Source organism: Sporosarcina sp. So3-204 (assembly GCF_058068165.1).
The window spans coordinates 2018500-2076170 of the sequence record NZ_CM176485.1 but is presented as its reverse complement, the minus strand read 5'-3'; the positions used below and the strand labels follow the sequence as shown (position 1 = coordinate 2076170).

Below are 57671 nucleotides of genomic sequence, written 5' to 3'. Positions count from 1 at the left end.
GGACACCAGTTTCTACGTCATATCGAACGTACGAAGGTTATTATCCACGTGATTGATATGTCAGGCCTTGAAGGTCGTGATCCGTTTGAGGATTATGTAACAATTAACGCTGAGTTAAAACAATATAATTTACGACTTATGGAGCGACCGCAAATTGTCGTAGCCAATAAAATGGACATGCCAGATGCTGAAGAAAATCTTCGTTTATTTAAAGAAAAACTCGGAGATGATATAAAGGTTTTCCCGATATCTACAGTTACAAGAAAAGGAATCGATAAACTTTTATTTGCAGTAACTGATTTAATTGAAGTTACACCAGAATTCCCACTTAACGCACTTGAAGAGGATGCCGAGAAATCAGTTCTTTATAAACATGAAGAAGAATCAAGTTTCGAGATTACTCGTGAAGATGATGGAGCATTTGTGTTATCAGGTTATTCACTTGAAAGATTATTTAAGATGACAGATTTTAACTTTGACCAATCTGTTCGTAAATTCGCAAGACAAATGCGGGGTATGGGTGTCGATGATGAGCTTCGTGAACGCGGTGCAAAAGATGGGGATATCATCCGTATACTTGGCTTTGAGTTTGAATTTATCGAATAAAGGATTACGTTAATTTGTTTTAGGTAAAGGGGGTATTTTATGAAATTGTTAGGTGATGGTCGTTTCTACCTGGTTAGGGAAGATGTTCTAACAGAATCGATGCTCAAAACAATTGAGGTGAAAAGACTTTTAGCGAATGGGGAAGAAACCACAATACAAGATGCTGCGAAAAGAGTTGGACTCTCTCGCAGTGCATTTTATAAATATCGTGATACGATTTTTCCGTTCGAATCAATTGCCAGAGAGCGTATATTAACGATTTTTATCCAGCTAGAAGACCGAAAAGGGGCATTAGCAGTTTTGCTCGGAATTGTCTCTGAATCTAAATGTAATATCCTAACGATACATCAAACGATACCTGTTCAAGCGCGCGCTAATATTACGCTATCGCTTGACGTAACAGCAATGTCGATTAAAATGGAAGATTTGCTTCTGAAATTAAAGAATCCGGATTTTGTTGAATCGGTTTCTTTAATTAGTTCAGGAGCCCTTTAATAGAGGAGGGAAATAGTTTGAATGAAAAAAACTTTACGCCAATAATAGCTTATCTTGGACCAGAAGCAACATTTACTCATATTGCGGCAGATTATCTATTTGGAGCATCTGGTTTATCGCCTTATCCGACAATTCCCGATTGTATTGAAGCGGTCACTTCAGGTCGTGCTACATATGCGATTGTTCCACTTGAAAATGCTTTAGAAGGATCAGTGCCAATGACAATAGATTATATGTATAATGAAAAAGAATTGTTCATTAATGCAGAATTGTCAATCCCGATTGAAATGCATTTGATGGTTAATAAAACGCAAGTAAACTTTGTAGATGAGCTGACATCCATTCATTCTCATTCACATGCACTAGCGCAATGTCATAAGTATTTATTATACCAATTTAGTAAAATTCCGCTTGTCTCAACGACTTCAACAGCGGCTGCGGTGAAGTATATCGCTGAAAATCCTGATGAAAAAATTGGGGCAATTGGAAATAGATTTGCCGCAAAAAAATATGACTTACATATGGTTGAAGAAAATATTCATGATTTTCATTTCAATCACACAAGATTTGTAGTTTTATCACAGCGGAAGGGTAACGTAGAAAATCCTACGCATTCCAATTTACCTAAAACGACACTTATGGTGAAACTACCAGAAGAAGATCGGTCAGGTGGTCTGCACCAAGTGCTATCAGTATTTGCTTGGCGAAAATTAAATTTGAGTAAAATTGAATCACGGCCGTTAAAAACAGGTCTTGGTCAATACTTTTTTATTATTGATGTACTTGAAGCTGAGGATGCTCCAATGATGAAAGGGGCGCTAGAAGAGCTCGCAGCACTTAAGTGTGAGGTTAGGTCATTTGGTTCTTATTTCAGTTATGAACAAAAAAGAAAAGGTTTCGCTAGTTTGAATTAAAACCGTTACGTCCTTTAGAGGATGTGGCGGTTTTTCGCATAAATGTCCACCAGGCGCATATAAATGGTATGAAGGAGCGCCACTTTTAAAAGGTTTCACAAAGGTGGGTGTCCAGTCATACGATAAAGTGACGGAAGGGGGAAATATTTAAGTGGAAGTCCATATTGTTCAAAAAGGCGATACGCTGTGGAAAATTGCAAGACAGTACGGCGTTTCGTTTGAAGAATTAAAAAGAGTAAATGCACATCTAGCGAATCCAGATTATATTGTACCGGGTATGAAAATAATGTTAACAAAAAAACAGGGGGATAAGGGGAAACCGCATGCGCCGACAAAAGGAGAGAGTGGGGGGGATAAATCGCATAAAGAACCCGTGAAAATACCACCTACAAGTAAGCCGCAACACCATAACGAGGTAAAGCCGACAAAGCCGCCGGCAAAACCGCATGCACCAGTGCCACAAATGCCACAGATGACACCGGTTCGACCGTTACCACCTATGCCGCAGACACCGCCAGCGCCGCAAATACCGCAGATGACACCGGTTCAACCGTTACCACCTATGCAGCAACCAGCACCGCAAATGCCGATGCATCACGCACACCACTTTCCGATAATTGGTATTCCTTGCGGCTGGATGCCTATACATGATGCCGATTGCTATCCTTATATGCATCATTTACAAATGACGCCTATGCCGCAAATGCCACAAATGCCGACTTATGAGCAGCCTGCGTCACCTGGTCCGGGGCCAATACCGTTACCGACGCCTCAATTGCCAGTTATTGAAAAAGAATGTGAAGAGTCTTCTTTATTTCCGGGACACGGACCTATTCAGTTGCCGGAAGAAGATAAGCGGTATGAAAATTGGGAACGAAATGAATCAACTTCAATGAATCATATGAGATATCCGATGGAAACACAGCCTTTGCAAATGCCTCAAAATCAATGGGGGCCGATTCAACCTGGTTTTCCAAATAATCCACAAAGTATGCCTTGTGGATGTGGAAGTCAATATCCAGTAGCTCCCCAAAATCCAATAAATCATTGTCATAGCTGTCATCAGCCAATGCCTTATCATATGATGCCGATGCAAGGGCATAATAGGTACGGACAGTATTGATCGGCCTGTGGAATTAGACGGGGAAATGCAACAAATTAAGAAAAATGTATGGAAATTAAAGAATGCGGGGACTTATTATTCTTTAAAACGCTATGATTCATATTCAACAGCAGTAAAGGTGAAATCACTGCATGAAACACTTAATTCAGTATCGTATCCGCATTTAGTGAGCGTATTGTCGAATACGAATATGGTAACTTTTATACAACCGTGGCTTGATGGTGCAAGAGCGGTTAACTTTAAAAAAAGAGCTGATCGAACAGATTCGCTTGAAGCTTTAAATAGGTTGCATGAAACTAGAAGTCTTGTGGATTGGTCAGCTTATCCTTACTTGAACACATATCCGCTAATCACGAAATGGGGTAGTCGTATTGAACGTTTTCGGGAGATAAGCGAAGTTTGTGAAACATTTATTGGGAAAGGCCAAGTTGAATCCATTCTGTACTATGCGGAAAGTGCCTTACAAATTGTTCGAAAAGAATATCGTGATGAATTAGAAGAAACATTACTGCATGGTGATGTCGTTCATCACAATATTCTTAGGGATCAAGATGGCTTTATTCGTTTTATCGATTTTGACTTGGCATGTACCGGACCTGCAGGGACTGAAATTGCATTGTGGATGCATCGTGTACTTCCGCAGATTGAGTATGATATCGAGTTTTTAATGGATGAACAACCTTCTTTATGTGATTTAGATTATTCATCGAAGGTGCTTCTTCTTTATCCGAATGAACTGTTACGTGAATGGCTTCATTTCTTTACCTTGTCCGCGTCTGCACAGCAGAGACAGGTAAGAAAATTGGTCCCTTTTACAGATTCTGCACTCTCACATTGGCCAAAATTATGGTATAATGTAGAACGGATGAAAAAATAGGGGGGCTGCATCATGGCAGGACATTCGAAGTGGAACAATATAAAAAACCGTAAAGGCGCACAAGATGCAAAACGCGGTAAAGTATTTCAGAAGATGTCGAGAGAAATCTTTATGGCAGCCAAATCGGGCGGTGCGGATCCAGAGATGAACCCAGGACTCCGCTTAGCGATTGAAAAAGCAAAAAGTGTAAACGTACCAAACGACGTTGTGAAACGTGCGCTTGATAAAGCAACAGGATCAGGTTCTGATGAAAACTATGAAGAAGTCATTTATGAAGGTTATGGACCTGGTGGTGTCGCTGTTTTAGTTTATTGCTTAACAGAGAATAGAAACCGGACTGCGCCAAACGTTCGCGTTGCTTTCTCTAAAAATGGCGGTAATCTCGGTGAAAGTGGTTCTGTCGGGTATATGTTTGATCGTAAAGGACGTTTGTTTATTGAACGTACAGATGAAACCGATGAAGATATGATAATGTTGGCTGCGCTCGATGCAGGTGCAGAAGATATTGAGTCATCTGAAGACGGTTTTGAAATTGTCACAGGACCATCAGAATTTTTACAAGTTAAAGAGTCACTTGAGGCTGAAGGTGTTGAGTTTATTTCTGCGGAAATTGAAATGATACCATCAATGCATACGGATATTTCAGAAGAGAATGCGGAGAAATTCGAGAAGATGATTGATGCGCTCGAAGACGATGATGATGTGCAAGACGTTTACCATAATGCAAGTGAGAATGAGTAACTTTTGTCATTTTTATAAGATCATCTAATTAAGGTGCTTCCTACGAGTATTGTTGAAAAAACAATCTTGGTTAGGGAGTAGCCTTTTTTGTTTATAAATAATATTTATTATTAAAGTAGGAATAGCGAAGATTTATTATTGGTCAAACTAACAATTATATTTAAAGAAAAAGGCGGTTGTCAAAACTTTTTTAGTTGTGATAGGTTTAGTTAATATAAAAACTCAGTCAATATAAAATTGACTGAGTTTTTATATTTGCATAAATAATCTTTTTACCTAAATTCAAATTTAGCTACATATTTTTCAGTCTCATTATCATGCCGTCGAGTTTTCTGCCTATTTGTGCTTCTAACCAACGTGAAGTCTCAACTAAACTTGCTGGATTCGTATTTGTTTTAGCGCCAATTTTTTCAAACATGTTAATCATGTCTTCTGTACATACATTTCCAACAGCTTCAGGTGCAAATGGACATCCACCGAGGCCTGCTATGGATGAATCAAAATTACGAACTCCTGCTTGGTAACCGGCAAAGACGTTAACGATGCCTAATCCTCTTGTATTATGAAAGTGTAGGCCGAGTTTAATATCTTCACCAAAGTATTCTTTAAATCTATTAACGACATTACTAACTTGTATTGGATTTGCTACACCTGTCGTATCCGCTAAAGTTATTTCGGTTGCTCCCGCCTTTATAAATTGATCAGCGACATTTAAGATGCGCTCGATTGGTACGTCGCCCGCGAACGGACAACCAAATGCTGTGCCTAAAATACCATTTATTGATCTTTTGGCTTGTGCCCCTTCTTCGATTACGTTTACAAGTTCAAATACGCTTTGATCGACCGTTTTTCTAGCATTCTTCAAGTTAAATTCATCGCTTGTTGCTGTTACAATATGAAGTGCATCAATAGAAGTATCCAAAGCCCTTTGTAGACCGGAATAATTTAAGACTAGCCCCGCGTAACTAACGCCTTTATCTTTTGGAACAATCTTCATTAGTTCCTCAGCATCAGCCATTTGTGGAACGACTTTTGGATTAACGAATGAAACTGCTTCAATCTTTTTTATTCCACCTTCAATTAACCGTGTAATCATCTCCGCTTTGATCTCGACGGATAAAAACATCTTTTCATTTTGAAGTCCATCTCTTGGGCCGACTTCACAAATATTTATCATTTAACTTCTCCTCTCCATAATTCAATATTTATTTTACTTTCATTTGCTAACACATAATCTCGACCTTGTAAAATATGTTCTTGCATTGCAGCTTTAGCGCGATCAGGTTCTTTGTTTTGTATTGCTAGGACGATTGTTTTATGTGCTTCTAAAGATTGTAATAATTTCAGTTCGGAATACCAGTAAAACGATCGGAAAATTAATGGAACGACAACAACTTTTGCGATATGTGCGTGCAAATGTTCATTTTCAGTTGCTGCAAAAACAGCCTCATGAAAATCTTGATTAGTTTGTTGGATATTCTGAATGCTAGATAAATCCGATTGCTTATGATTAGCTATTGCTTTTTCGTAATGAGTATTAGCTTCTATAATTGTCTTTAAATTTTCAGGAGAGCAATTTAAAGCCGCTTCTCCTGCAGCAGTACTTTCAAGTAATGCTCTAAGATTATAGATTTGCCTTATGTCATTGATTGAAAACTCACGAACAACAACTCCTCTCCGTTGAAAAGGAGTAACTAATCCATCTGATTCTAATTGTTGAATTGCTTTACGAACTGGGGTGCGACTAATCTTCAGTTTATCGGCCAATGCTTCTTCGGTTAATCTTTCACCAGGCCCTAATTCACCGATAATTATAGCATTTTTAATTATATTATAGGGATTCACAATCTCACCTCTTATTTTATTGTATACAGTAATGTGTGTGAAGACAATGTAAACTTTCAACAAAACTATAATAAAGCTGTTGTAACTGTTTAAGTAAATTAATTTCACAATAAATAAAATCAACCTATTGACTAATTGTATACAGAATGATAAAGTTACGTTGTATTCAGAAAGTTTAAACACTTCAGAAGCAACTATTTACTTATAGTTTAAAAAGGAGGTTAATCCGAAAAGGATTATTTTATAACTAAATTAAATAAATGAATTTAGTTATTACCTAATCAACAAAAGCTCGTTTGATTGTACATTACTACTCTTTAATTTACCAATTGGAGGCTAATATGTTAAATGAGAAGTTAAGTGGATTTGCGCAAAATTCGGGCATGGGTTTTAATCCAGCTATTATAGTTGTTGATTTTATGAAAGGGTTTACAAATCCAAATTCACCATTAGGTTCTGACCTTGAAAATGAAATTACAGCAACACAAGAATTATTAAAGATGGCAAGGCAAAAAGATATTACCGTTATTTTTACGTCTGTTGAGTATGAACCTAGTTTCAAAGACGGTGCACATTTTATACGAAAAATACCAGCCTTAAAAATTTTGACTAAAGGAAGTGAAGCTAGCGAAATTGATCCTCGTCTTGAGAGAGATAAGGAAAATGAGCTATTAGTTGTTAAGAAGTTTGCAAGCGCTTTCTTTGGTACTAGCATGAACTCTATTCTGTCATTTGAAAAAATTGATACAGCTATTATTGTTGGATGTTCCACCTCGGGATGTGTTCGGGCAACTGCTGTAGACGCACTTCAACATGGTTATCAAGTAGTGATACCAGAGGAATGCGTAGGCGATCGTTCAAGTTCGGCGCATGAGGCGAGTCTATCCGATATTCAAACAAAATATGGAGACGTAGTTAGTTTGGAAGCAGTAAAAAATTACCTATCAAACATAAAAGGGGATATGAGCTATGTATAGAGTTGCAGTCGATGTAGGTGGAACATTTACAGATGTGATTTTACAAAATGAGAAGACTGGGGAATTTTTCGGAACAAAAACACCCTCTACAACACATGATCAATCAGAAGGTTTGATTACAGGAATCCTGAAGATTTGTAAAGAACAAAATGTTGACGTGAATGATATACGTTCAATTATTCACGGAACGACTGTAGCAACGAATGCTGTTCTCGAAGAAAAGGGAGCGAAAGTTGGTTTGATTACAACTGAAGGTTTTGAACAGATTTTACATGTTGCACGTTCATGGACGCCAGCACCTGTAAGTGCTTGGATGGGCTTTCTTAAACCAGATCCATTAGCAGATTTAATCAATACTGCAGGCGCAAAAGAAAGAATGACTGCTAAAGGTGAAGTACATTTAGCATTGGATGAAGATGATATCCGTAAAAAAATTACTAAGTTCTATGAGCAAGGTGTAAAGAGTTTAACAATTAGCCTATTAAACTCTTACGCGAATCCATCTCATGAAGAGAGAATTAGAGAAATCGCCGAATCTGTTAATCCAGATATTCCTGTATCAATTTCTTATGATATATTACCGGAATTCAGAGAATATGAAAGAACATTAACTACTGTTATGAATTCTTATGTCCGGCCATCGATGCAATCTTATTTGAAAAACGTTGAAACTAAACTTGTTGAAGAGAAGATTGATAGCCGTATTAGTATTGTTCGGTCTGACGGTGGGTTAATGAGTATTGCCGCAGCATCTTCACGACCAGTTCACACGATGGTTTCAGGTCCTGCAGGTGGCGTAACTGCATCGGCGATGATTGGGGTTCAAACAGGCAATAAAAACATTATATCTTTTGACATGGGGGGTACATCTACAGACGTTTCTTTAACATATGACGGTGTTCCAAAAGTGGTTAGAGAAACCCAAGTTGGCGTATTCCCTGTAAAAGCTCCTTCATTAGGAGTTGTTAGTATTGGGGCAGGCGGAGGTTCTATTGCTCACGTACCATTAACAGGTGCCCTACGTGTAGGTCCAAGCAGTGCAGGAGCAACACCAGGACCAGCATGTTATAGCAAAGGCGGAACTGAACCGACTGTTACAGATGCAAATATGGTTTTGGGCTACTTACCTGCAAGTCTTGTCGGTGGTGCGATGGCGCTTGATATTGAAAAATCTAAAAAAGCGATGGAGCCAATAGCTGAAAAACTTGGGGTGGACATCTACGCAGCAGCTAAAGGGATTTATGATATTGTCAATGAAAATATGTATGGTGCTACACGCGTTGTATCAGTTGAAAAAGGTTATGATCCAAGAGAGTTTTCTTTATTAGCTTTAGGTGGTGCTGGACCTTTGCATGCAAATGCAATTGGTAATTTATCTGGTAGTTTTCCGGTAATTATACCTCCAACTCCAGGCGTGCTATCTGCGTTAGGTTTTTTACAGGCAGATATTCGAAATGAATATTCTAAAACGTATATAAATTTATTAAGCAATTTAGAAGCGAACGACGTTTTATCTGAATTGACTGTACTTGGCGATGAGTGTGATCAGTGGCTTGCAGGTGAAGAAGTTCCTGCACAACAACGTTCGATTAAATATGAGGTAGATGTTCGTTATTTCCGTCAAGGACATGAAATTCCATTCGAGATTGATCTTTCTAAATTAAAAGAAGAGGGCCTAAATGTAATTAAGAATAGATTCGACGACATGCACGAAGTTGCTTTTGGTTTTAAAATGGATACTGAAGTAGAAATCGTAAATATTCGTGCCGTTGCAATTGGTATCGTAGAAACGCCGCAACTTCCAATTAGTGAACCAGGTTGTGAAGATGCATCTGCAGCGGTTATTAATGATAATCACCAAGCTTATTTTGAAGACAAGTTTTTGAAAACAACTATTTATGACCGAAGCTTACTAACACCTAATAATAAAATAACAGGACCAGCAATTATTACTCAAAAAGATAGTACGACTCTTATTCTTCCAGGAAATATTGGCGTGGTAGATAAGAATTTAAATCTGTTAATTCAAGGGGAGGTATAAGTAGATGACGAAAATTGACTCGATTACAGTTGATATTATCGAAAATGCTTTAAAGAACAGTAAAGATGAAATGGATGCCACTTTATTCAAGGCGGCAATGTCGCCAGTAATTCGTGAACAACATGACTGTTTTCCAATGATTACAGATGCAAATGGTAGTATGGTTGTCGGGAACTTTGGTTCGCATGTACCAGAAGTCGTCAAACAATTTTCAGAGGGTATTCATGAAGGCGATGTAATTTTTGTAAGTGATCCATATACAAGTGGAGGATCTGTTTCACACGTAAACGACTGGATGATTATTTTGCCAATATTTTATGAAGGAACACTCGTTAGTTACTCTTCAATGTTTGGACATGTAATTGATGTAGGTGGTCCAGTGCCTTCTAGTATGCCAGTAAATGCAACTAGTATTTATGGTGAAGGTGTCCGTTATCCACCAGTAAAGTTATTTGCTAAAGGTGTTCTAAATGAAGCAATAATTACAATAATAAAAGCAAATTCAAGAACGCCACTTGAAAACTATAGTGATTTGATGGCACTTGTAGCATCATGTAGAACAGCGGAAAAACGTGTCCAAGAAATATGTGGCAGATTTGGTATAGAGACATTTTTTGCAGCGATGGAAGCGACTTTAGAGCGTACAAATCTGATGATGCGTGATTTAATAACTAAAATCTTACCAACTGAGCCAGTTTCATTTGAAGACTTTATCGATGATGATGGTTTAGGTAATGGACCATTTAAGATGAAACTTACAATATGGCGTGAAGATGACCACGCGTTCTTTGATTGGACAGGGACGGACCCGCAATCTCCTGGACCTATCAATTATTATTTAAGTGAACCAATGTTTAAAATGTTTATCGGTTCATTTTTAATATCAGCTTTTGACCCAGATATTAACTTTAATGATGGATTTTATGATGTGCTGCACATTATTTCTCCAGAAGGAACGTTAATGAATCCAGAATTCCCGGCCGCATTGGGATGTCGAACACATGCTTTAAGCCGTATGTTCGACGTATTAAGTGGTGCGCTTTCGGTGAACGCACCGGATAGTAGCCCAGCAGCAGGTTACGGAACGAGTCCGTATTTCATCTTCTCGGGAGTAGATGATAAAGGTGAGAAGTTTAATCTTATGGAAGTTCAATATGGAGGATTACCGGGTAGACCGATTGGTGACGGATTGGATGGTCATTCATGGTGGCCGGCATTCGTAAATATACCAACTGAGTATTTAGAAACCTACTATCCTCTACTTGTAAACTCTTACAAGACAGGTACTGATTCTGGTGGCGCTGGTTATTATCGTGGTGGTAATTGTAATGAAAGGCTCTATACAGTTTTAGCTAATGGCGTTGTGTCAATTCACGATGATCGTGCAATAATTCAACCTTGGGGAATTAATGGTGGTGAACCTGGATCTGTCTCTTCTAAATTGCTAATCAAAAAAGATGGAACTAAAATACCTTTAGCTTCTAAAATTGATGATGTTCAAGTTGAAAAAGGAGATCAAATATTATTCATTACTGCCGGCAGTGGTGGGTGGGGCGATCCATTGGAAAGAGCAGTAGGAAAAGTACAATTAGATGTTGCAAGAGGTCTTGTAAGCAGAGATAAAGCCTTAAATTCTTATGGCGTCTATCTGGATGAAAATCTGGAAGTTGATGAAGAGGAAACAGAAGCTGTTCGCGCACAAATCAGATTGGATAGAGGAACTTTGGAATCTTTCAATTTTGGTAATCGCGAAAAAGTATATGTTTAAAGAATAATAGATATGAGCAATTGTGTGCATAAACACACAATTGCTTAAAAAATTTACAGCCAGAATATGTAGCCATTGGAGGATTATTTATGACAATTGACAAGGAAAGAATGCCATTAGAAGGTATCCGAGTTTTGGAGCTTGGAACATTACTCGCGGGTCCTTTCACGGGACGTTTATTAGGAGACTTTGGTGCAGAAGTTATTAAAGTTGAAGCGCCTGATAAACCAGACCCGATGAGACAATGGGGACAACAAAAAGATGGAGAAGCGCTTTGGTGGCCGATTCAATCTAGAAATAAAAAATCAATTACCTTAAATTTACGTGCTGAAGAAGGCCAAAGAGTTTTTAAAGAATTAGTAAAGGAATCAGATATTATTATCGAAAACTTTAGACCAGGTACGATGGAAAAATGGGGTTTATCCTATGAAGTATTATCTGAAATAAATCCAGGAATTATTATGACGAGAACTTCCGGATTTGGTCAGACAGGGCCTTATAAAGAGCGTGCAGGATTTGGTAGTGTTGGTGAAGCTATGGGTGGACTCCGTTATGTTACTGGATTCCCAGACCGCCCACCATCAAGGATAGGTATTTCAATCGGTGACACACTAGCTGCGCTTTTTGCTACAATTGGTACTTTGACAGCTCTTCAGGAAAGAAATAATTCAGGAAAAGGGCAAGTGGTTGACACTGCAATTTACGAATCTGTTTTTGCGGTAATGGAAAGTATTATTCCTGATTATTTATTAGCAGATTATGTACGTGAACGCATGGGGAATATCTTACCAGGTGTTGCGCCTTCAAATATTTATATGACAAAAGACGAAACATATATTGTAATAGGCGCAAATGCAGATGGTGTTTTTAAGCGTTTAACTGAAGCAATGGGGCAACCAGAATTATCGGAGAATGCTAAGTACGCCACCCATCATGGTAGAAGTGACAATATGACAGAGTTGGATAAGCTAATCGAAGAATGGACAAAAACGTACGCTGCTAAAGATGTGTTAGCTTTATTGGCAGAAAAAGGCGTTCCATCGGGTTTAATTTATTCGGCAAAAGATATTCTAGAAGACCCACAATATGAAGCAAGAGAAATGATTATTACACGTGAACATCCAACATTGGGTGAATTTCCTATGCCGGGTGTTGTTCCGAAGCTTAGTAGAACGCCAGGAGAAGTGAAAAATGTTGGTGCAGAAGTAATTGGTAAGCACAATGAAGAAGTTTATGGTGGCTTACTAAAATACAACGCAGAGCAGTTAAGAATATTGAAAGAAAACAATATTATATAAATCGCGTTAGGTGGGATAGTTGTGGGTGAGACACTTTATGAAAAACTCTGGAATCGACATATCGTGGTTGAAGGCGTTTCACAACCAGATATTATTTATATTGATTTACATTTAATTCACGAAGTTACATCTCCGCAGGCATTTGACGGTCTTAGGGCAGAAAATCGAAGAGTTCATCGTCCCGACAGAACGCTTGGAACTATGGATCACGGCGTACCAACGACTGATCGTAATCTACCGTTTGTAGATGAAATTGCAGAAAAACAAGTAAATGCGTTGCGGGATAACTGTAAAGATTTCGGCATAAAGTTATTTGATCTATTTAGTGTAAATCAAGGTATTGTTCATGTTATAGCACCAGAATTAGGGTTTACACAACCTGGTCAAACAATCGTTTGTGGTGATAGTCATACCGCAACTCATGGTGCGTTCGGGACATTGGCATTCGGAATAGGAACAAGTGAAGTTGAGCATGTACTTGCTACTCAAACGCTAAAACAGTATAAATCAAAAACAATGGCTGTAAATTTTGATGGTAAACTGCCATTGGGGACGACTGCAAAAGACATTATGCTCGCTTTAATCGGTAAATATGGACATGATTTTGCAACTGGATATGTTATCGAGTACCGCGGGGAAGTTGTTCGGAACTTATCAATGGAAGAACGTATGACGATTTGTAATATGTCGATTGAAATTGGCGCTCGCGCTGGATTGATGGCTCCTGATGAAACGACTTTTACTTATTTGAAAGATAAGCTTCATGCTCCAAAGGGTGAAAAATGGGAACAAGCATTATCTAGTTGGCAAGAATTATTTAGTGATGCGGATGCTGTTTTTGACTTAAGTGCTAACCTTGATTGTAATTTAGTTGAGCCGCAAGTGACTTGGGGAACAAATCCAGGTCTTGTTGTATCGATTAATGATTGCATACCTAGTGCAGATGGTTTGTCAAAAATTAAGGCGGAAATGACTGAAAATGCACTTGAGTATATGGGGCTCGAACCTGGTACGCGAATAGTTGATATTAAGATAAATACCGTATTTATTGGATCTTGTACAAATAGTAGAATACAAGATTTGAGAGAGGCGGCAAATATAGTAGACGGCTATAAAGTAGCGGACGGCCTTCGCGCTCTAGTTGTACCTGGTTCTCAAAATGTTAAAAAACAAGCGGAAGATGAAGGATTAGCAGAAATCTTCATAAATGCTGGATTTGAGTGGCGGGAAGCTGGATGCAGCATGTGTCTAGGAATGAATCCCGACGTAGCGAAACCGGGAGAACGCGTAGCATCAACTTCAAATCGGAATTTTGAAGGAAGGCAAGGACGAGATTCTAGGACGCATCTTGTTAGTCCAGCAATGGCTGCAGCAGCGGCAATAAAAGGGCGTTTTGTAGATGTTCGTAATTGGCCGTTGAAGTCTCGCAAGGAGGTACTACAATGAGACCGTTTCTAACGCATACTGGAATTGTGGCACCGCTAGACCGCGGCAATATAGATACGGATGCCATACTTCCAAAACAATTTTTGAAAAGAATTGAAAAAAGCGGCTATGGTCAATTTCTGTTTTATGACTGGCGTTATATTGGCGATACTGAAAATGGTGATTTTGTGTTAAATGATTCTATTTATAAACATGCAAGTATTTTATTGACTAGAGAAAACTTTGGTTGTGGTTCTTCAAGGGAACATGCGCCTTGGGCATTAAAAGATTTTGGTTTCAAGACAATTATTGCGCCTTCATTCGCAGATATTTTTTATAATAATTGTTTTAAGAATGGTATTTTACCAATAAGAATGTCCGAAGAATACGTCCAAGAGCTCTTCAATAAAGTAAATGAAAATAAGGGATTCAAATTAACAATTGACCTTAAATCGAAAGCGATAGCAGATGACAATGGCAATCAAGCATTTTTTGAAATAGATGATTATATGCGAAATATGCTTTTGGAAGGGTTGGATGAAATCGGTTCAACAATTAAGCATATGCAAGATATTGAAACCTTTGAAGAAACGCATCAAATTTATTATAAAATCTAGTAATTAGTTCTGTTAATCTATTTTCATATTTAAATAAAATTTATTTTGGGAGGAAGAAAAAAATGTCTTATAAATATTTAGTAGTTGAAGTAGAAAATAAAGTGGCAACAATTACCATGAATAGATCGGATGCAGGAAATGCAATTAATGTTCCATTCGCAAAAGAGTTGTTTGAAGCGGCGTTAGCATGCACGCATAATTCTGAAGTAAATGCAGTTGTAGTTCAGGGGAGTGGAAAAGCCTTTTCTTTTGGGGGAGATTTAAAAAGCTTCAGTGATGAAGGGTCTCAAATAGATTTAAGTTTAAAAGAAGTTACATCTTATCTCCACAATGCGATTAGTCTATTTGCTCGAATGAAAAAAGTTGTCATTGCATCTGTTAACGGAACTGCTGCGGGTGCAGGATTGAGTCTTCTTAGTTCTTGTGACATCGTCATCTCAAGTGAATCAGCTAAATTTACGTCAGCTTATACAAAAGTTGGATTAACGCCAGATGGCTCTTGTACCTATTTTTTACCTCGTCTAATTGGACTTAGAAAAACGCAAGAGTTGTTATATACGAATAGAGTTTTATCTTCTAAAGAGGCACTAGAATGGGGAATTGTTACACAAGTGGTAGAGGATAGTGAGTTGCAACAAAAGACTAAAACTTTTGCGGAAGATATTGCTGCCGGACCTACTGCTGCATTTGGAATGACTAAAAAGTTACTAAATAATAGTTTTCTAGATCGCTTAGATTCTCATATGGCGTTGGAATCCGATATGATTTCTGAAATGACTGTATCAGAAGATGGTAAGGAAGGAATAGCAGCGTTTTTGGAAAAAAGACGTCCTGTTTTTTCTTAAGTAATTAATTCTTCTTTTTATTATTGGTAATAATGATTTATCAATAGTTTTAAAGTTTTTAATTCGTACAAAACGATATTTAAAGGGAGGAATAATTTATTTATGTCAGTTAAAGTCGAGAAAAAAGTTGAGGTTAAGACGGTAAAAGTTGAACTTTTGACACGAGAAGCGTTTGCGCCATTCGGAGAGGTGCTAGCTATAGATGGTCTAGAAAGACTAGCTATAGATATTTACGATGAAATTGATGTTCACCGTGCAGGTATATTTGAATCTGATCAGCCAGTAGAGTTTTTATTGAATCGGTTAAGATTACGTGAATTTAGGGTGATTTTTCTAGAGCGCCATATGGAGTTGACACAAACATTTATTCCATTTGCTAACGAGCCTTTTATTTTGGCCGTAGCTAAACCAGACGCGAAAATTGTGGATGGTGTTCCGGCAATTGAGGAAGTACACGCATTCTTTGTGCCTGGTAATACTGGCTTGAATATTCACCGTGGGACATGGCATGAACCACCATTTCCCTTAGCAAATAATACAGTTGTTCTAACAACTAGTCATCAATCACTGACGCGTGGTTTAGAAACGAATTTAGATGAAACTTCTGAAATCTCTCAACTAGATGTTGAAAAACGAAATATCACTGAGCGTGCCGGTTTTATTTTGAAACTTGAATTGCCTTAAGGTTTGGTTTTTAATCTATATGAATAAATTTGCCACTAATCTCTTTCGGATAACGCTTTCAAAGCCTAATCTGAAGGAGATTTTTACTAAGTATTTTAGTAAACAGAATATTGCGTAAGCTTATTCTGTAGTCCGACTAAATCTATTGTTAATTAATAATTAGCTTAATAACAATCATTTTCATAATAGGATTTTATTGCTACACCACCACAACATATAGTCGAGTTGAACCGTTCTCGAAAAATATGTTTTGTCGTTGTAGCAAGTAATGGTAATTATGAAATTGATTCAAATGTAAACTAAAAAATTATTAGGAGGCAAACTATGTCTACCGAAGTTAAGATGAGTGGGAATGAACAACGTAAGTCTGATAAATATGTAGGGGGACGATCCAAAAAGTTAAACGGTGATCAATTCTTAACTGGTAAAGCTCGCTATATAAACGATCTTGAATTTTCAAATCTGGTTCATGTTGCAATCTTAAGAAGCCCTTATCCTCATGCGCTAATTAAAAGCATTGATACAGAACATGCACTAAAACATCCAAATGTATTAACGATTGTAACTGGAGAAGATGTTCTGAAGCACACGAACCCTATTCCCCATTTCATAGATCCAGCTATTTTCGGAGGAAAAACTACTGAGCTGCGCTGTTTAGCTACAGATAAGGTTGTTTATGCCGGACAGCCTGTTGCGGCCATTGTTGCAACAACGAAGAATGATGCTGAACAAGTGCTAGATCTTATAACGGTTGAATATGAACAGCTAGCTTATTCATTAGTACCTGGAGTAGTTATACAACCGCAAAGCGCAACTTCGGATTCTGACCTCATTCCAAATTATGAAGGATGGGATGACAATAATGTGATGCGCATTCCTTATGTGGAGGGTGATGTAGATCAAGCCATAAAGGATGCTGATTATCTTATTGAAGATGAAATAGAAATGCACCGATATGCACATGCGCCTATGGAAACAAGAGGTTATGTTGCGTCATGGGATGACTTTGATAAAAAAATGGATTTCTACGGCGCTTGTCAAAACCCTCATCCATTGCGTTGGGTACTATCACAGACACTTGGAATACCTGAAAATAAGTTTCGTGTAATTGCTCCAAATGTCGGTGGAGCTTTTGGTTTAAAAATGCATGGACATCCTGAAGAGGCGCTCGTCTGTATGCTAAGTAGAATGTTGAATAGACCTGTTAAATGGATTGAAGATCGAAGGGAATCCTTCCTAATAGGCGCTAGAGAACAGAAACATCGTTTTCAAGTTGCGTTTAATAAAGATGGGAAGATAACGGGTCTTCGGGTCCATGTAACATCGAATATTGGCGTGCTTGGTGGAATGCCTGGATGGGGCATGTCGTTTCTAACCGGATTAGCTTTTCCGACTGGGTATAAAATTGCAAACACTGATATTCAAGTGTCAATAAATACAACAAATAAAGGACCTTGGAATGCGGCTCGTGGATACGGGAAAGAAGCCACAAACTTACTGATGGAAAGAGTAATGAATATGGTCGGACGTAAACTCGAAATGGATTCACTAGATGTGAGACGTCTAAACCTAATAACCAAAACTGATTTTCCGTATAAAACGAACGGTGGACTGAATATTGACAGCGGTGACTATCATGGTGCCATTGATAAGGCTATCAAACTTATTGGTTATGAAGCGCTACGCTTAAAACAGGCGAAACTTCGAGAGGAAGGAAGGTATCTCGGAATTGGTTTTGCTTTTGAATTAACACCTGAAGGCGGAGATATTCCAGGGACACTTGTGGGAGGATTTGATACTTCAACTGTCAAAGTAGGACCTTCCGGAGATGTTACAGTCTTAACTGGTGTAACGACGCCAGGTAGTGGAAATGACACCGGAATTGCGCAAATTGTTGCAGATGAACTAGGAGTCAAGATGGAAGATATTACAGTCATCCAAGGAGATACAGGGATTTGTCCATATGGATTTGGTAATTACAGTGGTCGAAGCATGCTTGTTGGTGGAGGGGCAGCTGCTCTCGCAGCACGTGATGTTAGAGCAAGAGTTGCCGTAGTTGCTGCTTTATTACTTGAAACAGAACAAGAGAATTTGATATTTGAACAAGGAATAATTTCAGTAAAAGGGAAAGAAGCGTCTATACCTTTTAAAGATGTAGCTTATACAATCTACACAACTGCGTTTGCGACATCATTTGACGTAGGTGAGCCTGCTTTAGAATCAACAAAAGTATACAAGCCTGATAACCTCACGCATATTCCTGATGAGAAAGGGAGAATTCAACCATATCCTACCTATTCCTATGCAGTACATGTAGCTGTTACTGAAGTTGATATAGAAACAGGTAGTGTAGATCTACAGCGTATTGGGGTAATTCATGATTGTGGAACGATTATTAACCCAACATTAGTGGAAGGTCAGATGGAAGGTGCCATTGTTATGGGAATTGGGGCTGCCTTATCAGAGGAACTGATTCATGATGAAGACGGAACTCTCTTAACAGATAGATTTAAGAATTATCTAATGCCGCGAGCTGGAGATATCCCGAATATTGAAATGGAACATACAGTTACTCCGAGTCCTTTCTCGGTTTTGGGAACGAAAGGTGCTGGAGAAGGTGGTGTAGGTGGGGCCCAGGCGGCAATTGCAAATGCTGTTGATGATGCACTTTCGCCATTAGGTGTAACGGTCAGGAAAATGCCGCTTAGTCCGCCTAATGTGCTTCAAATGATTAAGGAAGCAAAGATTGCACAGGAGGTGGGTTAATATGATAAAAGAAAAATTTATGTATGAAGCTCCTAAAGATATCGAACAAGCTATTGCGAGTCTTGCAAATCAAAAAGACGTTACAACCATACTTGGCGGTGGAACTTGGGTTGTTCCAGAGATGACGCATTGGAAAAGAAGCCCTGAACGAATTGTAGATTTAAAGCATGCTAATCTTGCTACAATCGATGAAGCAAATGGAGAGTTTATACTTGGTGCAATGACAACCTATAGCCAAATCATAGCTACTGAGTCGTTGACGAAAAATGTTGAACTTTTAGGAGTTGTAAGTAGAGGTATAACAGGTGGAGCACAAATCCGAAACTTTGGGACAATAGGAGGTTCAGCAGTTTATGCGAATCCAGGTTCTGACATTCCTGCTAGTTTAGTAGCATTGAATGCTCGACTTCGCCTTGTTAGTGCAGACGGAAAAAGAGAAGTTAAGGCGGAAAAATTTTTTTCAGATGCTTTCAAAACAGTAATAAAACCGGGGGAATTATTAACTAAAATAATAATCCCACCACTTCCTTCCGGGCTAAAAACAGGCTATTATAAACTGAAATTCGGAGAAAGTAGTTGGCCGATTGCTACTGGTAGCTGTCTTATAACGATGGATAATGAAAACAAATGCCAGTCAATTAGATTAGTCTTAGGTGGGATTTGTGCAAGTCCGTTGTTGATTGATGTAACTGGAATTCTTGTTAATGCTGAGATTACGGATGAAAAACTAGCTGAAGTTGAAGAGGCGGTATGTAATGCTGTTGAAAAACCATGGAGCGATGTGCTTGCTACAGCTGATTATAGAAAAAGTATTGCAGGTGTAATTGCAAAGCGTGCGCTACTAGATGCACTAAGTTAAATAACTGTAAAGAGGTGGAGCTGAAATGAGCGAACAAAAAAATACGACAATTCAAATGGTCATAAACGGTCAACAGAGATCAGCTGAAATTGATTCAAGGACTCTCCTGGTTGAAGCTATTCGTGATGGTTTCGACTTAAAAGGAACGCATATTGGCTGTTTAACTGGAGACTGCGGCGCTTGCACGGTCGTTGTTGATGGTAAAATAGCAAAATCTTGTTTAACTTTAGCAGTTAGTGCAGAAGGTTGTGAAGTAACGACAATTGAAGGGTTAGCAAAAGGCGACGTGCTGCATCCCGTACAACAATCATTCTGGGATGAATATGGTTTCCAATGTGGTTATTGTTTACCTGGTATGTTATTCTCCTCTCTTGATTTAATTGAGAATAACCCTGATCCAAATGAAGGGGAAATTAGACAAGCGTTAAATGGAAATCTATGTCGCTGCACTGGCTATCAGAAGACCGTTAAAGCGGTGGCAGCTGCAGCGAAAGAGATGTCTAGTACACCAGTTGGAAAATTAATAGCCAAAGAATTGGTTGGAAAAAAGTAAATATAACTTTATCGAATGTCAGTCTCAATCAGGTACTTCTTACTTAGCATTGTTGAAAAACAAACCTAATTAGGGAGTATCTTTTTTGTTATGTCTGTAATTAAAGTGGATATTAATAAACAGATTTAGAATTCAACATATTTAAATTGAAAAATCATCTAATTAAAGTAAAAGTTTCATTTGTAGATATTAGAACAGTAGAAGATGCGTTCGTATGGTATAATTAAATGTAGACATATAATATGTGCATAAAGGGGACGATTTCGTGTACGATTACATAAAAGGGGTTGTTACGCGCGTAACGCCCGAACATATTACACTCGAACAAAGTGGCGTTGGTTGGTTGATCATGACTCCGAATCCATATGCATTTCATAAAACAGACGATATTCAACAAGTTTTTACTTATTTGCATGTACGTGAAGATATTCAGTTATTGCTCGGTTTTAAATCGCTTGAACAACGCGAATTATTTAAAAAACTAATAACTGTGTCCGGTATTGGTCCAAAAGGTGCGCTAGCGATTCTAGCAAGCGGTATTCCATCTCAAGTCATAGGTGCAATTGAGCGAGAAGATGAAACCTTTCTTGTACAGTTTCCAGGTGTGGGTAAAAAAACAGCTCGTCAAATGATTTTGGATTTAAAAGGTAAATTACATGATTTATTCAGTGATATTGACTTTGATGACGAAGAACATTCTCTCCTTACAATGGCTGAAAATGGTGCGCTTGATGAAGCTCTCCTAGCTCTTGGAGCGCTAGGTTATTCTCAACGCGAATTAAACAAAGTTAAACCTAATCTCGAAAAAGAAGAGTTGGACACGGAAGGTTATATGAAAAAGGCCTTACAACTTTTATTAAAAAGTAAATGAGATAATTGTTTGTGAATTTTAATGAAAGTTCTATTGATTGGAGCGGAAGGCGGCGACTCCTACGGGATTAGCGTGACAGGTGAGACCCTGGACAGAGCGAAGCGAAGGAAGCGGCTCACCGCACGCCCCGTGGAAAGCGTCCGCCTGGAGCAGAAATCAATATTGTTCGGATATGAATTAGATTATGATATTGATTCAAATAAATTGCTCTTTAAAAAGGAGGTGCACGATGGAGAACCGAGTTATGTCAGGGGAAACAACGGATTTTGATGAAGGCTTTGAACAATCACTTAGGCCTCAACTACTTAGCCAATATATTGGGCAAGAAAAAGTAAAGGATAATTTAAGTATTTTTATAGAGGCGGCAAAAGGACGAAGTGAAAGTCTTGACCACGTCCTCTTGTATGGGCCTCCAGGCCTTGGTAAGACAACGCTTGCTACAGTTATAGCAAATGAAATGAATGTAAACATTAGAATGACGAGTGGACCTGCAATTGAGCGTCCTGGTGATCTCGCGGCAGTCGTGTCGTCACTTGAACCAGGGGATGTTCTTTTTATTGATGAAATTCATCGGCTAAACCGTTCTATAGAAGAAGTACTTTATCCAGCAATGGAAGATTTCTGTTTAGATATCGTTGTTGGGAAGGGTCCTTCCGCGCGTTCGATTAGACTAGACTTGCCTCCGTTTACGTTAATTGGAGCGACAACTCGTGCGGGATCACTTTCAGCCCCACTTAGAGATCGTTTTGGAGTACCAATCCGACTTGAGTATTATGGTGAAGTGCCGTTAACTGAAATTGTTGTGCGGAGTGCGGAAGTATTTGATGTGTCCATTGATCGACAGGCGGCGACAGAAATTGCGAAAAGATCCCGTGGAACCCCTCGGATCGCGAATCGATTACTAAGACGTGTGCGTGATTATGCACAAGTACGTGGGGATGGTAAGATTTCATTGGAAACATCACACGAAGCGTTAGAAATGTTACAAGTTGACTCACATGGGCTAGATCATATCGACCATAACTTAATTTCTGGTATGATAGAACAGTTCTCGGGTGGACCTGTTGGGCTTGATACGATTGCGGCAAGTATAGGTGAGGAATCTGTAACAATTGAAGATGTCTATGAACCGTATTTGTTACAAATCGGGTTTTTACAAAGAACTCCACGTGGACGAGTCGTTACAAAGCTCGCGTATGATCATTTCGGTTATATCATGCCTGAACAAAACAATAAATAGTAGGTAAGGTGGCAAGTAACAAAATGGACGTAAATGATTTTGATTTTAATTTACCGGAACGGCTTATTGCACAAACGCCGCTTCTAGATAGAACAGCTAGTCGTTTGTTGGTGCTGGATAAAGTAACAGGTGAAGTTGAGCATCGGCACTTCGCGCAATTAGTAGATGAATTACAAGTCGGTGATTTATTAGTATTAAATGACACAAAAGTTCTACCTGCACGTCTTTTGGGTGTAAAAGAAGACACTGGTGCAACGATAGAAATCCTGCTTCTAAAAGAAAAAGGCGAAGATGATTGGGAAACACTTGTAAAGCCAGCAAAACGTATTAAAATTGGTAGTGTTGTATCATTTGGTGACGGCCGTTTAAAAGCGCAGTGCACGGAAATACTTGAACATGGTGGACGTAATTTTAAATTTACGTATGAGGGTATTTTTTATGAAATATTAGATGCACTAGGTAAAATGCCGCTTCCGCCGTATATTACAGAATTGTTAGAAGACCAAGATCGTTACCAGACAGTATTTGCGAAGGAACGCGGTTCAGCAGCTGCACCAACAGCAGGTCTTCATTTTACAGATGAACTACTTGATCGTCTTCGGAATAAAGGTGTGAAAATAGCATTTGTAACGTTGCATGTAGGTCTAGGAACATTCCGTCCTGTAAGTGTTGAGTCTATAATGGATCATAAGATGCACACTGAGTATTATAGTGTCACACAGGAGACTGCTGACGTCATAAACGATGTTAAATCGAGTAATGGACGTATTATAGCGGTTGGTACCACATCTGCTAGGACGTTAGAGACAATCGGTTCTGAAAATAACGGGAAAATGGTAGCATCTAGTGGGTGGACATCAATTTTTATTTACCCAGGATATGATTTTAGTATTATTGATGGTTTGCTGACGAATTTTCATTTACCAAAATCAACATTGCTAATGTTGGTGTCAGCGTTAACAACTCGTGATATTATATTGAAAGCTTATAATGAAGCAATACAAGAGGACTATCGCTTTTTTAGTTTTGGAGATGCGATGTTTATTAAACCTCCTCAAAGAAAGGAAACAGACGTATGACAGCAGTAACTTATGAACATATAAAAAATTGTAAACAGACTGGTGCGCGTCTTGGTATTGTCCATACGCCGCACGGTTCATTTGAAACACCAGCATTTATGCCAGTAGGTACGCAGGCAACAGTTAAAACGATGTCTCCAGAGGAATTAAAAGAAATTGGATCCGGTATTATTTTAAGTAATACTTATCATTTATGGCTGCGACCTGGACATGATATTGTTAAAGAAGCAGGCGGCTTACATAAATTTATGAATTGGGATAAACCAATTTTAACTGATTCTGGTGGGTTTCAAGTATTCTCGTTAAGTGAATTTCGGACGATCGAAGAAGAGGGAGTTCATTTCAGAAATCATCTGAATGGGGATAAACTTTTTCTAAGTCCGGAAAAAGCGATGGAGATACAAAACGATTTAGGTGCGGACATTATGATGGCTTTTGATGAATGTCCACCATATCCTGCGACATTTGAGTATATGAAGGCGAGTGTTGAAAGAACGTCAAGATGGGCTGAACGTTGTCTAGCGGCTCACGGACGTCCCGAAGACCAAGCGCTATTTGGTATTGTTCAAGGTGGAGCATTTGAAGCTTTACGCAAGCAAAGTGCAAAGGATCTCGTATCACTCGATTTTCCAGGTTATGCTATTGGTGGTTTGTCAGTAGGAGAATCTAAGGAAGTTATGAATGAAGTGCTGGAATTTACAACGCCACTACTTCCGGAAGACAAGCCGCGTTATCTTATGGGTGTCGGCTCACCGCGCTCTCTCATCGACGGGGCAATAAGAGGCATTGATATGTTTGATTGCGTGTTACCGACGAGAATTGCACGTAATGGGACGTTAATGACAAGCGTAGGTAGACTTGTCGTTAGAAATGCGAAGTATAAAAGAGATTTCAGGCCATTAGATGAAAATTGTGACTGTCACGTTTGTAAAAACTACAGCCGCGCTTATATTCACCATCTAATTCGCACAGAAGAAACTTTTGGTATCCGTTTAACTTCGTATCATAACTTGTACTTTTTATTAAATATGATGGAACAAGTACGCGATGCAATAAGAAATGATTCACTTGGTGATTTCCGTAATGAGTTTTTTGAAAAATACGGATTTAACAAACCGAATGCAAAAAACTTCTGAATATTGTATAATAAAACTTGGTTGAAAGGGGGATAATTATGGATTTTAATATTGTTGGAATTTTACCTTTCGTTGCGATGTTTGCAGTGATGTGGTTTTTTCTAATTAGACCTGCTCAGAAAAGACAAAAAGAAACAAAGTCTATGCAAAGTCAGTTAAAACGTGGAGATACTGTCATTACGATTGGCGGCATTCACGGAAAAGTAGATGCTGTTGACGAGGCTACAATTTATCTGAAAGTTGCAGACGGCGTAACTTTGCGCTTTGATAGACAAGCTGTCGGTCGCGTAACAGATACTTCAGCTTCAGCTTAATTACACAAAAAAGAGGTAGTAGACTTAACAGGATTTAATCTGTTTGGCTACTGCCTCTTTTTTCTGTCACAAAATTGTATATGATCTATGGTGTTTTGGACAACCTTTGAAAAAAGGGGGATGATTATGAACGATTTGCTTATTATTAGTTTTAGAACGCTATTTCTCTACGTGTTGATTCTCATTGTTTTAAGAATTATGGGGAAACGGGAAGTTGGAGAACTAAGTTTATTTGATGTAGTCATCTTTATTATTATGGCAGAAGTTGCAGCATTTGCTTTGGATTCACCTGATAAAAAGTTAATCAATTCTATTGTACCAATAATTATTTTGCTTATCATACAAGTTTCTTCTGCTTTTTTGTCAATGAAAAGTAAGAAGTTTAGAGATCTTGTTGACGGTGAGCCATCAGTCATGATTCGTAATGGGCACATAGATGAGGAGGAAATGAGACGGCAGCGTTATAATTTGGATGATTTATTTCAACAATTACGTGAACAACAAGTTGGTTCTATTCGGGAAGTCTCATTTGCCTTTTTGGAACCTTCCGGAAATCTATCCGTTTTTAAACATGAAGATACTAAACCGGCATTATCATTAATTAGTGATGGTGTAGTACAACATAAACACCTTACAGTAATAGGTGAAACAGAAGATTGGTTATATAAAGAGTTGAAAAAACAAGGAATAAGCGATGTAGAACAAATCTTTTTCTGTACATTCGAAAATAATAAATTACAATTTCAATTAAAAGAGGCATATCAATGATTTTTAATCAGATTTTTGATTAATAGAAAATCACTAAACTTAATTTGCTTTGTCAAAATAAGGATGATTGTTAGGAAAAAACATGTAATAATGCATTCTGAAAATAACCCTAGTTGGCCAATAGGAATGAAAATGGGACGCATTATAGCGGTCATGATAAACGCAGCGTAAGGCAACACGAACATCGTAAAACCAGTTGCTGTCGTTTTGTTTTTTCGGAGTGTCGCAATATGAAGAAAGGATGTAATTAAAACACCGAAACCAATTGCGAGTACAGCACCTGTTTCTTGTAGACCTGGTTGAGAAGCGAGTATGAACATGACAGCTAATTTAGCAATTCCTCCGTAGACCGAGTTCATCATTCCAGCCTTCGCATCACCTAAAGCTTGTAAAATTGAATAGAGTGGACCTTGAATATAATAAAAGAAAAAGATTGGTGCTAACATTGTCATGTAGTTACTACCCTCTGTTACTCGGAAAAGTTTTTCCGCAAGCGCCTGTCCGTGAATAAAGAATACGGCTGCTGCAAAGGTGCCTGTAAGAGCTGATAAACGTAAGGCGAGGTGTATTCGTTCCCTTAGTTTAATCTTATTGCTAGAAGCTGCTGCACCACTTACCGCGGGAACAAGTACTACGGAGAGTGCATATGGAATAAATGCAGGGAATAAGAGTAGTGGAATGAGTACACCTGAAATGACTCCGTATAACGATGTTGCGGCGATTGCTGTAATTCCTGACAAAGAAAGTGCTCTTAAGAAGATAATTGGTTCAAGAAACCAAGTAAACGTGCCAAATAAACGACTACCAGAAGAAGGTAACGCAATAGCGAGTATGGGTTCGAATGGATGACGTTTCTTTTCTGCGTTCTCGATTGGATTGCGCTTTTTTTGTTGTCTATATTTAAATAATAAATATAAAACAGAAACCCCTTCTGCTAATAATGTTACGACCATTGCATAAGCAGCGTTCATCGAAGTGTTATCTGTTGATAAAATAATCGGCAAAAACCAAGTGATTAATGCGATGCGGAAAAACTGTTCTATAATTTGAGACCAAGCCGTTTCTTCTATACGCGCAATTCCTTGGAAATATCCGCGAATGATGCCGCCAATTGCAGCGATTGGTACAATTGCAATTCCTGCATAAAGTGCAGATGAAGAAGCTGGATTTCCGAGCAATGTTCCGGATAAGTAGGGAACAAATAATACTGATGTCGGAATAAATACAATAGCAGTTAAAATGGTTAAGAAAGTAGCAGTTTTCATGACTGCAGGAATTTGTGCTCGTTTTCCTTTTACTTCAAGTTCAGCTATTATTTTTGCGATTGCTATAGGCACACCAAGTTGAACGAGAGATAGGAAGAAAATAAATGCAGGATAAGCAGTCATGTAGATCCCTACAGCCTCTTCACCTGCGATTCGCATAAATTGAATACGGTAAACGAATCCTAATAATTTTGACAAAAAAACTGCAACCATTAGAACTGCCGTTCCGCGGATGAATGAAGACAAACAAAACAACTCCTTCTCAATTCCGTACATTTCATATACACTATATCTATGCGGATATGGACTTACATACGACTGTTTTAGAAAGGATTGGAAAAAATGAGCTCAGATTTAGGCCAAATATTTACTGATATGCACCCTGCACTTATAAGTAAAAGAAATGAATTTCATTTATATGGCTATACGACGGTGACTGAAGAAGATATTTGGATATATTGTGTTCGGAAAACGTGGCGAAAAAAAGACGTTAGTTCAATGCGCGTATATGAAATTGCAAATGATATTTTAAGAATACTACCAGCGGCATTTATGACCTATACACAGATTGAAGAGCAGCGTGGTTCTGACTGGTTTTCTGATTTGAACAATGATGAATTGCAAATTTTATTGGCGCCACAAGCGACTAAAGAAAATTATACTAAAGAATAAGACGCGTCTATTTGACACATGGGCGACCTTGTTTCATAATAGTATTGTTGTGTTTAGGAGTGCGTACATATAATTTTTACGTACCATTCCACAGACAAGAGGGGGAACTACGAATATGAAAACAAGAGGACGGATTGTCTCGTTCTTATTATTGATTGTTATTTTTGTTGCGACAATCGGTCCAACGATTAATCCAATCATAAAAGATGTGAAACTAGGACTTGATTTACAAGGTGGTTTTGAAGTTCTTTACCAAGTTAAACCGTTAAAAGATGGACAAGACATAACGGAAGCAATGGTAAAAGACACTGCAGATGCACTTTCAAACCGCGTTAACGTACTAGGAGTTAGTGAACCGAGTATTGTAGTGGAGTCGAATAATCGAATTCGTGTCCAACTTGCGGGTGTTGAAAACCAGGAAACGGCCAGAGAATTACTTTCAACACAGGCGAACTTAACATTTAGAGATGTTAATGATAATTTGCTACTTGATGGTAATGACTTAAAAGAAGGTAAAGCTAAACCTGACTTTAATCAAAAATCTGGACAACCAATTATTACGTTAGAAATGAAAGATCCTAACAAATTTGGCGAAGTAACAACGGAAATCTCGAAAATGAAGCCAGATAATCAATTAGTAATATGGCTAGACTTTGAAGAGGGTATCGATTCGTTCGCAGCTGAATCAGCGAAACCAGAACCTAAATTTGTGTCTTCACCAAATGTTGATAAACCAATTATTTCGTCAAGTGTCGAAATCTCAGGTAATTTCACAGTTGAAGAAACAAGAAATATATCTGGTATTTTAAATGCCGGTGCACTACCTGTTAGTTTAGAAGAGATTTATTCTACTTCTGTTGGTGCGCAGTTTGGTGAACAAGCATTAGATAAGACGATATTTGCAGGAATAGTCGGTATTTCGCTCGTATTTATATTTATGGTTTTGTACTACAGATTACCAGGTGTTATTGCAGTTGTTACACTATCTGTTTATATTTACTTAATATTACTTGTATTTACGCTTATCAATGGCGTGCTGACATTGCCAGGTATAGCAGCATTAATGCTAGGGGTCGGTATGGCGGTAGATGCGAATATCTTAACGTATGAACGTATACGTGAAGAATTGCGTGTTGGTAAATCAGTCAAAACATCATTCCGTGCAGGAGCGAAATCATCGTTTACAGCGATACTCGATGCAAATATTACAACACTTCTTGCAGCAGTTGTTTTATTTATATTCGGGACAAGCTCTGTTAAAGGATTCGCAACGATGCTTATTATTAGTATTCTTGTTAGCTTCTTAACTGCAGTATGGGGGTCAAGAATATTACTTGGTCTTCTTGCTAATAGTGGTGTTTTGGATGGGAAAACGGGCCTTTTCGGACTTTCTAAAAACCGTATTCATCCACCTGAAGAAAAAATTGAGACTTTGGAGTTATCTACCAAATTCGACCGTTTTGATTTTGTGCATTCACGGAAGCGATTCTATACAATCTCAATGATTTTAATCGTTTCAGGTGTAATCATGCTGGGTCTTTTCAGATTAAATCTTGGTATTGATTTCTCGGGTGGTACACGTGTAGAAGTTCTTGCTGATAAAGATTTGACCACAGAAACGATTACAAAAAGCATTGAAGCGGCAGGACATCCTTCAACAGATATCGTAATTTCTGGTGATAAAAAAGAAATTGGTGTTATCCGCTATAAAGAAGACTTTTCACAAGAAGAAATCAATAAATTCAAAAATGCACTTCAAGAAGAATACGGCTTTGAACCTAATGTGAGTGCAGTTTCGGATTTAGTTGGTAAAGAACTTGTGAAGAATGCATTTTATGCACTTCTATTTGCAGCGTTGGGAATTGTAATCTATGTTGCATTCCGTTTTGAATGGCGTATGGGTCTAGCATCCATTATCGGGCTTTTGCACGATGCATTCTTTATGGTAGCAATGTTCAGTATTTTAAGACTTGAAGTTGATATTACGTTTATTGCGGCGGTACTGACAATTATCGGTTATTCAATAAACGATACAATTGTTACTTTTGATAGGATTCGTGAGAATTTACATCGAAAAGGCAAGATTGATAATGCAGATGAACTTGCTGATATAGTGAATAAATCACTTCGTCAAACGCTAGGTCGCTCTGTTAATACAGTTCTAACCGTAATTTTCGTTGTAGCAGCTTTGATGCTACTTGGTGCTGAATCAATTCGTCCTTTCTCGGTTGCGCTTCTTATTGGTTTGCTGGCGGGAACTTACTCTTCAATATTCATTTCAGCACAAATTTGGTTTGATTTGAAGAAACGTGAAATTAAATCAAAAGGCACGTTGAAAGTTAATCAAGAGAAAAAGCAATGGGGATCAGATGAACCAGTTGTTTAATTATTACCAAAAACAGGGTATACTTATGTATATCTTGTTTTTTTTATACGATTAATTAGGGGGTATGCTGAATGAAATTTCAATGGACATGGTTATTAGCTCTTTTATTTGCAATTATTATTGCTGTTTTTTCAGTCGTCAATGTCGCCGCTGTACCAGTAAATTACGTTTTTGGGGAAGCAGAATGGCCACTTGTTCTAATTATTTTAGGTGCAGCGTTACTAGGAGCTGCAATTAGTGGTATTGTAGCTATGTTTAGAAGTGTTATAACTAATAAACGAACTAAAGAATTAATGAAGGAAATCACGATGAAAGAATCACTCATTGCTGATCAGCAAAATGAAATTGCTGATTTACAAAAACAACTCCCCTTAGTTATTGATTTAGATAAAGAAAATGTTGTTGAAGAAGATAATCGTTTAAATTAATTCAGGCAGCACTTTTACGGATTAGTCCTCGTGAGAGTGTTTTTTTGTGGAAAAAGATTAGCGAGCCTTTCCCTGAAGAACGTCATCCGTTATAGTAAAGTATAAGGAAGTGAGTTTTTTGATTGAATCAATGAAAAAATGGACAGTAGAACGTCCAAATCAAGAAGTTGTTGAACGTTTAACTGCGGAGTTAGCAATTCCATCCGTACATGCGAAAATACTTGCTTCTAGGGGAATTATTGATCCTGTTGAGGCGAAAGCTTTTTTACATATGGATGAATCGGCTATGCATGATCCTTATTTGATGCACGATATGGAAAAAGCAGTTGAATTAATTCACGATGCAATTAACGAAGACAAGAAAATCGCTGTATATGGGGATTATGATGCGGATGGTGTGACGAGTACATCTGTTTTAATGACGGTACTGGAACAACTTGGTGCGGATGCATTCTTTGTAATTCCAGATCGCTTTAAACATGGTTATGGTCCTAATAAAGACCTTTTTCAAGAAATCTATGAACGCGGTGCTGCTGTATTAATCACTGTTGATAATGGTGTGTCTGGTGTCGATGAGGTAGCGTTTGCAAAGACGCTCGGTTTGGAAGTAGTGATAACAGATCATCATGAACCTGGAGAGAAATGGCCCGCTGCAGATGCGATTATTCATCCGAGACATCCAGAAGGCAATTATCCGTTTGGTGAACTTGCGGGCGTTGGAGTAGCATTTAAACTGGCGCAAGCTTTGCTCGATGAAATTCCTTATGAGTTATTAGAACTCGTTGCAATAGGTACAGTAGCTGACCTTGTACCATTAAAAGGTGAAAATAGATTTTTTGTTAAAGAAGGCTTAAAGCTAATGCGTACTTCTAAAAGACTTGGCATTCAAGCTCTGGCAAAAGTTGCTGGAACAGAACAGGCTCAGTTAAACGAAGAATCGATTGGTTTTATGATTGGGCCTAGACTAAACGCTGTTGGCAGGCTAGGTGATGCAGCGCCCGCTGTTCATTTGCTTATGACTGAAGACGTGGAGGTTGCCTCAGGACTTGCAACAGAATTGGACAATTTAAACAAAGAGAGACAATCACTCGTCACTAATATGACAAAAGAAGCCGAGGAATTACTAAAAGAATTTCATGGAGATTCAATACCATTAGTTATTGTCATTGCAAAAGAGGGATGGAATGCTGGTGTAGTAGGGATTGTGGCATCTCGTCTAACGGAAAAATATTACCGTCCGTCAATTGTGCTATCAATTGATTCTGTAAAACATATAGCTAAAGGATCCGCTAGAAGTATTGCCGGTTTTAATATGTTTGCAGAATTGACGAAAAACAAGTCGATTCTTCCTCATTTTGGCGGACATCCAATGGCTGCTGGTATGTCTTTAAATTTGGATAACCTTGACTTGTTGAGAAAAAACTTAATTGACCAAGCTGGAAGTATACTGACGGTTGATCAGTTGATTCCGAAACTTTCAATAGACGTTCCGTTAACAATAGATGAAATTGATGTTGATGTTTTGGATAAATTGGATTTACTTAGACCATTTGGGATGGACTTTGCAAAACCAGTTTATATGCTGGAAGGTTTATCCGCGTCTTCTGTTCGCAAGATTGGTGCTGCACAAAATCACTTAAAAATCGACTTAACTGATGGAGTAAACACTATTGATGTGATTGGATTTGGACTTGGGGAAATTGCAGATCATATTACACCAGGTGTAAAATTGTCCGTCGCAGGGGATTTACAAGTGAATGAATGGAATGGCAATAAAAAACCACAATTACTCCTTAAAGATTTATCAACAGATGAGTGGCAGTTATTTGATTTACGTGGCATTCGTGAAACTTCCAGATGGCTACATACTATTCCAAAAACAGGAACTGTGTTTATTGCATTTCAGGAATCTACGATTAGGGCGCTACAAACGTCCTTAGAAGGAAATCATATTCATTTAGTTGGCTCGCAACCTATACCAGATGCAGAAAACATTGTGCTACTAGACATACCGAATAATGTATCTGCACTTAATGAACTAATTGGTAAGCAAAATCCAAGTCGTATTTATGCGCATTTCTACGTTCCAGAATCAGTCTACTTTGATGGAATACCCGGACGTGATCAGTTTGGTTGGTATTATAGTTTTCTAAAAAGTCGCGGTAAATTTGACTTTGTTACGAACGGCGAAAAGCTAATCAAGCATAAAGGTTGGAGAAATGATACGGTTAATTTCATGTCAAAGGTGTTTTCTGAACTTGGATTTGTTAAGATTGAAAAGGAACTTGTGTATTTTGTCGAAACGACAGAAAAACGGGACCTAACAGAAGCACCAACTTACCAAGAAAGAGAACGACAAATCGAGTTGGAAAAGAAATTGCTTTATGCACCCTATACGGAATTAAAAGAATGGTTTGAACCATTCCGAAAAGGCGTTATAGAGTAAGAATAAATTTGAAATAGTTTTTATTATGGGGAGGAACCACCAAGATGAATTTGAAAGACTATGTTACTGTCGTCCCAGATTATCCGAAAAAAGGGATTCGATTTAAGGATATCACAACAATTATGGATGATGGTAAGGCGTATAAGTTTGCAACAGATGAAATTGTTAAATTTGCTCAAGAGGTTGGTACGGATATTATTGTAGGCCCTGAAGCACGTGGGTTTATTATTGGTTGTCCTGTAGCTTATGCACTTGAAATAGGTTTTGCACCTGTACGTAAACCAGGAAAATTACCACGGGAGACAATTAGTGTTGAGTATGAACTGGAGTACGGGAAAGATACGTTAACGATTCATAAAGATGCTATTAAACCCGGTCAGCGTGTCCTAATTGTGGACGACTTATTGGCAACTGGTGGTACAATTGGCGCTACAATAGAACTTGTTGAAAAGCTTGGTGGAATTGTAGTTGGATGTGCTTTTCTCATTGAATTATCTTATTTAAGTGGACGTGAAAAGTTAAAGGGATATCCGATGCGTGCCCTTATGACATACTGAGTAAATATTCCTCGGCACGTATTGCGGGGAATTTTTCAATTGCCTTACTTTACACTTTGACCAATTATACATACAATAGATTTATTATCATTTTTATCTGAATTAAACATATGTGTTACATATTAATTAATGATTAAAAGAATAAATCGAAATTACGCTTAACGATGTATGAGTGTCTTTCGGTTATTTGCATAGTTAGAAACTTTATAAATCTGTAAGATAAAAATTATCTTGCTTTGAAAGGGGTGTTAGAATGGCGAAAAATCAAGATATGACAGCAGAAGACTTATTTGTGCTCGTTTCTTCGTATATGAATGATGAGCATGTTGAATTTGTGAAAAAAGCATATGCTGCTGCAGAATCGGCTCATGAAGGACAATTTAGAAGTTCTGGGGAACCGTACATCCTACATCCAATTCAGGTGGCTGGAATTCTCGCAGAGTTAGAAATGGATCCATCAACAGTTGCAGCGGGTTTTCTTCATGATGTGGTGGAAGATACGGACGTATGTCGTGAAGATATTATTCGTGATTTTGGTGAAGAAGTCGCCATGTTAGTAGATGGCGTGACGAAGTTGGATAAATTAAAATATAAATCAAAAGAAGAAAAACAAGCTGAAAATCACCGTAAAATGTTTATTGCGATGGCACAAGATATCCGTGTTATATTAATTAAACTTGCAGATAGACTACATAATATGCGTACGTTAAAACATGTTTCCTCAGAAAAACAACATCGAGTAGCAGCAGAGACGCTTGAAATATTCGCACCACTTGCACATCGTCTAGGGATATCAGCAATTAAATGGGAATTAGAAGATATTGCCCTTCGCTACTTAAAACCTCAACAATATTATCGTATTGTCAACCATATGAAGCAAAAAAGAATTGAACGTGAAAACTATTTAGCGGATTTAATGGTTCAAGTTAAAGTTGAAATTGAGAAAATGAACATACAAGCAGATATTTCAGGACGTCCAAAACACCTATATTCTATTTATCAAAAGATGGTCTTGCAAGGTAAAGAATTTAATGAAATTTATGATTTACTTGCTGTACGTGTAATTGTATCAAGCATTAAAGATTGTTATGCAGTACTAGGGATTATTCACACACTATGGAAGCCAATGCCAGGGCGATTTAAGGATTATATCGCGATGCCTAAGCAAAACTTGTACCAATCCCTTCATACGACGGTTGTTGGACCAGGGGGTGATCCGCTTGAAGTGCAAATACGAACGGCTGAAATGCATAAAATTTCAGAATTTGGTGTTGCTGCGCATTGGGCATATAAAGAAGGTAAATCAATTACGAAGGATCCAAGTGATATTGATTCGAAATTAACATGGTTTAGAGAAATACTTGATTTTCAAAACGAATCTTCTGATGCAGAAGAATTTATGGAGTCACTAAAATTCGATTTATTTTCAGATATGGTCTATGTTTTCACTCCTGAAGGCGATGTGATGGAACTTCCGGCAGGTTGTGTACCAATAGACTTTGCTTTTCGAGTGCATTCTGAGGTTGGAAACCAAACGATTGGCGCAAAAGTGAATGGTAAAATGGTTCCGCTAGATACTGAACTTCATACTGGGGATATCGTTGAAATATTAACTTCAAAACAATCGTTTGGACCTAGTCGGGATTGGTTAAAGATTGCCAATTCTTCACAGGCTAAAAATAAGATTCGCCACTTTTTCAAAAGACAATTACGCGAAGAGAATGTTGTAAAAGGACGAGATCAGATTGAGAAAGAAGTAAAAGCACAGGATTTTGAAGTGAAAGATGTTCTTACACAAGAAAACATAGCACGTGTTTGTGATAAATTTAATTTTACTTCAGAACAAGACATGTATGCTGCAGTTGGCTTTAACGGTATTACTGCTGAACAAGTGGTGAATAGGCTTTCTGAAAAAATGCGTAAAGAACGTAAAAAACAAGAAACGATAAATAAAATTGTTTCAGGTATAGAGTCAGCGCCACCTCAGCGAATGACCGAATCAGGAGTAACTGTTATCGGGATTGATAACATCTTAATAAGACTTTCAAAATGCTGTAGTCCTGTACCAGGAGATGAAATCATTGGTTTTATTACAAGAGGACGGGGCGTATCTGTTCACCGGACAGATTGTCCAAATGTTGATTCGAGTGGGGATGGATTAGATCGTACAATCGATGTTGAATGGTCATTAGGATCTAGCGATGAACATAAAGAATTCCAAGTAGATATTGAAATCACTGGTTATGATAGACAAGGTTTGTTGAATGAAGTGATGATGGTTGTTGCTGAAACGAAGACGCAGATTATAGCGGTTAGTGGCAGAGCAGATCGTGACAGTATTGCCAAAATTAATATGACTATTAAAATTACGAATATTGCTGACTTATTTAGAATTTCGGAACGGATAAAGCAAGTTTCAGAAATTTATTCGGTTGAACGTGTTATTAATTAATAAAGGAAGTTGTTTACTATGAGAATAATATTACAACGTTCAGGCCCAGCCTCAGTCACTGTTGATAAAGAAATAACAGGTTCGATTGAAAAAGGGTACGTCCTACTTGTCGGGGTTACACATAATGATACGGAAGAAGATGCGATTTATGCTGCCAAAAAAATTGCGAATCTACGTTTATGGGAAGACAACGAAGGGAAAATGAATCATTCTATAATCGAAGTAGACGGTGATATTTTATCCGTGTCGCAATTTACATTATACGGCGATATTAAAAAGGGGAGGCGTCCGAGTTTTCAGGATGCAGCGCGCCCCGAACACGCTGAACCCCTCTGGCTCTTCTTTAATCAGAAGTTAATGGAAGAAGGTCTCCGTGTACAAACAGGTTTATTTGGTGAGATGATGGATGTATCACTTGTCAATGATGGACCGATTACGATTATTGTTGACACGAAATAATTAAAAAAGGATCTTCTCTATGAGAAGATCCTTTTTTAATTGGCATCAAAATACTTTAACAATCCGTTATAAATTCCATGTGTAGCTTGTTCTCGAAATGCTTCTGTCGTAATATACCTTTCTTCTGAATCATTGGATAAGTATCCGAGTTCGATTAAAATAGCGTTCTGACTATTTTCACGTAGGACAAAAAAGTTACCCGGTTGCACACCACGATTACGAATAGATAAAGATGAGTCTAACTCACTGTTAACAGCATCACCAAGTTCTTTTTGTCGACTGTGCGTGTAATAAGTTGTGAATCCCGAAATTGAAGAGTCAAGTGTAGCATCGTAATGGATGCTAACGAAAGCATCAGCTGCATATTGATGGCTAGTTGCAACACGTTTACGCAACGTTATATATGTATCGGTTTCCCGAGTTAGTTCTACCGTTGCACCAGCTGCTTTTAATTTAGAAGCAAGAAGTTCGGCTGTCATTAAAGTAATATACTTCTCGTCCGTCCCGCGTTGCCCTGTCGTTCCACGATCATTTCCACCGTGTCCTGGGTCGATGACAATTGTAAGACCATTTAAAGTGCCAGGAACGCGTGCTTTCTTTTTTTCACCAGGTACTTGTTTACTTACAGAATCTTCATCTGCCGAAACGACCCAATTAGCAATAAAAGCCGTATCACCAGTTGGCATTATAATTTCAAACCAATCACCTGTGTTGTTTTTAATTTCAAATTGTTGGCCTGCATCAGCCCTATACGCAATTGCGGAACCTGTTGAAGCTTTCTGGCGTATATTTGTGCCATCGGTTAGTATAGTAACTGTTTTAGGTTTTGATTCACTTTCTTTTTTTACTGTTTCAGTAGAAGAAAGGAGTCCATGAAAAGAATAAACCCACCCATCTTTTTTCTTATCCAATGAGATTTTAACCCAGTTCCCACTAATTTCCTTCACATTAAATATTTTATTTTTGTGGATGACACCAATTTTTTTTGATGCAAGGCTAGCTTCACTTCGAACATTTAATGAATCAACAGAAACGGTAAAAGTATTCATTGCTTTAATAGTTTCGTCAGCTGCGTTATTATTTTGCTCAGATATTTCAGAAATATAATCTGTATGTACCCATCCGGTTATTTCATTTTTTGTAATTCGCGCCCAATTTCCTTCTTTAGTAATTAAAATTGCTTCATCACCAGCATTCAATTTACCAAGAATAGCGGAGCCAATGGAAGGATCTGTACGAATATTTAAACTATCGACCCGTGAAACAATCGTTAAGCTTACATCTGATCCGCTAATTGGAGCGGTTAGCCATGAAGCAATCCAGCCTGTTTGCCCAGATGAAGTGACTTTTAACCACTCTCCTGAAGTGGAAATAATTTCGGCTATATCATTACGATTCAAAGTACCTGTTATCTCGGATGTAAGTCCAGGGCCTGAACGCATATTGATAAATTCAGAATCAATTCGAACAGAATCTGAATTTGCGTATGATGACTTAACACCAGATATAAGGCTGAAAAATAGCATGAAAACAATTAATAATTTAACACTTTTTGTCACATGACCATCTCCTCTTATTCACTAGTATAAGAGAAATTTAGGTAAATAACTACATTTATCTACAATTAGTTGACATGAAGCGCAATTATCATTAAGATTATTAGTAATTGAGCATAGTTATTGCCGAAGATTTGGAAATTAGTTATAAAGCTATCTGATTAGAGAAGGGTTGACGTGGCTGAAATCTCCCCTGCAGATTTTTATAATGAAAAACACCAATGAGGTTTCTTATCGAAATTTAATTAGTAGATAAGAACGGAGCCGACCGTTATTCGGGTTTAAAGAGGGCACTAAATTTGTGCCAATTAGGGTGGAACCGCGGAAGCTATAAAGGCTCTCGTCCCTTGCGTATGCAAGGGGTGAGGGTCTTTTTTTATTTTTCAAAAACTAGTGCTAATCGCTGCCTGCTTAAACTTAAAAGAAAAAGAAAGGGGTTTGAAAATGAATTTTAAAGTGCCTAGAGGAACACAAGATATTCTACCTACCGAAACATGGAAATGGCAAAAAGTCGAAGGAATTATTAATACCGTATGTGAACTTTATCATTATAAAGAGATACGCACACCGATGTTTGAGCAAACTGAATTGTTCCAGCGAACAGTCGGCGAGACTACGGATGTCGTCCAAAAAGAAATGTACACATTTACAGATCGTGGAAATCGTTCCATGACATTGCGTCCTGAAGGAACTGCTGCAGTTGTTCGTTCTTTTGTTGAACATAAAATGTTCGGCTATCCAGATCAACCTGTGAAGCTCTATTATACTGGTCCGATGTTCCGTTATGAGCGCCAACAAGCGGGTAGGTACAGACAGTTTGTACAGTTCGGTGTAGAAGCAATCGGAAGTAATGACCCATCAATTGACGCTGAAGTGATTTCACTTGCTATGGATGTTTATAAACGTGTTGGACTTAGTGAACTAAAGTTGGTGATTAATTCACTTGGAGATACAGTATGTCGCTCTGCTCATAAAGAAGCTTTGGTTGCACATTTTAGTCCTCATATCGAGGGATTTTGTTCGGATTGTAAATCTAGACTTAATAAAAATCCACTTCGTATACTTGATTGCAAAGTAGATAGCGAGAACCCGTTAATTGCTACTGCACCTTCTTTAGCGGACTTTTTGAATGTAGAATCAGCAGCATACTTCGCGTCAGTAAAAAGCTATCTAGATGATGCTGGAATTCCATATGTAGTGGATCCTAATCTTGTGCGAGGCTTAGATTATTATAATCACACTGCTTTTGAAATTATGAGTACAGCAAAGGGTTTTGGTGCGATTACAACGCTCTGTGGTGGGGGAAGATATAATGGCTTAGCTGAAGAAATTGGTGGCCCGTCTGCACCTGGAATCGGTTTTGCAATGAGTATCGAGCGACTACTACTTGCCATGGAGGCAGAGGGTAAAACATTTGAAGCAGAAGCTGAACTGGATGTTTATATTGTGACGCTAGGAGACGATGCGAAACGTATAGGTGTTAAACTGCTAACTGAACTTAGAACAGAAGGTATTCGTTCGGATATGGATTATATGGATCGTAAATTAAAAGCCCAAATGAAATCAGCAGACCGCTTAACAGCGCGCGCAGTAATAGTTATAGGCGATGAAGAAGTTGCAGAAGGTGTCGTTATGTTACGAAATATGACCGACAGATCACAAGAAAAAGTAGTGACAAGTGAATTAATTGAGAAAGTTAAAAACGTTTTATTAACATAAAAATAGCTAAAGAGGCGGATGAATAATATGCAAAGAACACATTATTGCGGCGAGTTATCGGAAAAAGAAGTAGGATCTACAGTAACATTAAAAGGCTGGGTTCAAATTAGAAGAGACCTCGGTGGCTTAATTTTTATTGATCTTCGTGACCGTGCGGGTGTTGTACAAACTGTATTTAATCCTGCTACATCAGCAGAAGCGCTTGAAATTGCAGAAAGTGTTAGAAACGAATTTGTCATAAGCGTTACAGGAATTGTAATTGAACGTCAGGAATCCCAGAAGAACCCACTCATTCAAACAGGTTCAATTGAAGTTCAAGTGTCATCTATTGAAATTATTAACAAAGCAAAAACACCGCCATTTATGATTGAAGATGAAACGAATGTAGGTGAAGAAACACGATTGAAATACAGATACTTGGATTTACGTCGTCCAAAACTTGCAAAAATATTTAAAATGCGTTCAGATATTACGAAAACTGTACGTAATTTCTTAGATGATGAAGGTTTTCTAGAAGTAGAAACACCTATGCTAACTAAATCCACACCAGAGGGTGCGCGTGACTATCTTGTACCAAGCCGTGTACATGAAGGCCAATTCTATGCATTGCCACAGTCACCACAGCTGTTTAAACAGATGTTGATGGTTTCTGGTTTTGATCGTTACTATCAAATTGCTCGTTGTTTCCGTGATGAGGATTTACGTGCTGATCGTCAACCAGAATTTACGCAAATAGATATGGAAATGAGTTTCACGTCTATAGAAGAAATCATTGCGTTAAATGAAAAAATGATGCAAAAAGTAATGAAGGATGTTAAAGGAATTGATGTGCAAATTCCATTTAACCGTATTCCTTATGATGAAGCTATGGCGCGCTTCGGTTCAGATAAACCAGATACACGTTTTGACTTAGAATTAGTCGATGTATCTGAAATTATTAAAGATGCACCTTTCAAGGTGTTTACCGGAGCCGTTGAAGCAGGCGGACAAGTTAAATTAATTAATTTAAAAAATAAAGCTGCTGAATATACACGTAAAGACATTGACGAAGGCTTAAACGAATTTGCTGGTCGACACGGCGCAAAAGGTCTTGCTTGGTTAAAAGTTACTGAAGAAGGCTTAAACGGACCAATCGCTAAGTTCTTCCAAGGTGAAGTAGCTGAGTCATTACTAACAGCTGCAGGCGCGGAAACAGGAGATCTCCTATTATTTGTTGCTGATAAAAAGAACGTAGTTGCGGCTGCATTAGGAGCACTTCGCGTGAAATTAGCGAAGGATCACGATCTTTATGATGCTTCTACTTTTAATTTCTTATGGGTAACTGATTGGCCATTATTTGAATATGATGAGGACGCTGAACGATTCACAGCGGCACACCATCCGTTCACAATGCCATCTAATGTAGATGAGTTGGAAAGTAGCCCTGAAACAGTTCGCGCAGAAGCTTATGATCTCGTGTTAAATGGTTATGAACTTGGTGGAGGTTCACTGCGTATTTATCAACGTGATGTGCAAGAGAAGATGTTCAAAGCACTTGGATTCAGTGATGAAGAGGCGAGAGAGCAGTTTGGATTCCTTCTCGATGCATTCGAATATGGTACACCGCCACATGGTGGAATTGCTTTCGGTCTGGATCGTATTGTAATGCTTCTTGCAGGTTCAACAAATCTTAGAGATACAATCGCATTCCCAAAAACAGCGAATGCGAACTGTCTTGTTACATCAGCACCTGATAGCGTTAATCCAAAACAATTAGCTGAATTAGGAATATCAGTAAACGATGATATTAAGTAAAAAGTATTAAAGTATACCTACTTTTTGAAATATTTCATTAACTAAAACGATTGAATTAGATGAAAATATGTGGTAATCTAAGATTAATACGAATCCTGAAGTGTTCGTTATTTGACCATCAGTTTTGACCGAACATTTCTATCGTAGGGAGCCTGATTTTGAATCGGATGACATGCCTCTAAGGGGAAGTCAGAATATTTGAAGAGGGCACCCACCTGCTGAGAGCGGGTTCAAAACGATACTACAAAAGACGGCACATTTGGGATTCGTGCTAACTTTAAACTTAATCCCCTCTGGTGAAAGTGCAGAGGGGTTTTCTGATGGATGAATTAACATATACTATGGTAGATAGGTGGCGTTTTTCTTGTTGCATCAATTTTCAAGAAACGAATTAGCGATTGGCAAAGAAGGCGTTGAACTTATGCGTAATAAGACAGTTGCTATTTTAGGTGTTGGCGGCGTAGGTTCTTTTGCAGCAGAAGCTTGCGCAAGAAGTGGAATAGGGCGTATTATTCTCGTTGACAAAGATGATATCGATATTACGAACATAAATCGACAATTAATTGCAAATTTATCAACAGTAGGCCGTTCAAAAACCGAAGTTATGTCGGAACGAATTGCAGATATTAATAAAGATTGTGAAGTTATTTCACTACATATGTTTTATACGGAAGAAACAGTAGAAGAATTTTTTAGTTACAAACCCGATTACGTTATAGATGCTTCTGACACGATTAAATATAAAATACATCTTGCTTTAGAATGTATTGCACGCGGCATTAAAATTATTTCAAGCATGGGTGCTGCGAACAAAATGGATCCAACCCGGTTTAAAATTGTAGATATATCCGAAACGCATACCGATCCTGTTGCCAAAGTTATGCGAACCCGACTTCGTAAAGCAGGTATCTATAAGGGGTTACCTGTCGTGTTTTCGGATGAAAGCCCAGTTGTTATTCGTGAAGATGTAGTAGGAACTGTCGGTAAACCTGATGCAGTGATTCGTAAAGCGGAAATGCCACCAGCTTCAAATGCATTTGTGCCATCTGTAGCAGGTTTAATTTGTGCTAGTTGGGTACTAAACGATATCGTTTCTGATATCCCAATTACTCGTGTTAAAGATAAAGTCAAATAAAATTCTTTGATAGTTGCACAGAAATAAAAATCTGTGTGGCTATTTTTGTAAACTAATAATAATATTATGGAAACAATTATGTGGAATAATTGGCTCAACAATAATGATTGTATTGCTTTGCTTTAGAGTCAAAACTAATAGGGGGGAGTATTTTTGAAAGTAGACGATATGATTATAGAAACAAAACGCTTACTTATTCGTCCATTTAAGAATGAAGATTATGCTGAATGGGATAAAGGATATAAAAATAGGCAAGCTTCTACTTATAAACATGACGAGGGCTATGATGAATCATCAGTATATGATCAAGAGTGGTATGAGGATTGGATAAAAGGTTTTCATAAGACCGCAAACAAAGATGTATCATATGTCTTTGGTATATTTCGAAAAGAAGACGGATTAGTTTTAGGGGAGTTAGAGTTATTCACGATATTACGCATGGATTATAACTGGGGTATGATGGGGTATTCTATACATAATCAGTTTTATAGGCGAGGTTATGGAAAGGAAAGTGTACAGGCTGCTGCTGAGTTCTTTTTCTACTCTTTACAATTCCACAGAATTGAACTCCAAATAAATATTGATAATGAACCATCCAAAAGATTAGCAGAAAGTGCGGGTTTTATTTACGAATGCACAAGAGAAGCTTTTTTCTATGAAAATGGAAAATGGATTGATAATCTAATTTATTATAAAAACCGAATCCACTAAAAAATAACCGTTCAGTTAAATTGAACGGTTATTTTTTTCGATTAAAAGCCTAACTTAGTTCTGAATTGATTGACATAAGTCTGACTAACGGCTAAAACTGTTCCATCTATTAATGTTAATTGAAGATTAGAAGTGAAGTCCCTAGAAATCTCTTTAATAAATGAAATATTAACAATATAAGAGCGGTGAATCCGTAAAAAACAGGGTGGTAATAATACTTCTAGATTTTTTAGAGTTTGAATCAAGCTATAAGACTCATTATTTGCATAAAACCATGTTTTCTTATGAAGACTTTCTATATAAGTCACTTCTTCAATTTGAACGGGACTCCAAGTATCTTCTAGTTTACCTGTTAGAAAACTTAGTGGCTCTCTTTTCAAAAAATAATAATTAGTAGGTAGAATAACGACTAAAGCGCCTTGTTGTTGATTAACTGTTATAGGATAGCCGATACCGTAATAAGAAACGCCAAATAGTGAATCGTCCATTAAGCCTTCAAACCGAATCCCTTTTTTAAAAATACTGTCGGCTATACTTCCTTGCTCTACTTTCTGTCCTTTCTTAATTCGGATGTCATGAATACCAGAGATGTAATACAAATAATGGTTGTTCAATGCAATTGCAATTGAAGCATCTTTAGGAATCCAGTCTTTCATTATACCTACAAGCTCTTGAAAACTTTCATTTTCCAATTAAACCACTCCTGTTATTAGAATATTCGACTCTATCGAACTATTTCATCCGACTATAATTGCTTCTGTCTTAAAATATACTGTTCTGTCTAAATAGTCGGACACTTTATAGAATCTGTTATATATTAGTATACATGAACAACAACTGTTATGAAACAGTTGATTATAGAAGACCACAAAACAGGAGGATGATTATTAATGGTATCAAGACAAGAGCAAATTGAAGAATTAGAACAGAGCTGGGCAAAAGATGGAAGATGGCAGGGAATTAAGAGAGATTACTCAGCAGCAGACGTTGTAAAGTTAAGAGGTTCTCTGCAAATTGAATACACACTTGCACAAAAAGGTGCAGCACGGTTATTCAAATCACTTCAAGAAGAGCCGTTTGTAAACTCACTTGGTGCACTTACTGGTAACCAGGCAGTTCAACAAGTTAAAGCTGGCCTTAAAGCTGTATATCTTAGTGGATGGCAAGTAGCAGCAGATGCAAACACTGCTGGTCAAATGTATCCTGACCAAAGCTTATACCCAGTAAATAGTGTTCCAACAGTAGTAACTAAAATCAACCAAGCGCTACAACGTGCAGATCAAATCGATCATGCAGAAGATGGTAATGAAGGTTTTGACTGGTTCGCACCAATCGTAGCAGATGCTGAAGCAGGATTCGGAGGACCGCTTAACGTTTACGAACTGATGAAAGCGATGATAGAAGCTGGAGCTGCTGGTGTTCACTTTGAAGACCAACTGGCGTCAGAAAAGAAATGTGGTCACCTTGGAGGTAAAGTGTTACTTCCAACACAAAATGCTATTCGTAATCTTACTGCAGCTAGACTAGCATCCGACGTATTAGGCGTACCAACAATTATCCTTGCACGAACAGATGCTGAAGCAGCAGATTTGATTACAAGCGATATTGACCCACGTGATGCTAAGTTTATCACTGGCGAAAGAACGCCTGAAGGATTTTATCGCACAAACAAAGGTCTTGACCAAGCTATTGCACGCGGCCTTGCTTACGCACCATATGCAGATTTGATCTGGTGTGAAACGGCAACACCAAGCCTGATAGACGCACAGCTTTTTGCGGATGCAATCCATGCTGAATACCCAGGTAAAATGCTTGCTTATAACTGTTCACCATCGTTTAACTGGAAAGCGTCTGAGTTAACTGATGACGAAATCCTTAATTTCCAAAGAAGTATTGGTGAAATGGGCTATAAATTCCAGTTCGTTACACTTGCTGGATTCCACTCACTTAACCACAGTATGTTTGAACTTGCTCACGGATACAAAGATGATGGAATGGCGGCTTATTCTAAATTACAACAAGCTGAGTTTGATAGTGAAGTAAAAGGGTACACGGCTACTCGCCACCAACGTGAAGTTGGAACAGGTTACTTCGATGAAGTGTCACAAGTCATATCTGGTGGTAAATCTTCTACAACAGCAATGGCAGGTTCTACTGAAACAGCACAGTTTTAATTTCATTTAATTAAAGGGAAGGATGGGGGATTAAAAATATGATCCCCATCACTACCAAACTATTACTCGTTTTACCAAAATAGAAAATGGAGGAGATTATTATGATGGAAAAAGAGATGAAAATTTCAGCTAAAGATAAAGAGTGTAGGGAATGTGGTAATAAAATCGTAGAAAAACATGAATCATATTTATATGAATGCGAGCGTTGTATCGGTAAACATGAACACTGATTGAAAATGTCTCTATTCCTAATTATAGGAAATAGGGACATTTTCTTTTTATTTTGACCATTATCGTTTAAACTATTCTAGAAGGGAGAATATGCTCATGAAATACATAGTAGTAGTCATTCAAATAGCTGTAATCTATTTATTTTTCATGGTCGGCACGTTTTTATCTGACATATTAAGATTGCCTATTCATGGAAGCATCACGGGACTCATATTATTATTTCTCTGTTTAAATTTTAATATCCTTCCAGAAAAATACATCCAATCTGGAGCGGGCTTTATGTTAGCATTTATGCCAGTATTTTTTATTCCATCCACAGTGGGCGTAATACAATACCCTGAATTTCTTTCGCTAAAAGGAATAGTTCTAGTATTAATTGTCATGTTAAGCAGTTTCATAACCATTTTAGTTGCAGGTAAAACAAGTCAATATTTTGAAAAGAGAACAGTATTGAAAGAGGAGTAAAGTGTTATGAATGATCTAGTAATAATCATTGCAGTTATTGGTTTAATATTCGGTTCTTTTGTAGTGATGAGAAAATTGTATGCTCGTTTTTCTACTCCGCTCTTACATCCCGTATTAACAACGACTTTTTTTATTATTTTCGTCCTTATTATTTTAAAAATACCATACGATGATTTTATGGTTGGTGGAAAGTGGATTCAATTTTTATTAGGTCCTACAGTCGTTTCTCTGGCTTTCCCGTTATATAGACAAAGAGAAATCCTTGTAAAATATCGACAAGCCATCTTCATGGGTGTAGGTATGGGTATAATATCCGCAATGTTAAGCATTTACTTATTAGCTATTATCGCAAGAGTTGATCAAGAAATGATTTATACTTTATTACCTAAGTCATTAACGATGCCTGTTGCGCTTCAAATGAGCACAACATTAGGGGGGATTCCTCCAATGTCTGCAGCATTCGTTATGATTGCAGGATTTACAGGGCTTATTCTTGGACCTGCATTTATGAAGATGATGCATATAGATACGCCACTTAGTAAAGGTTTATCACTAGGAAGTGCTTCACATGCTCTTGGTGTAGCAAAAGCAACTGAATACGGTGAATTCGCACTTTCGATGAGTTCAGTATCGATGACTTTAAGCGGTATCGCAGGCTCTGTCATTGGCCCATTAATCATATGGGTTATGAATTTCAGCTAAAAAATAAGCACAATCAATATAATCCTTAGTAGCAAACAATGTTGTTGTCTGCTACTAAGGATTTTTTGTTACTTTAAATTTAAACAGATCATTTTAATCAAAAAATGATAAAAGTAAGTGTGTAAATTCCATCTCAAATGGTAAACCTTAAGGTGAGCGATGATTGGGAAGGAGAATTAAAAAATGGTATTAAAAGATGAACTAATAGAATTAAAAGACATGGAGTTTGAGGAACGTTGTGTGCTAAGTCTATATTTAAATACGAATCCTGCAGATCCAGAACAAAGAAATGGTGCTTGGAAAATTCATCTAAAAACGGGGATGAAAAGACTAAAAGAGTACTTAGAAGCTTCAGATGATAAAAAAGAAATTAAGTTATTTGAAAAAACAAGGGAAAAAGTGATGAAAGAAATAGATGACAATCAAAACGATTTTAATAAAGGCGTCGTAATTTTTGCTTCTGAAATCTCGAATCTTTGGTCAGTGCACTATGTACAAGTTGCGGTTAAGACAAGTTTCCATTGGGAAAACCACCCAGTTCTTGAGGAGCTATATTATATCAACAAAGCTTATCCAAACTCGGGAATTGTATTACCAGGACAGAATTCTGTCAGGATTATTGATACATCAATGGGGTTTGTTAATGAAGAACTGAACTACGAGTTTGATGCTGGTAAAAAGCAATGGGAACAAAAAGGAGAGCATATTATTGGAGGACTTCAAGCTTCTGGAGCAGTTGATGCGGATGCCTTTGATGATCGTCTAAAAGAAAATTTGCTGAGGTTTTATAAAGATATGGGTGCCACTGTAGACCGATTAAAAAAAGAACGTAAGTGGGAAGAAATTCATGTGTCAGGGGAAGCGGAACTTGCGAATTCATTTGCCCAGACATTGCAAGTTAAACCAGCAAGTTGTCTACACAAAAATTTAAACAACCGAAAAGCTGATATTGTGTTACAAGAGGTTTTTGAAAAATAAACTTTAAATACGATTTAATTGAATGCGTATAAAATTTTCTTTTTTGCCACATAATATATTACGACAACAGATTTATCGATTAGATTTATTATTATTGAAAGAGGAGTGCTTAAATGGGAATCTTAGATGGAAATCCGAAAAACGAGCCAATGCATTATGGTGAGGTAATCGGTTGTTGGGCTTTTGTAGGAGCACAAAGAGGTCTTATTAGTGGCTATGAAGCATTTTTAAACCATGCTGCGGATAAGGAGTTCGTGAAACTTATTCAAGAAGCAATAGACATGTTTAAATCTCAGAACAAGCAAGTTGAGAAAATATTAAAAGATAATGGGATTACACCACCACCGACCTTGCCTGAACGTCCAAAATGTTCTGCTGATGATATTCCTGCAGGTGCACGACTAATGGATCCTGAAATAAGTGGCGCAGTTTCTATAAACGTTGGTCAGGGTCTTGTATCATGTAGCCAGGTAATGGGACAATGTTTAAGGGAAGACATTGCCATGATGTTTGGTAAGTTTCATGTAGAAAAAGCTTTATTTGGTCTTAAGCTGTTAAGATTAAATAAAGAAAAAGGTTGGCTGATTCCACCGCCACTTAATATGAATAAAACATCATCAGACGAATAGAATATATTTAGATATCCATTTTAATTTAGAATGAAAACAAGCATATCCTATTTTAGGGATATGCTTGTTTTTGGTTAAAGTACAATATCAAATAAGGATTTTAAAAGATGATTTTTTTCTTCCTCACTTACTACTTTTTTTCGATTTATCCCATTTTCAGTTATTTTAAGATTTCTGTCTGTTAAAGTAATTTGACCATTTATCGTATTTCGTGAAGCGACATCTACTTTGGTGAATGAAGATTCCCTAGAAACTTGATTATATACACAACCTTCATGAAAGTCGATGAGTTCTTTCTGAGCTGTACTAAATCTATAAATAGTTCTTTCTCCATATTTATTGCGCATGACTAAGTCATAAAATTCGTTTTCTAAAGAATTAATCCAATATGTTCCTGTTGAATCGTTAAGTTTACGACCAGACAATGGAATTGGAATACGGGGTGTAGCGGCACCAAATCCCACATCAACGAGATAAGGTTCATCCAAAAATACAATTATTGCTGCATGCGTATCTGCTTTTGCCCATTTTCCATTAGTCCTTAGAACTGTTGCTGCAACTAAGTGGACATCGTATTTTAGTGTATATAATAACCAGTTAAATAATCCATTCAATTCATAACAATAACCACCACGATTATTAATGACAATTTTTTCATGAATTCGTTCTAGATTAAGATAAATTGGAACTTTTAGAATAACATCAAAATTTTCAAATGGGATGTTTTGTAAATGAAGTGTTTGTAGTTTACTAATATTTTCAAGAGAAGCTTTCTCGAAAGGTAAACCGTCAAACCTACTTAAATAGCTTTTAGGATCCAAAGTAATTTTCCTCCTTTGGTATTAAATAATCAATTTTGTAATGTCAAAACTAGTTATGATTTTGACATTTATTCATTTTTGTTTATTAAATTTGGCGGTATAGAACCGCTGAGCCCTAATTTTAAATTATATGCAGCTAAACGGGACATTTTTGTTTCATTTTCAATTGTTGCAGAGCCAATATGCGGTAATGTCACTAAATTTCTACAGCTTAAGAGTGGGTGATTTACAGGGATCGGCTCAACTGCATAAACATCAGTACCAGCCGCATGTATTTCGCCGTTATTAAGTGCACTAAGCAATGCCGCTTCGTCAACATTCTGACCTCTTGAGCCGTTAATAAATATGGCAGATGCCTTCATTAATTCAAACTCATTTGTTCCAATCATATTTTTCGTTTCCTTTGTTGCTGGTACCATTAAACAAACAAAATCAGATTCTGTTAGTAGGTTTTGCATTGATACATAAGATGCGTCAAGGTCATTTTCTATTGCTAATTTTCGTGAACGATTATAATAGAGAATTTCCATATCGAATCCAAGTCTTGCCCGTTTCGCAATTGCTTGGCCGATACGCCCCATACCGATAATGCCAAGCTTTTTATGATGAACATCAGAACCGAATAGATCGGCCGTTAATGGTCTAACCCAATTTCCAGACTTTACGTATTGATCCATTTCAGGAATTCTTCTTGCCGTAGCAAGTAATAGTCCGAAAATAGCGTCTGCAGTCGTATCAGTTAAAACATCCGGTGTATTTGTTGCAAAAATATTCCGTTTTGTTAATTCTATTAAATCCAAATTATCATATCCTACAGACACGTTAGAAACGATTTTTAAATTCGGGGCGTTGTCTAACAAAATCTTATCTATTGTAAGCGATAAACCAATAGTTCCAACTGCTTTATTTAGGGCACTTCTAAAATAATCATCTTCAAGTGTTTCATTATTTTCAAAATGAATAATTTTAAAATCAGTTCTTAAATCTTTAAGTACTGATTCAGCAATATAGTTGTAGGCTATTATAGTTGGTTTCACATTATTCCTCCTAAAATTAATGCCAAATACCTGCGATTATATTTTAGATGGCAATAGTCTATTTATTTATTTTACGCACAATTTTGATATATAGTCAACAATAGTTAGGAATACTACAGTAATTTAGTCGGGTTGATACCTTGATAACTCCAAAATGTTGCCGAATTAATTAAGAGTTTTCGTGATATATGTTTTATAATAATCAGACGTGGTATATGATAATAAGTAGATTTAGAAAGAAGGTGTTTAAATGACACTGATATATGTCGGAATATTTATAATTTCTCTGGCGTTCGCAGTTGTATCAATTTTTATAGCTAAATTACTTTTACGAACTTCTAAGGTTATTTCGACTTTAAGTAACACTGTAAGAGAAGTCGAAATGAAAACGGAAAAAGCAATTACTGAATTAGAAGGTACGCTTTTGGCAACAGAAGTAACGGCAGCTGATTATCAAATTAAATTACAGGCTGTAGATGGATTGTTTCTAACTATTCGAGATATTGGTGATACTTCTCAAATTATAAGTGGAGAATTTCTTTTGCGAACAAAGAGATTTAATTCTGCGCCTAATCTACCTGGAACACTGTTTTTTGTGCGCTCGATACAAGCGGCAGAATATAGCTTTAAGCTGCTTAAAGCTTGGAAACGTGGTCAAAATGTATCATCATAACGGTTATTAGAAAGAGGGGATATAATGGATTTAACAGGAATAGGTGTTTTGCTTATCGGTATTGCTTTCTTAGTATTAGCAATATTTTTAGCAAAAGTATTAAATAATCTAGGAAATGTACTTGACGGGGTAGAGAAAACGGTTGAGCAAATACCTGAACAACTAGATACTATTATGAATGAAACAGGAAACTTAATTCATCATAGTAATGAGACGCTTTCGGATGTTAATGAAAAACTGAGTACTTTAACTCCAATATTCCATATAGTCGGTGATATAGGTGAAACTACTCGGAAATTCTCTTCTTCCGTGGTGGATGTCACTGCTTCAGTAAAAAATAAAATAGACACAACAGCTGATGAAGAAGCGCTGAACAAAAGACTTGGCGGGATTTATGGAGCTATTGCACTTGGTTATTATGGTTGGCAGAAAAAGAAGGAATTTAAAAATGGACTTTCTAATAATTCCAATTGCAATTTGTATCAGGAAGGAAAAGTTCGTGCTTTAGAAATTGAAAACATAAAAAAGTGAGTGTGGAGAAAATTCCACACTCACTTTTTTGTGTTTTTTATTGAGTGTTCTAATTCGTTTTTGTTTTGTGAAAAGAAGTAGAGAAATGAAAGCAAACCATAAATTCCTTTATACTTCTTACGCTGTGAAAACTCATTCGCTCCGGTTGTATTCTCTTTTAAAGCAATCGTTTTATTTAGTACAACTGATGATAATTCCCGCGCTGAGACACCAACATCTTCAACAATATCAAAAAGGGGATTAACTTTTTTAATTTGCTCGTTTACAGTAACTATTGTTTCGTTACTCGAATGAAGAATCGTTGTCGCTTGTCCAGATATATCAGTCAAAGTTGTAGGTAATTGATCAGTTGTTCTCTGTACATTTTCAAGAATATTAGAAACTTTCTTTAACGGCTTCATTAGGAAAAAGACGAGTACTAAAAATGCTATGCCAATTAACAATACACCAATGCCTAACCAATCCATTAGTTTCGCCTCTTTTCTTTTTTGAAACCATAATATATTCGTGCAGCTACTTCTGTTAATCCTGTTGTTTGCCGCATCAATTCTGCGTATTTTTCGGGAGGATTAGCTACTTCATTAGACAGTTTTTGAAAAGATTGATTTACATATTGCGTTGAAGTGCTTAGCTCCTTTGCTGAAGTTGTTAAACCGTTAAAAGTATTTAATTTATTTTCAGCATCTTCTGCGATTTGATTTGTTTTTGTCACAAGCAAATCGGCTTTAGTTGTAATGCCGCCTAGTTTTGTTTCAACCCGTTTAAGTGTTTCTGAAACATCAGCAATTGACTTTTTTGCACTTTTTAGCGTAATAACAGTAAAAACTGCGATTAGCAGTAATGAAAGCGCTGCTATCAGTGCACTGACATATAATAGTATTTCCAATAAACCCACCTCCATAATACTTCTAGTATACATGATTAACTTATACCTATGTACTTCCACTTCGGCTATAAAATTAAACATTAAAAATGGGAAGTATTATGAACCTATACAACCCAGTAAAATGCTGCATAAGATAGTAGAAGTAGGTTGCTAACTTTGTAAATATAGAGAAAAGTTTTGACTGTCCAACTTTATGGGAGGAGCTGGTTTATTTTTAAATTTAGCATTATATCGTCTTTCTATTTTTTTCTTATCAATTGGAAAGAATGCAATTTTAATCAGCTTTCTATTTCCTTCAAGTAATGAGGAAAAGTTAGTTGTTTATTTTTATTTCAAAATTTTTCTAGGAAGATGACTAGGCTTTAAAGTAATTAATTAAACATTAATCAATATAGAAAAAGATAACTTTTCATGTGACTTGTCAGCTCTTCATAGATTGGAATATAAACAAATTTGAAAGGGGGAATACTTTATGGAAATATATGACGTTGTGTTGATTCCGTTAATCATTGGTTTAATAGAAGTTTTTAAAGTTTTCGGTATTTCAAAAAAAGTCATGCCAATACTCTCGTTGGTATTGGGTATTCTAGCTGGAACCATTTATATTTATCCACATGATCTTAAAGGGGGCGTGCTAGTCGGATTGATGATGGGGTTGTCAGCCAGTGGTATGTATTCTGGCGGTAAAGCAATCATCGTTAAAGATAAAGTAGAAAAACATGTAGATAAGATTGCTAAAAAGAAATAGAAGCGTCTATAGAGATGAATTGTATAGTTTTGTAAAGATAAAGGTCTGGATTCTAAAGGTTTCCTCGTTTATTGGAAATCAGACCTTTTGTATGTGAATATATAATTTGGGATTCCATTTTAATAACCTTTTAACTTAACGATTTGTCCAGTGTGAAAGTCTATTTCTAGCTCGTATTCAATGCCTTGTATAGTTGAAATGACAATTTCGTATACACGTAAACCATTTTCATTGTCGATTCCAGCTTTTAAAACTTTACCTGGTAATCGTTCTTGCGCAATGCATATCGCTTCTTCTAATGAAATTTTACGGTGGGTGTTATAAAAATTGTAATTAAACTTAGGATAATTCCAATAAGTTTCAGTTTTCTTCCCTTTATTATTGGCCAATAATCACTCACCTACCTTAGTTAAGTTAGTTCAACTCATAGTATTCAAAGATAGGTGAATGTGATTTTATATTAGATTTTCTTTACTGTTATTTTCGTTTTCTACTCATAACTAAAATAGAAAGTAGGAAAAAAACAATTGATGTGCAAATTAAATAGGAGACACTAAATAGTTTAGTTGAGATACGCCCATTAATTTCATAAAACATACCCATTTGTAACTGAAAGTCTTTTTTGACTTCAATTGGTGTATTTGAAAAGGCTTCAGTAAGAGAAGTTTCCATTAGAATCTGTCTAAATAGAGCGACGGAATGTGATGTAGGAAATATCTTCACAATAGATTGGATGTATTCAGGCAACCCCCCAATTGGAATATAGATACCAGCTAAAAAGCCAATAAAAGTACCTACAATCATACTTGCCGCAGCAAATGCGTTCGAAGTACGAAAAAATGACACTAAAAACAAGACCATAGATCCGCTTGCTAGGACAGAAAGAATAATCACGCAACCTAACTGAATCGTTTTACCAAATGACAGGACTGGACCGCCGGAGATAAGTAGATAGATATCTACTACGACAAATGTAAATGTGCACATAAGGACACCAATAAATAACGCACTCGCTATATAGCCTCCGACTAGGCTAGACTTTTTTATAGGGGAAGAATTAAAATCCAAGTCTATTTTATTAGCTCGATCTTCGACCAAATTTCCTAATGCCCCTAATGTAGTTGTCATAGCTGTAACTGATAAAATGCCTGCGATAAACCAAGATAATAGTAAAGGTTTTTTAGAAGGGAATTCAGGAAGATTTTTGGACGTCATATCACCCAAAAATAGTAGATATAAAGCAACTAAAATTATGACTGAAAGAAGTGAGAAAAATACAGCAGTTTTGTCTCGGAAATAAAGTAATATATTCCGTTTACTAAATGCTAACATCTTTACTCAACCCCTTATTATTAATCTTTATAAAGACATCGTCTAAACTTGATTTACGCACTTCAAAAGATTTAATTAAACTACTGAATTTCGTTAAAATTGGAATCGCATCATTTGTTTGTTTGAGTTGGATTTGAAAGAGTGCTCTTTCTTCGTTAAAATTAATTCCTTCCGCTTTTAAAGCTTGACGTAGTTCGCAATTCTGATTCGTCTCAAGTGTTAGTTGGTGTGATGAGTAATCGTTTTTTAACTGTTCCGGTGTGCCTTTTGCGATAATACTTCCTTCTTTCATTACAACAACATAATCAGAATTAGCTGCTTCTTCAATATAATGTGTTGTAAGAAAAATAGTCATCTGAGTAACGCGCTGAAGATGTAAAATCATTTCCCAAATGTTTTTTCGGCTTTGTGGATCGAGGCCCGTTGTTGGTTCATCTAATATTAATATGTTTGGTTGATGAATTAGGGCACGCGCAATATCTGCTCGACGCTTTTGTCCGCCTGATAGTTTTCCATAACGACGATTTAAAAAATCAGTACAAGCTGTCGTTTCTGCAACATTTTGGATATTAAATACAAGTTCCTTCTTTGACATACCATAAAAGGAGCCTCGTATCATTAAATTTTCTTTAACTGTGAGTAAAGGATCTAATACACTTTCTTGGAAAACAATGCCGATTTCATTGCGAATGGCATGATCTTCTTTTCCTATCGTATAACCGTTTACTTTAACTTCCCCGTGATTTTGTTTCAATAAGGTTAAAATTACTGCTATTGTTGTTGATTTTCCAGCACCATTCGTTCCTAAAAATGAAAAAAGGGATCCTTTATCTACATAAAAACTGATATCATTAATAGCTTTTACTTGGCCAAAATACTTTGATAAACGCTTTACTTCAATTATTTTTTTCATTTGATGTCTCCCTTTGTTTATTAGTAATAGCTAAGTTAATTTCCTGGGCACTGAACAAATTTGCACCGAATCCAATAATCATCACAATGCCATACGTTAATAAACCAATTAGCATAACAAGTGGAGCGTAATAGAAATTAAATGGAAACAAATCAAATAAAAAGTTTGCTAGTAATAATACGCCGATAACAATTCCTATTTCGGTAACCCTTAAAGTGGCCGTGTGATAAATGGGTAAAAAACTTAAAAGATAACATAAACAACTAATGCTAAATGAAATGAAAAGCATCGTAAGAGCAATCTTCTCAACGAAAGGTGGGAAAATAGAAAATGAACTAAATAGGAGATAAAAAATAGTGCTTGCAGTAAAAGATATGCAACTAAAGATGATTGGTAGTATCAATTTGTTCATAATTTATCGCCTCATTTCAGGAATTTTTCTTTAAAAGATTTAGCATAGTGACGATTGACAATAACTTTTTCTTTATTATTTAACAGTGCCTCGAACTTGCCGTTAAACAAAGCTCTAACATGTTCAACATAAGTGGTATTAACAATCAAATTTTTACTAATACGAACGAAATGTGTATACATAAGTAAGCTTTCAAGTTCGTACAACTTCAAATCACTCTCATAAATCTCATTTGCAGTGTAAAGAAATGTTTGGTTATCGACAGATTCTGCATAATAAAGTTCCTCGCTGAAAAGTTTGTAAGTAGTGCGGTCTTTATAACCCGTCAAAGAAATACAATCTTGTTCAATTAACTTGATAATACGAGCAAGTCTACTATCAATTTGAGGGCATTTAATTGTTATTTCAACATCATCGTAATCTTTAGATTCATCAATAGATAAACGGATTATCACCACAACCTTTTATTAAATTTATTATATTTGAATCGTACCAGTTAGATTAAATACGGACAATGATTCTTTGGTATGTTGCACACAATGAATGGTGAGTTGCATTTATAAGTGTCAAGATAGTGTATCAAGGTCACCACGATTATATCGATAAGTTATGGTTGTTTCCTTAGGTAGTAAATCGGAAAACATTTGTTATTTCCTATTATTTTCAAATCAAAACGCTTAGTCATATAAAAAGTCATCTAAATCAAGTATGATGGAGTTATGCATTATAGAATGGAAGTGAAACCATGAGTCAATTGATCGTTGAAAATCTGACGACTACCGTTGGAGCAAAAACATTGTTTAACAATATAGCATTCACAATCGTGAGTGGAGATAAAGTGGGACTTATCGGCATTAATGGGACAGGGAAGACTACGCTCTTGTCGATAATCGCTGGTGTTGAGGAAGCAGATTCAATTAAAATGGATCACCCCAATAATTATAGGATTGCTTATTTACCACAGGAGCCAATCGTTGATCCCGATCTAACGGTTATGGAAACAGTGTTTATGAGTGATGCGCCAATTATTAAAATAAATTTGGATTATGAAAATGCATTAATTGCACTTACGGCTAATCCGGAGTCAACTGAAAATCAAGATAATTATGCAACAATGCAAAATCGAATGGATGATAATGCAGCTTGGGACTTGAATTCACAAGCAAGAACAATTTTGACGAAGCTAGGTATTGAAACATTTGATAAATTGATGAGTGATTTGTCTGGTGGCCAACAAAAACGCGTCGCACTTGCGAAAGTGTTAATTGAACCAGCTGATTTGTTGTTATTGGATGAACCGACAAACCATTTGGACGTCGAATCAATCACTTTTTTACAAGATTATTTAGAAAATGAACAAGGTGCGGTTATATTCGTCACACATGATCGTTATTTTTTAGATGGTATTTCTACTCAAATCTATGAGTTGTCAAATCAAACACTTTATTCACATAAGGGTAATTATGGTGATTATATTGAAGCTAAAGCGATGCGTTTAGAAATGGATGCTGCGACTGATGATAAAACAAGAAATCGCTATCGTTCAGAATTAAAATGGATTAAACGTGGGGCAAAAGCCAGATCGACTAAACAAAAAGCACGTATTGGTCGTTTTGAAGAGCTTGCAGAAAAAGTACAAAAAGACAATACAAATACTGAGATGGAAGTAGGTATGAAATCTACACGTCTTGGAAAAAAAGTAATTGAAGCAATTGGG

58 protein-coding genes, 1 other RNA gene and 1 other annotated feature (2 of these 60 only partly in view) are annotated in these 57671 nt (G+C 37.1%); of the genes, 45 read left to right on the top strand and 14 right to left on the bottom strand.

Features of this window, described 5'->3' with window-relative positions:
• From obgE to AC3RV6_RS10115, 6 genes are all read left to right on the top strand, one after another.
• Window positions 1-606, top strand: the final stretch of a protein-coding gene (obgE, locus tag AC3RV6_RS10140) for a GTPase ObgE (protein ID WP_489745923.1). Its footprint begins 678 nt before the window's first position; only the last 606 of its 1284 coding nucleotides appear in the window; the start codon falls outside the window, past its left edge; the stop codon is at window positions 604-606.
• A 39-nt stretch (window positions 607-645) separates the two neighbouring features.
• Entirely contained in the window at window positions 646-1101 is a 456-nt protein-coding gene (locus tag AC3RV6_RS10135) for an ACT domain-containing protein (protein ID WP_489745922.1), read from the top strand.
• Window positions 1102-1118: 17 nt separating this feature from the next.
• Complete coding sequence (gene pheA, locus AC3RV6_RS10130) at window positions 1119-2015, top strand: prephenate dehydratase (RefSeq protein WP_489745921.1); 897 nt, start codon at window positions 1119-1121, stop codon at window positions 2013-2015.
• A 151-nt stretch (window positions 2016-2166) separates the two neighbouring features.
• Complete coding sequence (locus tag AC3RV6_RS10125) at window positions 2167-3138, top strand: LysM peptidoglycan-binding domain-containing protein (RefSeq protein WP_489745920.1); 972 nt, start codon at window positions 2167-2169, stop codon at window positions 3136-3138.
• 25 nt (window positions 3139-3163) lie between these two features.
• Complete coding sequence (locus tag AC3RV6_RS10120; protein WP_489745919.1) at window positions 3164-4015, top strand: phosphotransferase; 852 nt, start codon at window positions 3164-3166, stop codon at window positions 4013-4015.
• A 12-nt stretch (window positions 4016-4027) separates the two neighbouring features.
• Window positions 4028-4756, top strand: a complete 729-nt coding sequence (locus AC3RV6_RS10115) for a YebC/PmpR family DNA-binding transcriptional regulator (protein ID WP_489745918.1) — start codon at window positions 4028-4030, stop codon at window positions 4754-4756.
• 292 nt (window positions 4757-5048) lie between these two features.
• On the opposite strand, the gene AC3RV6_RS10110 is transcribed toward AC3RV6_RS10115, so the two are convergent.
• Together AC3RV6_RS10110 and AC3RV6_RS10105 are read right to left on the bottom strand one after the other, a co-directional pair.
• Window positions 5049-5933 carry a hydroxymethylglutaryl-CoA lyase gene (locus AC3RV6_RS10110; protein WP_489745917.1) on the bottom strand — a complete coding sequence of 295 codons (885 nt, stop codon included), beginning with the start codon at window positions 5931-5933 and terminating at the stop codon, window positions 5049-5051.
• Window positions 5930-6601 (bottom strand): GntR family transcriptional regulator, encoded by a 672-nt coding sequence (locus AC3RV6_RS10105; protein ID WP_489745916.1) that lies wholly within the window; start codon window positions 6599-6601, stop codon window positions 5930-5932. Before AC3RV6_RS10105 ends, AC3RV6_RS10110 begins: the two co-directional genes overlap by 4 nt.
• Window positions 6602-6942: 341 nt before the next feature.
• Between AC3RV6_RS10105 and AC3RV6_RS10100 the strand changes: the two genes are divergently transcribed.
• The 17 genes from AC3RV6_RS10100 to AC3RV6_RS10020 all read left to right on the top strand — a co-directional run bounded on the left by AC3RV6_RS10100 (window position 6943) and on the right by AC3RV6_RS10020 (window position 25842).
• Window positions 6943-7578: an isochorismatase family protein gene (locus AC3RV6_RS10100; RefSeq protein WP_489745915.1), complete on the top strand. Its 636-nt coding sequence runs from the start codon at window positions 6943-6945 to the stop codon at window positions 7576-7578.
• Window positions 7571-9619, top strand: coding sequence for a hydantoinase/oxoprolinase family protein (locus AC3RV6_RS10095; protein WP_489745914.1), 2049 nt, complete (start codon window positions 7571-7573; stop codon window positions 9617-9619). Before AC3RV6_RS10100 ends, AC3RV6_RS10095 begins: the two co-directional genes overlap by 8 nt.
• Window positions 9620-9623: 4 nt before the next feature.
• The gene (locus AC3RV6_RS10090) at window positions 9624-11387 is read left to right on the top strand and encodes a hydantoinase B/oxoprolinase family protein (RefSeq protein ID WP_489745913.1); all 1764 of its coding nucleotides are present in this window, start codon (window positions 9624-9626) and stop codon (window positions 11385-11387) included.
• Between the two features lie 89 nt (window positions 11388-11476).
• Window positions 11477-12685 carry a CaiB/BaiF CoA transferase family protein gene (locus AC3RV6_RS10085; RefSeq protein ID WP_489745912.1) on the top strand — a complete coding sequence of 403 codons (1209 nt, stop codon included), beginning with the start codon at window positions 11477-11479 and terminating at the stop codon, window positions 12683-12685.
• Between the two features lie 21 nt (window positions 12686-12706).
• Window positions 12707-14131, top strand: coding sequence for a 3-isopropylmalate dehydratase large subunit (gene leuC / locus AC3RV6_RS10080; RefSeq protein WP_489745911.1), 1425 nt, complete (start codon window positions 12707-12709; stop codon window positions 14129-14131).
• Window positions 14128-14727, top strand: coding sequence for a 3-isopropylmalate dehydratase small subunit (gene leuD, locus AC3RV6_RS10075; protein WP_489745910.1), 600 nt, complete (start codon window positions 14128-14130; stop codon window positions 14725-14727). Before leuC ends, leuD begins: the two co-directional genes overlap by 4 nt.
• Window positions 14728-14789: 62 nt before the next feature.
• Entirely contained in the window at window positions 14790-15572 is a 783-nt protein-coding gene (locus AC3RV6_RS10070) for an enoyl-CoA hydratase/isomerase family protein (RefSeq protein ID WP_489745909.1), read from the top strand.
• A gap of 102 nt (window positions 15573-15674) precedes the next feature.
• Complete coding sequence (locus tag AC3RV6_RS10065) at window positions 15675-16256, top strand: ureidoglycolate lyase (RefSeq protein WP_489745908.1); 582 nt, start codon at window positions 15675-15677, stop codon at window positions 16254-16256.
• Between the two features lie 324 nt (window positions 16257-16580).
• Complete coding sequence (locus AC3RV6_RS10060; protein ID WP_489745907.1) at window positions 16581-19022, top strand: xanthine dehydrogenase family protein molybdopterin-binding subunit; 2442 nt, start codon at window positions 16581-16583, stop codon at window positions 19020-19022.
• 1 nt (window position 19023) lies between these two features.
• Window positions 19024-19881, top strand: coding sequence for an FAD binding domain-containing protein (locus tag AC3RV6_RS10055; protein ID WP_489745906.1), 858 nt, complete (start codon window positions 19024-19026; stop codon window positions 19879-19881).
• Window positions 19882-19906: 25 nt separating this feature from the next.
• On the top strand, window positions 19907-20434 hold the full coding sequence (locus AC3RV6_RS10050; RefSeq protein WP_489745905.1) for a (2Fe-2S)-binding protein: 528 nt from the start codon (window positions 19907-19909) through the stop codon (window positions 20432-20434).
• Window positions 20435-20699: 265 nt separating this feature from the next.
• Window positions 20700-21305 (top strand): Holliday junction branch migration protein RuvA, encoded by a 606-nt coding sequence (ruvA, locus tag AC3RV6_RS10045; RefSeq protein ID WP_489745904.1) that lies wholly within the window; start codon window positions 20700-20702, stop codon window positions 21303-21305.
• Between the two features lie 229 nt (window positions 21306-21534).
• Window positions 21535-22545: a Holliday junction branch migration DNA helicase RuvB gene (gene ruvB, locus AC3RV6_RS10040; protein WP_489745903.1), complete on the top strand. Its 1011-nt coding sequence runs from the start codon at window positions 21535-21537 to the stop codon at window positions 22543-22545.
• Window positions 22546-22568: 23 nt separating this feature from the next.
• Entirely contained in the window at window positions 22569-23624 is a 1056-nt protein-coding gene (gene queA / locus AC3RV6_RS10035; protein WP_489745902.1) for a tRNA preQ1(34) S-adenosylmethionine ribosyltransferase-isomerase QueA, read from the top strand.
• Complete coding sequence (tgt, locus tag AC3RV6_RS10030; protein ID WP_489745901.1) at window positions 23621-24760, top strand: tRNA guanosine(34) transglycosylase Tgt; 1140 nt, start codon at window positions 23621-23623, stop codon at window positions 24758-24760. Before queA ends, tgt begins: the two co-directional genes overlap by 4 nt.
• 38 nt (window positions 24761-24798) lie before the next feature.
• The gene (yajC, locus tag AC3RV6_RS10025; RefSeq protein ID WP_489745900.1) at window positions 24799-25074 is read left to right on the top strand and encodes a preprotein translocase subunit YajC; all 276 of its coding nucleotides are present in this window, start codon (window positions 24799-24801) and stop codon (window positions 25072-25074) included.
• Window positions 25075-25200: 126 nt separating this feature from the next.
• Window positions 25201-25842, top strand: coding sequence for a DUF421 domain-containing protein (locus tag AC3RV6_RS10020; protein WP_489745899.1), 642 nt, complete (start codon window positions 25201-25203; stop codon window positions 25840-25842).
• Here the strand turns inward: AC3RV6_RS10020 and AC3RV6_RS10015 are convergent.
• Complete coding sequence (locus tag AC3RV6_RS10015) at window positions 25836-27353, bottom strand: putative polysaccharide biosynthesis protein (RefSeq protein ID WP_489745898.1); 1518 nt, start codon at window positions 27351-27353, stop codon at window positions 25836-25838. The two genes, AC3RV6_RS10020 and AC3RV6_RS10015, sit on opposite strands and share 7 nt — an antisense overlap.
• Before the next feature lie 96 nt (window positions 27354-27449).
• Between AC3RV6_RS10015 and AC3RV6_RS10010 the strand changes: the two genes are divergently transcribed.
• From AC3RV6_RS10010 to dtd, 7 genes are all read left to right on the top strand, one after another.
• Window positions 27450-27779 carry a post-transcriptional regulator gene (locus tag AC3RV6_RS10010; RefSeq protein WP_489745897.1) on the top strand — a complete coding sequence of 110 codons (330 nt, stop codon included), beginning with the start codon at window positions 27450-27452 and terminating at the stop codon, window positions 27777-27779.
• 115 nt (window positions 27780-27894) lie between these two features.
• Window positions 27895-30165: a protein translocase subunit SecDF gene (gene secDF, locus AC3RV6_RS10005; protein ID WP_489745896.1), complete on the top strand. Its 2271-nt coding sequence runs from the start codon at window positions 27895-27897 to the stop codon at window positions 30163-30165.
• Window positions 30166-30236: 71 nt separating this feature from the next.
• Window positions 30237-30593, top strand: coding sequence for a LapA family protein (locus AC3RV6_RS10000; RefSeq protein ID WP_489745895.1), 357 nt, complete (start codon window positions 30237-30239; stop codon window positions 30591-30593).
• 118 nt (window positions 30594-30711) lie between these two features.
• A complete protein-coding gene (gene recJ / locus AC3RV6_RS09995; protein WP_489745894.1) occupies window positions 30712-33039 on the top strand; it encodes a single-stranded-DNA-specific exonuclease RecJ in 2328 nt (775 codons plus the stop codon).
• 44 nt (window positions 33040-33083) lie between these two features.
• Window positions 33084-33596, top strand: a complete 513-nt coding sequence (locus AC3RV6_RS09990) for an adenine phosphoribosyltransferase (RefSeq protein ID WP_489745893.1) — start codon at window positions 33084-33086, stop codon at window positions 33594-33596.
• Window positions 33597-33849: 253 nt separating this feature from the next.
• Entirely contained in the window at window positions 33850-36048 is a 2199-nt protein-coding gene (locus AC3RV6_RS09985; protein WP_489745892.1) for a RelA/SpoT family protein, read from the top strand.
• Window positions 36049-36066: 18 nt separating this feature from the next.
• Window positions 36067-36507 carry a D-aminoacyl-tRNA deacylase gene (gene dtd / locus AC3RV6_RS09980; protein WP_489745891.1) on the top strand — a complete coding sequence of 147 codons (441 nt, stop codon included), beginning with the start codon at window positions 36067-36069 and terminating at the stop codon, window positions 36505-36507.
• A gap of 35 nt (window positions 36508-36542) precedes the next feature.
• Here the strand turns inward: dtd and AC3RV6_RS09975 are convergent, their stop codons facing one another.
• Window positions 36543-38066 carry an N-acetylmuramoyl-L-alanine amidase family protein gene (locus AC3RV6_RS09975; protein ID WP_489745890.1) on the bottom strand — a complete coding sequence of 508 codons (1524 nt, stop codon included), beginning with the start codon at window positions 38064-38066 and terminating at the stop codon, window positions 36543-36545.
• Between the two features lie 117 nt (window positions 38067-38183).
• Window positions 38184-38414: a binding site (T-box leader), on the top strand.
• Window positions 38415-38507: 93 nt separating this feature from the next.
• Here AC3RV6_RS09975 and hisS point away from each other — a divergent pair.
• From hisS to AC3RV6_RS09950, 5 genes are all read left to right on the top strand, one after another.
• Window positions 38508-39782, top strand: a complete 1275-nt coding sequence (hisS, locus tag AC3RV6_RS09970; protein ID WP_489745889.1) for a histidine--tRNA ligase — start codon at window positions 38508-38510, stop codon at window positions 39780-39782.
• A 27-nt stretch (window positions 39783-39809) separates the two neighbouring features.
• A complete protein-coding gene (gene aspS / locus AC3RV6_RS09965; RefSeq protein ID WP_489745888.1) occupies window positions 39810-41576 on the top strand; it encodes an aspartate--tRNA ligase in 1767 nt (588 codons plus the stop codon).
• 89 nt (window positions 41577-41665) lie between these two features.
• Window positions 41666-41846, top strand: a non-coding RNA gene (gene ssrS, locus AC3RV6_RS09960) — 6S RNA.
• A 94-nt stretch (window positions 41847-41940) separates the two neighbouring features.
• Window positions 41941-42711: a tRNA threonylcarbamoyladenosine dehydratase gene (locus AC3RV6_RS09955; RefSeq protein WP_489745887.1), complete on the top strand. Its 771-nt coding sequence runs from the start codon at window positions 41941-41943 to the stop codon at window positions 42709-42711.
• Window positions 42712-42864: 153 nt separating this feature from the next.
• Window positions 42865-43422 carry a GNAT family N-acetyltransferase gene (locus AC3RV6_RS09950; RefSeq protein ID WP_489745886.1) on the top strand — a complete coding sequence of 186 codons (558 nt, stop codon included), beginning with the start codon at window positions 42865-42867 and terminating at the stop codon, window positions 43420-43422.
• 41 nt (window positions 43423-43463) lie between these two features.
• On the opposite strand, the gene AC3RV6_RS09945 is transcribed toward AC3RV6_RS09950, so the two are convergent.
• Window positions 43464-44114, bottom strand: coding sequence for a LytR/AlgR family response regulator transcription factor (locus tag AC3RV6_RS09945; RefSeq protein ID WP_489745885.1), 651 nt, complete (start codon window positions 44112-44114; stop codon window positions 43464-43466).
• Window positions 44115-44312: 198 nt separating this feature from the next.
• Between AC3RV6_RS09945 and aceA the strand changes: the two genes are divergently transcribed.
• From aceA to AC3RV6_RS09915, 6 genes are all read left to right on the top strand, one after another.
• Complete coding sequence (gene aceA, locus AC3RV6_RS09940; protein ID WP_489745884.1) at window positions 44313-45596, top strand: isocitrate lyase; 1284 nt, start codon at window positions 44313-44315, stop codon at window positions 45594-45596.
• A 101-nt stretch (window positions 45597-45697) separates the two neighbouring features.
• Window positions 45698-45826 (top strand): protein YhfH, encoded by a 129-nt coding sequence (gene yhfH, locus AC3RV6_RS09935; protein WP_489745883.1) that lies wholly within the window; start codon window positions 45698-45700, stop codon window positions 45824-45826.
• Between the two features lie 97 nt (window positions 45827-45923).
• Window positions 45924-46292 carry a CidA/LrgA family holin-like protein gene (locus AC3RV6_RS09930; protein WP_489745882.1) on the top strand — a complete coding sequence of 123 codons (369 nt, stop codon included), beginning with the start codon at window positions 45924-45926 and terminating at the stop codon, window positions 46290-46292.
• 6 nt (window positions 46293-46298) lie between these two features.
• A complete protein-coding gene (locus tag AC3RV6_RS09925) occupies window positions 46299-46994 on the top strand; it encodes an LrgB family protein (RefSeq protein ID WP_489745881.1) in 696 nt (231 codons plus the stop codon).
• Between the two features lie 183 nt (window positions 46995-47177).
• Complete coding sequence (locus AC3RV6_RS09920) at window positions 47178-47972, top strand: VLRF1 family aeRF1-type release factor (RefSeq protein WP_489745880.1); 795 nt, start codon at window positions 47178-47180, stop codon at window positions 47970-47972.
• A gap of 113 nt (window positions 47973-48085) precedes the next feature.
• On the top strand, window positions 48086-48601 hold the full coding sequence (locus AC3RV6_RS09915; RefSeq protein ID WP_489745879.1) for a DUF3231 family protein: 516 nt from the start codon (window positions 48086-48088) through the stop codon (window positions 48599-48601).
• A gap of 74 nt (window positions 48602-48675) precedes the next feature.
• Here AC3RV6_RS09915 and AC3RV6_RS09910 read toward each other — a convergent pair whose 3' ends face one another.
• Window positions 48676-49422 (bottom strand): arylamine N-acetyltransferase family protein, encoded by a 747-nt coding sequence (locus AC3RV6_RS09910; RefSeq protein WP_489745878.1) that lies wholly within the window; start codon window positions 49420-49422, stop codon window positions 48676-48678.
• A gap of 68 nt (window positions 49423-49490) precedes the next feature.
• Window positions 49491-50459 carry a 2-hydroxyacid dehydrogenase gene (locus AC3RV6_RS09905; RefSeq protein WP_489745877.1) on the bottom strand — a complete coding sequence of 323 codons (969 nt, stop codon included), beginning with the start codon at window positions 50457-50459 and terminating at the stop codon, window positions 49491-49493.
• A 250-nt stretch (window positions 50460-50709) separates the two neighbouring features.
• Between AC3RV6_RS09905 and AC3RV6_RS09900 the strand changes: the two genes are divergently transcribed.
• Both AC3RV6_RS09900 and AC3RV6_RS09895 read left to right on the top strand, forming a co-directional pair.
• Entirely contained in the window at window positions 50710-51132 is a 423-nt protein-coding gene (locus tag AC3RV6_RS09900; protein ID WP_489745876.1) for a DUF948 domain-containing protein, read from the top strand.
• A gap of 24 nt (window positions 51133-51156) precedes the next feature.
• Window positions 51157-51663 carry a DUF948 domain-containing protein gene (locus tag AC3RV6_RS09895; protein WP_489745875.1) on the top strand — a complete coding sequence of 169 codons (507 nt, stop codon included), beginning with the start codon at window positions 51157-51159 and terminating at the stop codon, window positions 51661-51663.
• A gap of 20 nt (window positions 51664-51683) precedes the next feature.
• On the opposite strand, the gene AC3RV6_RS09890 is transcribed toward AC3RV6_RS09895, so the two are convergent.
• The gene (locus AC3RV6_RS09890; protein ID WP_489745874.1) at window positions 51684-52130 is read right to left on the bottom strand and encodes a DUF948 domain-containing protein; all 447 of its coding nucleotides are present in this window, start codon (window positions 52128-52130) and stop codon (window positions 51684-51686) included.
• The gene (locus AC3RV6_RS09885; RefSeq protein WP_489745873.1) at window positions 52130-52549 is read right to left on the bottom strand and encodes a DUF948 domain-containing protein; all 420 of its coding nucleotides are present in this window, start codon (window positions 52547-52549) and stop codon (window positions 52130-52132) included. Before AC3RV6_RS09885 ends, AC3RV6_RS09890 begins: the two co-directional genes overlap by 1 nt.
• A gap of 472 nt (window positions 52550-53021) precedes the next feature.
• Here AC3RV6_RS09885 and AC3RV6_RS09880 point away from each other — a divergent pair, with 472 nt between their 5' ends.
• Window positions 53022-53297, top strand: coding sequence for a hypothetical protein (locus AC3RV6_RS09880; protein ID WP_489745872.1), 276 nt, complete (start codon window positions 53022-53024; stop codon window positions 53295-53297).
• A gap of 119 nt (window positions 53298-53416) precedes the next feature.
• On the opposite strand, the gene AC3RV6_RS09875 is transcribed toward AC3RV6_RS09880, so the two are convergent.
• The 5 genes from AC3RV6_RS09875 to AC3RV6_RS09855 form a co-directional block, all read right to left on the bottom strand.
• Complete coding sequence (locus AC3RV6_RS09875; protein ID WP_489745871.1) at window positions 53417-53686, bottom strand: PepSY domain-containing protein; 270 nt, start codon at window positions 53684-53686, stop codon at window positions 53417-53419.
• A gap of 88 nt (window positions 53687-53774) precedes the next feature.
• Window positions 53775-54629, bottom strand: coding sequence for an ABC transporter permease (locus AC3RV6_RS09870; RefSeq protein WP_489745870.1), 855 nt, complete (start codon window positions 54627-54629; stop codon window positions 53775-53777).
• A complete protein-coding gene (locus AC3RV6_RS09865; protein WP_489745869.1) occupies window positions 54616-55542 on the bottom strand; it encodes an ABC transporter ATP-binding protein in 927 nt (308 codons plus the stop codon). Before AC3RV6_RS09865 ends, AC3RV6_RS09870 begins: the two co-directional genes overlap by 14 nt.
• On the bottom strand, window positions 55526-55954 hold the full coding sequence (locus tag AC3RV6_RS09860) for a hypothetical protein (RefSeq protein ID WP_489745868.1): 429 nt from the start codon (window positions 55952-55954) through the stop codon (window positions 55526-55528). Before AC3RV6_RS09860 ends, AC3RV6_RS09865 begins: the two co-directional genes overlap by 17 nt.
• Before the next feature lie 11 nt (window positions 55955-55965).
• The gene (locus tag AC3RV6_RS09855) at window positions 55966-56409 is read right to left on the bottom strand and encodes a LytTR family DNA-binding domain-containing protein (RefSeq protein ID WP_489745867.1); all 444 of its coding nucleotides are present in this window, start codon (window positions 56407-56409) and stop codon (window positions 55966-55968) included.
• 290 nt (window positions 56410-56699) lie between these two features.
• Between AC3RV6_RS09855 and AC3RV6_RS09850 the strand changes: the two genes are divergently transcribed.
• Window positions 56700-57671 carry the 5' portion of an ABC-F family ATP-binding cassette domain-containing protein gene (locus AC3RV6_RS09850; RefSeq protein ID WP_489745866.1) on the top strand. Its footprint extends 903 nt past the window's final position, so 972 of the gene's 1875 nt are visible here — the first part of the coding sequence; its start codon is at window positions 56700-56702; its stop codon lies off the right edge, out of view.

Bases quoted from the DNA above. Each gene is read 5' to 3' on its own strand.
- AC3RV6_RS09930 (WP_489745882.1), top strand. From the start codon at position 45,924: ATGAAATACATAGTAGTAGTCATTCAAATAGCTGTAATCTATTTATTT.
- leuD (WP_489745910.1), top strand. From the start codon at position 14,128: ATGAGACCGTTTCTAACGCATACTGGAATTGTGGCACCGCTAGACCGC.
- AC3RV6_RS09920 (WP_489745880.1), top strand. From the start codon at position 47,178: ATGGTATTAAAAGATGAACTAATAGAATTAAAAGACATGGAGTTTGAG.
- AC3RV6_RS09880 (WP_489745872.1), top strand. From the start codon at position 53,022: ATGGAAATATATGACGTTGTGTTGATTCCGTTAATCATTGGTTTAATA.
- AC3RV6_RS09870 (WP_489745870.1), bottom strand. From the start codon at position 54,629: ATGTTAGCATTTAGTAAACGGAATATATTACTTTATTTCCGAGACAAA.
- aspS (WP_489745888.1), top strand. From the start codon at position 39,810: ATGCAAAGAACACATTATTGCGGCGAGTTATCGGAAAAAGAAGTAGGA.
- AC3RV6_RS09915 (WP_489745879.1), top strand. From the start codon at position 48,086: ATGGGAATCTTAGATGGAAATCCGAAAAACGAGCCAATGCATTATGGT.
- AC3RV6_RS10020 (WP_489745899.1), top strand. From the start codon at position 25,201: ATGAACGATTTGCTTATTATTAGTTTTAGAACGCTATTTCTCTACGTG.
- AC3RV6_RS09925 (WP_489745881.1), top strand. From the start codon at position 46,299: ATGAATGATCTAGTAATAATCATTGCAGTTATTGGTTTAATATTCGGT.
- AC3RV6_RS10010 (WP_489745897.1), top strand. From the start codon at position 27,450: ATGAGCTCAGATTTAGGCCAAATATTTACTGATATGCACCCTGCACTT.
- AC3RV6_RS10060 (WP_489745907.1), top strand. From the start codon at position 16,581: ATGTCTACCGAAGTTAAGATGAGTGGGAATGAACAACGTAAGTCTGAT.
- AC3RV6_RS09890 (WP_489745874.1), bottom strand. From the start codon at position 52,130: ATGGATTGGTTAGGCATTGGTGTATTGTTAATTGGCATAGCATTTTTA.
- AC3RV6_RS10135 (WP_489745922.1), top strand. From the start codon at position 646: ATGAAATTGTTAGGTGATGGTCGTTTCTACCTGGTTAGGGAAGATGTT.
- AC3RV6_RS09990 (WP_489745893.1), top strand. From the start codon at position 33,084: ATGAATTTGAAAGACTATGTTACTGTCGTCCCAGATTATCCGAAAAAA.
- AC3RV6_RS10050 (WP_489745905.1), top strand. From the start codon at position 19,907: ATGAGCGAACAAAAAAATACGACAATTCAAATGGTCATAAACGGTCAA.
- AC3RV6_RS10085 (WP_489745912.1), top strand. From the start codon at position 11,477: ATGACAATTGACAAGGAAAGAATGCCATTAGAAGGTATCCGAGTTTTG.
- ruvB (WP_489745903.1), top strand. From the start codon at position 21,535: ATGGAGAACCGAGTTATGTCAGGGGAAACAACGGATTTTGATGAAGGC.
- AC3RV6_RS10070 (WP_489745909.1), top strand. From the start codon at position 14,790: ATGTCTTATAAATATTTAGTAGTTGAAGTAGAAAATAAAGTGGCAACA.
- AC3RV6_RS09865 (WP_489745869.1), bottom strand. From the start codon at position 55,542: ATGAAAAAAATAATTGAAGTAAAGCGTTTATCAAAGTATTTTGGCCAA.
- aceA (WP_489745884.1), top strand. From the start codon at position 44,313: ATGGTATCAAGACAAGAGCAAATTGAAGAATTAGAACAGAGCTGGGCA.
- AC3RV6_RS09900 (WP_489745876.1), top strand. From the start codon at position 50,710: ATGACACTGATATATGTCGGAATATTTATAATTTCTCTGGCGTTCGCA.
- yajC (WP_489745900.1), top strand. From the start codon at position 24,799: ATGGATTTTAATATTGTTGGAATTTTACCTTTCGTTGCGATGTTTGCA.
- tgt (WP_489745901.1), top strand. From the start codon at position 23,621: ATGACAGCAGTAACTTATGAACATATAAAAAATTGTAAACAGACTGGT.
- AC3RV6_RS10055 (WP_489745906.1), top strand. From the start codon at position 19,024: ATGATAAAAGAAAAATTTATGTATGAAGCTCCTAAAGATATCGAACAA.
- secDF (WP_489745896.1), top strand. From the start codon at position 27,895: ATGAAAACAAGAGGACGGATTGTCTCGTTCTTATTATTGATTGTTATT.
- dtd (WP_489745891.1), top strand. From the start codon at position 36,067: ATGAGAATAATATTACAACGTTCAGGCCCAGCCTCAGTCACTGTTGAT.
- AC3RV6_RS10110 (WP_489745917.1), bottom strand. From the start codon at position 5,933: ATGATAAATATTTGTGAAGTCGGCCCAAGAGATGGACTTCAAAATGAA.
- AC3RV6_RS10095 (WP_489745914.1), top strand. From the start codon at position 7,571: ATGTATAGAGTTGCAGTCGATGTAGGTGGAACATTTACAGATGTGATT.
- AC3RV6_RS10100 (WP_489745915.1), top strand. From the start codon at position 6,943: ATGTTAAATGAGAAGTTAAGTGGATTTGCGCAAAATTCGGGCATGGGT.
- hisS (WP_489745889.1), top strand. From the start codon at position 38,508: ATGAATTTTAAAGTGCCTAGAGGAACACAAGATATTCTACCTACCGAA.
- AC3RV6_RS09895 (WP_489745875.1), top strand. From the start codon at position 51,157: ATGGATTTAACAGGAATAGGTGTTTTGCTTATCGGTATTGCTTTCTTA.
- AC3RV6_RS10000 (WP_489745895.1), top strand. From the start codon at position 30,237: ATGAAATTTCAATGGACATGGTTATTAGCTCTTTTATTTGCAATTATT.
- AC3RV6_RS10115 (WP_489745918.1), top strand. From the start codon at position 4,028: ATGGCAGGACATTCGAAGTGGAACAATATAAAAAACCGTAAAGGCGCA.
- AC3RV6_RS09985 (WP_489745892.1), top strand. From the start codon at position 33,850: ATGGCGAAAAATCAAGATATGACAGCAGAAGACTTATTTGTGCTCGTT.
- AC3RV6_RS09860 (WP_489745868.1), bottom strand. From the start codon at position 55,954: ATGAACAAATTGATACTACCAATCATCTTTAGTTGCATATCTTTTACT.
- AC3RV6_RS10090 (WP_489745913.1), top strand. From the start codon at position 9,624: ATGACGAAAATTGACTCGATTACAGTTGATATTATCGAAAATGCTTTA.
- queA (WP_489745902.1), top strand. From the start codon at position 22,569: ATGGACGTAAATGATTTTGATTTTAATTTACCGGAACGGCTTATTGCA.
- yhfH (WP_489745883.1), top strand. From the start codon at position 45,698: ATGATGGAAAAAGAGATGAAAATTTCAGCTAAAGATAAAGAGTGTAGG.
- AC3RV6_RS10065 (WP_489745908.1), top strand. From the start codon at position 15,675: ATGTCAGTTAAAGTCGAGAAAAAAGTTGAGGTTAAGACGGTAAAAGTT.
- AC3RV6_RS10120 (WP_489745919.1), top strand. From the start codon at position 3,164: ATGCAACAAATTAAGAAAAATGTATGGAAATTAAAGAATGCGGGGACT.